The organism is Flavobacterium sp. YO64 (genome assembly GCF_004119505.1).
GTDB classification, from domain to species: domain Bacteria; phylum Bacteroidota; class Bacteroidia; order Flavobacteriales; family Flavobacteriaceae; genus Flavobacterium; species Flavobacterium oncorhynchi.
The window spans coordinates 57,672-115,342 of record NZ_NRQV01000014.1 but is presented as its reverse complement, the minus strand read 5'-3'; the positions used below and the strand labels follow the sequence as shown (position 1 = coordinate 115,342).

At 33.1% G+C, this 57,671-nt stretch carries 48 protein-coding genes and 1 tRNA gene (2 of these 49 cut by a window edge); 22 read left to right on the top strand and 27 right to left on the bottom strand.

Annotation, left to right across the window (positions count from 1 at the left end; translation table 11 throughout):
* A protein-coding gene (locus BOW57_RS12115; protein WP_089053155.1) for a serine hydrolase crosses the window boundary here: on the bottom strand, window positions 1–871 show its 5' portion. It extends 332 nt beyond the left edge of the window; the window shows 871 of its 1,203 coding nt (coding positions 1–871); its start codon is at window positions 869–871; its stop codon lies beyond the left edge, outside the window.
* A gap of 240 nt (window positions 872–1,111) precedes the next feature.
* Between BOW57_RS12115 and BOW57_RS12110 the strand changes: the two genes are divergently transcribed.
* Window positions 1,112–2,314 (top strand): NAD(P)-dependent oxidoreductase, encoded by a 1,203-nt coding sequence (locus tag BOW57_RS12110; RefSeq protein WP_129054574.1) that lies wholly within the window; start codon window positions 1,112–1,114, stop codon window positions 2,312–2,314.
* Window positions 2,315–2,448: 134 nt separating this feature from the next.
* On the opposite strand, the gene fumC is transcribed toward BOW57_RS12110, so the two are convergent.
* Window positions 2,449–3,834, bottom strand: a complete 1,386-nt coding sequence (gene fumC, locus BOW57_RS12105; RefSeq protein ID WP_129054571.1) for a class II fumarate hydratase — start codon at window positions 3,832–3,834, stop codon at window positions 2,449–2,451.
* Window positions 3,835–4,190: 356 nt separating this feature from the next.
* Between fumC and BOW57_RS12100 the strand changes: the two genes are divergently transcribed.
* Window positions 4,191–4,364, top strand: coding sequence for a hypothetical protein (locus BOW57_RS12100; protein ID WP_089053158.1), 174 nt, complete (start codon window positions 4,191–4,193; stop codon window positions 4,362–4,364).
* Window positions 4,365–4,575: 211 nt separating this feature from the next.
* Here the strand turns inward: BOW57_RS12100 and BOW57_RS12095 are convergent, their stop codons facing one another.
* Together BOW57_RS12095 and arsC are read right to left on the bottom strand one after the other, a co-directional pair.
* Complete coding sequence (locus BOW57_RS12095) at window positions 4,576–7,038, bottom strand: outer membrane beta-barrel family protein (RefSeq protein ID WP_129054569.1); 2,463 nt, start codon at window positions 7,036–7,038, stop codon at window positions 4,576–4,578.
* Between the two features lie 92 nt (window positions 7,039–7,130).
* Window positions 7,131–7,475: an arsenate reductase (glutaredoxin) gene (gene arsC, locus BOW57_RS12090; protein WP_129054567.1), complete on the bottom strand. Its 345-nt coding sequence runs from the start codon at window positions 7,473–7,475 to the stop codon at window positions 7,131–7,133.
* A 114-nt stretch (window positions 7,476–7,589) separates the two neighbouring features.
* Here arsC and BOW57_RS12085 point away from each other — a divergent pair, with 114 nt between their 5' ends.
* Together BOW57_RS12085 and BOW57_RS12080 are read left to right on the top strand one after the other, a co-directional pair.
* Window positions 7,590–8,522: a CPBP family intramembrane glutamic endopeptidase gene (locus BOW57_RS12085; protein WP_129054565.1), complete on the top strand. Its 933-nt coding sequence runs from the start codon at window positions 7,590–7,592 to the stop codon at window positions 8,520–8,522.
* 8 nt (window positions 8,523–8,530) lie between these two features.
* On the top strand, window positions 8,531–9,574 hold the full coding sequence (locus BOW57_RS12080; protein WP_129054563.1) for an AMP-binding protein: 1,044 nt from the start codon (window positions 8,531–8,533) through the stop codon (window positions 9,572–9,574).
* A 79-nt stretch (window positions 9,575–9,653) separates the two neighbouring features.
* Here the strand turns inward: BOW57_RS12080 and BOW57_RS12075 are convergent, their stop codons facing one another.
* The 3 genes from BOW57_RS12075 to BOW57_RS12065 form a co-directional block, all read right to left on the bottom strand.
* Window positions 9,654–10,871 (bottom strand): RsmB/NOP family class I SAM-dependent RNA methyltransferase, encoded by a 1,218-nt coding sequence (locus BOW57_RS12075; protein WP_129054561.1) that lies wholly within the window; start codon window positions 10,869–10,871, stop codon window positions 9,654–9,656.
* A gap of 136 nt (window positions 10,872–11,007) precedes the next feature.
* On the bottom strand, window positions 11,008–12,987 hold the full coding sequence (locus BOW57_RS12070) for a KUP/HAK/KT family potassium transporter (RefSeq protein WP_089053164.1): 1,980 nt from the start codon (window positions 12,985–12,987) through the stop codon (window positions 11,008–11,010).
* A gap of 135 nt (window positions 12,988–13,122) precedes the next feature.
* Entirely contained in the window at window positions 13,123–14,487 is a 1,365-nt protein-coding gene (locus tag BOW57_RS12065; RefSeq protein WP_129054559.1) for a hypothetical protein, read from the bottom strand.
* Between the two features lie 237 nt (window positions 14,488–14,724).
* On the opposite strand from BOW57_RS12065, the gene BOW57_RS12060 reads away from it, so the two are divergent.
* Window positions 14,725–15,786: an oxidoreductase gene (locus BOW57_RS12060; RefSeq protein ID WP_129054557.1), complete on the top strand. Its 1,062-nt coding sequence runs from the start codon at window positions 14,725–14,727 to the stop codon at window positions 15,784–15,786.
* Between the two features lie 74 nt (window positions 15,787–15,860).
* Here the strand turns inward: BOW57_RS12060 and BOW57_RS12055 are convergent, their stop codons facing one another.
* The 4 genes from BOW57_RS12055 to BOW57_RS12040 all read right to left on the bottom strand — a co-directional run bounded on the left by BOW57_RS12055 (window position 15,861) and on the right by BOW57_RS12040 (window position 18,604).
* Window positions 15,861–16,319 (bottom strand): sensor of ECF-type sigma factor, encoded by a 459-nt coding sequence (locus tag BOW57_RS12055; protein ID WP_089053167.1) that lies wholly within the window; start codon window positions 16,317–16,319, stop codon window positions 15,861–15,863.
* An 18-nt stretch (window positions 16,320–16,337) separates the two neighbouring features.
* Window positions 16,338–16,751: a hypothetical protein gene (locus tag BOW57_RS12050; RefSeq protein ID WP_129054555.1), complete on the bottom strand. Its 414-nt coding sequence runs from the start codon at window positions 16,749–16,751 to the stop codon at window positions 16,338–16,340.
* A gap of 33 nt (window positions 16,752–16,784) precedes the next feature.
* The gene (locus tag BOW57_RS12045; RefSeq protein ID WP_089053169.1) at window positions 16,785–17,327 is read right to left on the bottom strand and encodes an RNA polymerase sigma factor; all 543 of its coding nucleotides are present in this window, start codon (window positions 17,325–17,327) and stop codon (window positions 16,785–16,787) included.
* Window positions 17,328–17,401: 74 nt separating this feature from the next.
* Window positions 17,402–18,604, bottom strand: coding sequence for an SRPBCC family protein (locus tag BOW57_RS12040; RefSeq protein WP_129054553.1), 1,203 nt, complete (start codon window positions 18,602–18,604; stop codon window positions 17,402–17,404).
* 429 nt (window positions 18,605–19,033) lie between these two features.
* Between BOW57_RS12040 and BOW57_RS12030 the strand changes: the two genes are divergently transcribed.
* A complete protein-coding gene (locus BOW57_RS12030; RefSeq protein ID WP_089053172.1) occupies window positions 19,034–19,414 on the top strand; it encodes a nucleoside triphosphate pyrophosphohydrolase family protein in 381 nt (126 codons plus the stop codon).
* Window positions 19,415–19,650: 236 nt separating this feature from the next.
* Here BOW57_RS12030 and BOW57_RS12025 read toward each other — a convergent pair whose 3' ends face one another.
* The gene (locus tag BOW57_RS12025) at window positions 19,651–20,721 is read right to left on the bottom strand and encodes a branched-chain amino acid aminotransferase (RefSeq protein WP_089053173.1); all 1,071 of its coding nucleotides are present in this window, start codon (window positions 20,719–20,721) and stop codon (window positions 19,651–19,653) included.
* A gap of 310 nt (window positions 20,722–21,031) precedes the next feature.
* On the opposite strand from BOW57_RS12025, the gene mnmD reads away from it, so the two are divergent.
* Both mnmD and BOW57_RS12015 read left to right on the top strand, forming a co-directional pair.
* Complete coding sequence (gene mnmD / locus BOW57_RS12020; RefSeq protein WP_129054551.1) at window positions 21,032–21,697, top strand: tRNA (5-methylaminomethyl-2-thiouridine)(34)-methyltransferase MnmD; 666 nt, start codon at window positions 21,032–21,034, stop codon at window positions 21,695–21,697.
* Between the two features lie 166 nt (window positions 21,698–21,863).
* Window positions 21,864–22,061: a hypothetical protein gene (locus tag BOW57_RS12015; protein ID WP_089053175.1), complete on the top strand. Its 198-nt coding sequence runs from the start codon at window positions 21,864–21,866 to the stop codon at window positions 22,059–22,061.
* A 35-nt stretch (window positions 22,062–22,096) separates the two neighbouring features.
* Here the strand turns inward: BOW57_RS12015 and BOW57_RS12010 are convergent, their stop codons facing one another.
* Window positions 22,097–23,038, bottom strand: a complete 942-nt coding sequence (locus BOW57_RS12010; RefSeq protein WP_129054549.1) for a LysR substrate-binding domain-containing protein — start codon at window positions 23,036–23,038, stop codon at window positions 22,097–22,099.
* 109 nt (window positions 23,039–23,147) lie between these two features.
* Here BOW57_RS12010 and BOW57_RS12005 point away from each other — a divergent pair, with 109 nt between their 5' ends.
* The 4 genes from BOW57_RS12005 (at window position 23,148) to can (ending at window position 26,524) form a co-directional block, all read left to right on the top strand.
* Window positions 23,148–23,627, top strand: a complete 480-nt coding sequence (locus BOW57_RS12005) for a Dps family protein (protein ID WP_089053277.1) — start codon at window positions 23,148–23,150, stop codon at window positions 23,625–23,627.
* 133 nt (window positions 23,628–23,760) lie between these two features.
* Window positions 23,761–24,045, top strand: a complete 285-nt coding sequence (locus tag BOW57_RS12000; protein ID WP_089053177.1) for a hypothetical protein — start codon at window positions 23,761–23,763, stop codon at window positions 24,043–24,045.
* Between the two features lie 82 nt (window positions 24,046–24,127).
* Complete coding sequence (locus tag BOW57_RS11995) at window positions 24,128–25,765, top strand: SulP family inorganic anion transporter (RefSeq protein ID WP_129054547.1); 1,638 nt, start codon at window positions 24,128–24,130, stop codon at window positions 25,763–25,765.
* Window positions 25,766–25,888: 123 nt separating this feature from the next.
* Window positions 25,889–26,524 (top strand): carbonate dehydratase, encoded by a 636-nt coding sequence (gene can / locus BOW57_RS11990; protein ID WP_089053179.1) that lies wholly within the window; start codon window positions 25,889–25,891, stop codon window positions 26,522–26,524.
* 51 nt (window positions 26,525–26,575) lie between these two features.
* Here the strand turns inward: can and BOW57_RS11985 are convergent, their stop codons facing one another.
* Window positions 26,576–27,778, bottom strand: a complete 1,203-nt coding sequence (locus tag BOW57_RS11985; RefSeq protein WP_129054545.1) for an LETM1-related biofilm-associated protein — start codon at window positions 27,776–27,778, stop codon at window positions 26,576–26,578.
* A gap of 108 nt (window positions 27,779–27,886) precedes the next feature.
* Window positions 27,887–28,414 carry a superoxide dismutase family protein gene (locus BOW57_RS11980; protein ID WP_129054543.1) on the bottom strand — a complete coding sequence of 176 codons (528 nt, stop codon included), beginning with the start codon at window positions 28,412–28,414 and terminating at the stop codon, window positions 27,887–27,889.
* Window positions 28,415–28,627: 213 nt separating this feature from the next.
* On the opposite strand from BOW57_RS11980, the gene BOW57_RS11975 reads away from it, so the two are divergent.
* The 4 genes from BOW57_RS11975 (at window position 28,628) to BOW57_RS11960 (ending at window position 31,175) form a co-directional block, all read left to right on the top strand.
* Window positions 28,628–29,065, top strand: coding sequence for an META domain-containing protein (locus tag BOW57_RS11975; RefSeq protein WP_129054541.1), 438 nt, complete (start codon window positions 28,628–28,630; stop codon window positions 29,063–29,065).
* A gap of 60 nt (window positions 29,066–29,125) precedes the next feature.
* Window positions 29,126–29,644, top strand: coding sequence for a DUF4251 domain-containing protein (locus BOW57_RS11970; RefSeq protein ID WP_129054539.1), 519 nt, complete (start codon window positions 29,126–29,128; stop codon window positions 29,642–29,644).
* Window positions 29,645–29,705: 61 nt separating this feature from the next.
* On the top strand, window positions 29,706–30,602 hold the full coding sequence (locus BOW57_RS11965; protein WP_241687438.1) for a transporter: 897 nt from the start codon (window positions 29,706–29,708) through the stop codon (window positions 30,600–30,602).
* A gap of 87 nt (window positions 30,603–30,689) precedes the next feature.
* Window positions 30,690–31,175, top strand: coding sequence for a hypothetical protein (locus BOW57_RS11960; protein ID WP_089053186.1), 486 nt, complete (start codon window positions 30,690–30,692; stop codon window positions 31,173–31,175).
* Between the two features lie 56 nt (window positions 31,176–31,231).
* Here the strand turns inward: BOW57_RS11960 and BOW57_RS11955 are convergent, their stop codons facing one another.
* The 8 genes from BOW57_RS11955 to BOW57_RS11920 form a co-directional block, all read right to left on the bottom strand.
* On the bottom strand, window positions 31,232–33,745 hold the full coding sequence (locus BOW57_RS11955) for a mechanosensitive ion channel family protein (protein ID WP_129054534.1): 2,514 nt from the start codon (window positions 33,743–33,745) through the stop codon (window positions 31,232–31,234).
* An 87-nt stretch (window positions 33,746–33,832) separates the two neighbouring features.
* The gene (locus BOW57_RS11950; protein WP_129054533.1) at window positions 33,833–34,924 is read right to left on the bottom strand and encodes a glycoside hydrolase family 18 protein; all 1,092 of its coding nucleotides are present in this window, start codon (window positions 34,922–34,924) and stop codon (window positions 33,833–33,835) included.
* A gap of 228 nt (window positions 34,925–35,152) precedes the next feature.
* Window positions 35,153–36,958, bottom strand: a complete 1,806-nt coding sequence (locus BOW57_RS11945) for an acyl-CoA dehydrogenase family protein (protein ID WP_115888680.1) — start codon at window positions 36,956–36,958, stop codon at window positions 35,153–35,155.
* Window positions 36,959–37,125: 167 nt separating this feature from the next.
* Window positions 37,126–38,307 (bottom strand): acetyl-CoA C-acyltransferase, encoded by a 1,182-nt coding sequence (locus tag BOW57_RS11940; RefSeq protein WP_129054531.1) that lies wholly within the window; start codon window positions 38,305–38,307, stop codon window positions 37,126–37,128.
* A 4-nt stretch (window positions 38,308–38,311) separates the two neighbouring features.
* Window positions 38,312–40,702, bottom strand: coding sequence for a 3-hydroxyacyl-CoA dehydrogenase/enoyl-CoA hydratase family protein (locus BOW57_RS11935; RefSeq protein ID WP_026730353.1), 2,391 nt, complete (start codon window positions 40,700–40,702; stop codon window positions 38,312–38,314).
* A 55-nt stretch (window positions 40,703–40,757) separates the two neighbouring features.
* Window positions 40,758–41,216, bottom strand: a complete 459-nt coding sequence (locus tag BOW57_RS11930; RefSeq protein WP_089053192.1) for a MarR family winged helix-turn-helix transcriptional regulator — start codon at window positions 41,214–41,216, stop codon at window positions 40,758–40,760.
* A 221-nt stretch (window positions 41,217–41,437) separates the two neighbouring features.
* Window positions 41,438–42,475 carry a YafY family protein gene (locus BOW57_RS11925; protein WP_129054529.1) on the bottom strand — a complete coding sequence of 346 codons (1,038 nt, stop codon included), beginning with the start codon at window positions 42,473–42,475 and terminating at the stop codon, window positions 41,438–41,440.
* Between the two features lie 256 nt (window positions 42,476–42,731).
* Complete coding sequence (locus BOW57_RS11920) at window positions 42,732–43,355, bottom strand: hypothetical protein (RefSeq protein ID WP_129054527.1); 624 nt, start codon at window positions 43,353–43,355, stop codon at window positions 42,732–42,734.
* Window positions 43,356–43,641: 286 nt separating this feature from the next.
* Between BOW57_RS11920 and BOW57_RS20630 the strand changes: the two genes are divergently transcribed.
* From BOW57_RS20630 to BOW57_RS11895, 6 genes are all read left to right on the top strand, one after another.
* Window positions 43,642–43,759: transfer RNA gene (locus tag BOW57_RS20630), tRNA-OTHER, on the top strand.
* A 245-nt stretch (window positions 43,760–44,004) separates the two neighbouring features.
* Window positions 44,005–46,245, top strand: coding sequence for a hypothetical protein (locus tag BOW57_RS11915; protein WP_129054525.1), 2,241 nt, complete (start codon window positions 44,005–44,007; stop codon window positions 46,243–46,245).
* A gap of 383 nt (window positions 46,246–46,628) precedes the next feature.
* Entirely contained in the window at window positions 46,629–47,189 is a 561-nt protein-coding gene (locus tag BOW57_RS11910; RefSeq protein ID WP_129054523.1) for a hypothetical protein, read from the top strand.
* A 72-nt stretch (window positions 47,190–47,261) separates the two neighbouring features.
* A complete protein-coding gene (locus BOW57_RS11905; protein ID WP_129054521.1) occupies window positions 47,262–48,683 on the top strand; it encodes an RtcB family protein in 1,422 nt (473 codons plus the stop codon).
* A 216-nt stretch (window positions 48,684–48,899) separates the two neighbouring features.
* A complete protein-coding gene (locus BOW57_RS11900) occupies window positions 48,900–49,697 on the top strand; it encodes a TatD family hydrolase (protein WP_129054519.1) in 798 nt (265 codons plus the stop codon).
* A gap of 1,367 nt (window positions 49,698–51,064) precedes the next feature.
* Complete coding sequence (locus tag BOW57_RS11895; protein WP_129054517.1) at window positions 51,065–51,568, top strand: hypothetical protein; 504 nt, start codon at window positions 51,065–51,067, stop codon at window positions 51,566–51,568.
* Between the two features lie 121 nt (window positions 51,569–51,689).
* Here BOW57_RS11895 and BOW57_RS11890 read toward each other — a convergent pair whose 3' ends face one another.
* The 4 genes from BOW57_RS11890 to purL form a co-directional block, all read right to left on the bottom strand.
* The gene (locus BOW57_RS11890; protein ID WP_129054515.1) at window positions 51,690–53,468 is read right to left on the bottom strand and encodes a long-chain fatty acid--CoA ligase; all 1,779 of its coding nucleotides are present in this window, start codon (window positions 53,466–53,468) and stop codon (window positions 51,690–51,692) included.
* A gap of 158 nt (window positions 53,469–53,626) precedes the next feature.
* Complete coding sequence (locus BOW57_RS11885) at window positions 53,627–54,070, bottom strand: hypothetical protein (protein ID WP_089058735.1); 444 nt, start codon at window positions 54,068–54,070, stop codon at window positions 53,627–53,629.
* 136 nt (window positions 54,071–54,206) lie between these two features.
* Window positions 54,207–56,612 (bottom strand): TonB-dependent receptor domain-containing protein, encoded by a 2,406-nt coding sequence (locus tag BOW57_RS11880; RefSeq protein WP_129054513.1) that lies wholly within the window; start codon window positions 56,610–56,612, stop codon window positions 54,207–54,209.
* A 308-nt stretch (window positions 56,613–56,920) separates the two neighbouring features.
* Window positions 56,921–57,671: the end of a phosphoribosylformylglycinamidine synthase gene (gene purL / locus BOW57_RS11875; RefSeq protein WP_129054511.1), read on the bottom strand. The gene runs 2,903 nt beyond the window's last position; only the last 751 of its 3,654 coding nucleotides appear in the window; the start codon falls outside the window, past its right edge; its stop codon occupies window positions 56,921–56,923.

Genomic DNA, 57,671 nt, shown 5'->3' with positions numbered 1-57,671 from the left:
CAGTCGAAAAAACATTTTTATCTCCGTAGACATTATCTAGATAATCAAAACCAATTTCAACGCCGTTTCCTTTATACGACGGAACAATTTTTTTTCTGTCTTTGTCATCATCAAAAACGTAAGTATTTGTCATGCCTAAAGGTTTAAAAATCATTTCAGACATCGCTTCTTTATATTTAAGGCCTGTGATTTTTTCTATAATCAGTGCCAGCATAGCATAATTAGTATTACAGTAGCTGAAACGAGTTCCTGTTCTTGATTCTAGTCCGATATCTTTTGTAGCCAAAATATCTAGAATGTCTTTATTGGTTAACTGGTTATGTCTGTCCCAAACTGATTTATCTCTGTCTGTGAAATAAGCATAGTTACGCATTCCAGAGCGATGATCTAAAAGCATTCTTATAGTACAGTCTTCGTATGGAAACGTTTTTAAAATTGTATTTACTTTTTGATCTAAGTCTATTTTACCAGCGTTTACCAATTTTAAAACCGCAGTAGCCGTCAAAACCTTACTTACCGAAGCAATTTGTACAGGAGTATTGGCAGTAATTTTGGTTCCTTCATTTTTATTAGCAAAACCATTGTATCTTTCAAATATAATTTGACCATTTCTGGCAACCAAAAAGCTGCCGTTCATGCTGTTGTTTGGCCAGTTCTTATTGTAAAAGTGATTTATTCTGCCTGTTACCGAGTTTTTATAGGCCTGTGATATTTTCTTTTCAGGTCCTAAAGGCTTCATTTTAGGTAATGTATCTTCGACTGTTGAGGTAGTAGCGGTATCTGTTTTTTTGTCTTTACCACATGAACTTAAAACTAGTATTGAAAAAAGTATTTGTGGTATCTTTGTCTTTTTAAGGAAAATCATTTGCATCGTTCTTTAAAAACAAATATATAGAATTCAATATTTATGTTTCGCGATTTTTAGAATGCAAATCAGCTTTCTTTAACTTAAAATTAACAAATGTTTTAAGTAGTCGATTGCTAGTCAGCTTTAAACGGTTTTTAAACATTCTAAATTGTATTTTTACAACAAAACTTTAACGAAATTTGTTATATTTGAAACAAAAACGATGTAAAAAGTTATATTAATTAATGTTTTAAACTTGTTTGAATGAAATTTGGAATTATAAAAGAAAGAAAAAACCCACCAGATCGTCGTGTAGTATTTGCTCCAGATGAATTGGCTAAATTGAAACAACAGTATCATGAAGCAGTCGTAGAGGTAGAAAGTTCTGATATTAGGATTTTTTCGGATACACAATATAAAAGTATGGGTATTACAGTTTCCGATGATGTTTCAAATTGTGATGTTTTATTTGGCGTGAAAGAAGTTCCTGTTGAAAATTTAATTCCAAATAAGTCCTATTTCTTTTTTTCTCATACCATCAAAAAACAACCTTATAATAGAAAACTATTACAGGCAATTTTGGAAAAGAATATTGATTTGTACGACCATGAAACGATTGTTGATGCAAATGATCATCGATTAATTGGTTTCGGAAAGTATGCAGGAATGGTTGGAGTTTATAATGGAATTCGTGCTTTTGGATTAAAGTTTGAATTGTTTAAACTTCCTAAGGCAGAAACTCTCTCGGGAAAAGATGCTTTGATTATGCATTTAAAGCGTATAACGATGCCGGCTTTGAAATTTGTCGTTACTGGAACTGGAAAAGTGGGCAGTGGAGCTAAAGAAATTTTAGACGCTATTAAAGTAAAAGAAATTACGATTGATAATTATTTGACTAAAAAATATGCACAGGCTGTTTATGTTCAGCTGGATGTTTTAGAATATAATAAAAGACTTGATGGTCAAGTTTTAGATTTTAAAGATTTTGTAAATCATCCAGAAGAATATACCTCAGATTTTGAGAGATTTACTAAGGTTTCGGATATTTATTTTGCAGGTCATTTTTATGCTAACAATGCTCCAATGATTTTGACAAAAGAAATGTTGAATGCAAGTGATTGTAAGTTAAAAGTTGTAGCTGATATTTCATGTGATGTTAATGGGCCAATTGCTTGTACCATTCGTTCGTCGACCATTGCAGAACCTTTGTATGGTTATTTTCCTTTGGAAGATCGAGAAGTAGATTTCTTTCATCCTGCTGCTGTTGCGGTGATGGCAGTAGATAATCTCCCTTGTGAAATTCCGAAAGATGCTAGTGAAGGTTTCGGAGAGCAATTTATGGAACATGTAATTCCTGCTTTTTTCAATGGAGATAAAGATGGAATCTTAAAACGTGCAAAAATCACTGAAAAAGGTAAACTGACTGAAAGATTCAGCTATTTGCAGGATTATGTAGATGGTAAATAGGAATTTTTGTTTCAGCTTTCAAGTTTCACGTTATTAAAAAAAGGGGATAAAATTTTAAATTTTATCCCCTTTTTTTAATTCATTTTATTCGTTCGGTATTTCAGCTTGAAACTTAAAACCTGAAACAAAAAAAATTAAACCATATCTTCAGGTTTAACCCAGGCGTCAAAATCCTCTGATTTTACATAGCCTAAACGAACTGCTTCTTCTTTTAGAGTTGTTCCATTTTTGTGAGCAGTTTGAGCAATTTCTGCTGCTTTGTAATAACCAATTTTTGTGTTTAGCGCTGTTACAAGCATAAGAGAATTGTCTACTAATTCTTTAATTCGTTTATAATTTGGTTCAATTCCCTGTGCGCAATGTTCATCAAATGAAACGCAGGCGTCTCCAAGTAAACATGCTGATTGCAGGAAGTTGGCAGCCATAACTGGTTTAAAAACATTTAACTCGTAATGTCCCTGCATTCCGCCAACTGCAATTGCCATATCATTTCCAATTACTTGAGCACAAACCATTGTTAAAGCTTCACATTGTGTTGGATTTACTTTTCCGGGCATGATAGACGATCCAGGTTCGTTTTCTGGAATATGAATTTCGCCAATTCCAGAACGTGGTCCAGAAGCCAGCATTCTCACATCATTTGCAATTTTGTTTAAAGAAACGGCTAATTGTTTTAGTGCTCCATGTGTTTCAACAATTGCATCATGTGCAGCCAAAGCCTCAAATTTATTTTCGGCAGTTATAAAAGGGTGGTTCGTGAATTTTGCAATATATGCAGCAACTTTTACATCATAACCTTTTGGAGTATTTAATCCCGTTCCAACTGCTGTTCCGCCCAAAGCGATTTCTGATAAATGTGCTAAAGTATTTTTTAATGCTTTTAGTCCAAACGCAAGTTGAGCCGCATAGCCTGAAATTTCCTGACCGAGTGTAAGCGGAGTGGCATCCATTAAATGTGTACGACCAATTTTTACAACATTCTTGAATTCAATAGCTTTTTTTGTTAGTGTTGCATGTAGTTTTTCAACTCCGGGAATTGTAGTTTCTACTACCATTTTGTAAGCAGCGATATGCATTCCGGTTGGGAAAGTATCATTTGATGACTGTGATTTATTAACGTCATCATTTGCTTTGATAAATTGCTCGCCTTCGCCAATTTCAAAACCTTTAAGAACTTGTGAACGGTTTGCAATTACTTCGTTTACATTCATATTGCTTTGCGTGCCTGAACCTGTCTGCCAAATTACTAATGGAAATTGATCGTCTAATTTTCCTTCTAGAATTTCATCGCATACTTCGGCAATAGCATCTCTTTTTTCGATGGCTAAAACACCTAAATCGTAATTCGCATAAGCGGCCGCTTTTTTTAGATAGGCAAATCCTTCGATGATTTCTTTGGGCATCGATCCAGAATTTCCAATTTTAAAATTATTTCGAGAACGTTCTGTTTGTGCACCCCAATATTTATCGGCTGGGACTTGAACTTCGCCCATGGTGTCTTTTTCTACTCTGTATTTCATTTTGTTGTAAATATGTTGTTTGTAAAATTATTCGGTTAATGTGAAATGTAAAATGTGTTGCTTTTTTGTTTGAAAAATGTGTTTCTTTTGAAAATGATTGTCCTAGCCCTGATGGAAGCGACATCCTTTTGTGGCGGTGTTCGACACAAAAGATACAGCGTACAGCAGGTTTCAGCTCCTAGAAATACTCATGTTGTTCTACTTTAGAGAGTTGAATAATATTCTTGAAAAGAGCTTATTTAAAATGAATATAAATATACGTATAAATGTTATTTCATGAAAATTGATTTAGATTTTATTGCCAAGGAAGAATTTATAACCTACATTTGTCGTAACATTCAAAAATTCCGGAAAACATGTTTGAATTTTCACAGTACTTAGGCTTTTTACTTTTCTTAACCGTACTAACTATAGGGTTTTGGTTAATGTTTTTCTTAGTTGGTTTCGTATCTTATTGGGTTACGGGAGCAAGCTGGGAAATGTTCAAAGAAAAAAGAGCCAAAAAAAGACAAGAAGAACAATCAATTTAATTTTAGATTGATTTCATAAAAAAGAACCCAAAGGGTTCTTTTTTTTTGTGCCTAAAAAAGAAATTCAAATGCTTTGAGTTTAGAACTTTATCAAAATTTTAAACTTTAGGAAAGTTGGACAGCTTAGTGAAAGACTTAAAATAAAAAAATCCAAATTCCAACTTTGAAAAAATTAGGAATTTGGATTTTTAGTATTGGAGTTTAATATAGCTTATCCTGGGAAATCGCCGCCGCCGTCACCGCCGCCGTCATTTCTTGGTGCTTTTTCTCTATCATTTTTAGGTTTGTTAAAACGATAAGTAAATGATAAATTGAATTGGCGCTTACGAAATTGCATTTCTCCATATGATCTCTGACTTTCAAGAGTCGTATCATTTTGAAGGTAAGTGTACGATCTCATAATTCTTGAATTGAAAATATCGCTGATGTTGAAAGCAATTGTTGCCTTATCTTTCATAACATCTTTGCTTAAAGCAGTATTCATTCCAAATTGACCTAAGTTTTTACCTTGTGCAGTTTTTTGTTCGCCATTGTAAGTAGCATTCAATTGCCAGTCAATTTTGTATGGTAAAGTCAATTTAGAGTTGATTCTTGCAAACCAAGAATTAGCTTGATTGTCAAGATTTTGTACTACTGTATTGCCTTTAGTGTCAACATAAGTATTTTCTCCTGTTGTTTTTACGTTGTAAAGATTGAAGTTACTGTTTACTCTCCACCATTTAAACGGAGTGTAATTTAAAGTAAATTCAAAACCAAATTTTTGCTCTTTACCTAAGTTTATAGGTCTGCTTAAAATAACAGGAATTCCATTTACTTCTTCACCGTTTGGAGTTCTAACAAAGCTGAAAACATCTTTAGTATCTTCAAAATAAGCTGAAGTATTAAAAGTTACTTTGTCCCAACGCTTGATGTAACCAACATCATATTTGTCTGTTAATGATGGATCTAAATCAGGATTTCCTTGAAAAATGTTAACATTACTTGAGTAGTTAACAGCTGGATTCATAAAACGACCTCTTGGTCTTGTTAAACGCTTGCTGTAACTTGCTGTAAAGTTGCTTTGATCTGAAATTTCATAACTGATAAAAGCACTTGGAAACAAGTTGTTGTACTTTTTAGTGTTGAAATCATTGTTGTCTAATAAGTTTACTTGAATATTGGTGTCTTCCCAACGTAAACCAAATAAATACGAAAATTTCTTTACTTTAAAACCGTATTGTGTATAAAGAGCATTAATATTCTCTTTGTATTCTAAAGTGTTGGATAAGTTTGGATCTTTTGCTCCTGAATCATCTGTAACGAAGTATTGATTATTTAAATCACCAAAGCTCCCTTTATATCCCGCTTCAAACTGACCGCCTTTTCCTAAAGGTAATACATAATCTGCCTGTAACTGAACTTGTTTTTGTACTTGATCGTTTAGTGTTGTATTGTAGTTTGGAGAAGCGGTAATAATACTGCTGTTGTTATCTGTGTTTCTGGAAATAGATAAATCAGCAGTAAGTTTGTGTCCTTTATCGTTGAAATTTTTAATCAAATTCGAAGTGTATTCTACATTTTGACTATTGGTTTCTCCGTTATTTAAACGAAACGAATTACCTGTAGGATTACTATTTGAGTCAAAATTACTGTAATTGATTAAATCTCTGGTGTCTCCAGAATTTTTTTGGTAATTGATGGCGTTTGTCCAGAAAGTATTTGGAGCAACAGTCCATTCGATTCCTGCTCTTCCATTAAATCCGTCAGATTCTCTTTTGGTATCACGATCTTCATCTAGGAAACCTTTTGGTGTACCATCAGCATTGTAGTAAGAGGTGTTGGTTAAGCCGCCTCCTTCATTAGTTCTGTGGTTATAGCCTAGAGTAGTAAAATAGTTTAATTTTTCTGTTTTATAATTTAGATTTCCCGTTAATCCATAGGCTTCAGGAAGTCCGCCAGAAGCAATAAAAGTTCCATTAAAACCTTGATTTTTACCTTTTTTAAGAACAATGTTGATGATTCCAGATCCTCCTTCAGCATCGTAACGCGCTGATGGATTTGTGATAACTTCAACTTTGTCAATTGCATCTGCAGGAAGCTGGCGTAAAGCCTCTGCAACATTTATCGCATTAGAAGGTCTTCCATCAATTAAAATTCGGATATTGTCGCTTCCTCTTAAACTTACATTTCCTTCAGTATCAACAGAAACTGATGGTACATTGTCTAAAACGTCACTAACAGTTCCGCCTTTTACAATCATATCTTGACCAACATTATAAACTTTTTTGTCTAGTTTAATTTCTACTGTTGATTTTTCTGCACGAACAACAACTTCATTTAATTGAGCTGCATCTTCAGATAAATTTATAATACCTAAATTAGTGTCTCCTTTAATGCTTTTTTGCTTTAATTCAGTTGATTTAAACGAAATAAATTCAATCTTAATATCATAAATTCCCGGTGCAACTGCAACATCAAATTCACCTTTAGGATTGGTGATTCCACCAGCAATAACTTTAGTATCGTTTGGAGCAGTTATTGAAATTGTTGCATATTCCAACGGTTGTTTGCTTACTTTTTCTAAAACTTTTCCAGTAACTTTTACCTTGTTTTTTGCAGGCGGCCCCTGCTGTGCATAGTTGTAAAAACTTGTAAAAAGCAATACAAGGATTACAGCGAATTTGATTTTCTTCATTTTTTTTTGGTTTCTTTGATTCTTTAGACCGCAAATGTAGCTTTTGGTTTAAAGTATAAGATCATAAAAAAATGTTAATTTGGTATTTAGTATTAATCTAAAAAAGAAGCCACTTTATCTAAATCTCTCCCAATAATTGCTTTTCCATCTTTTATAACAATTGGACGTTCAATTAGAATTGGATTATCTGTCATTGCTTGAATAATTTCGTCATTGGTCAATGTTTTTTCTTTATAGTTTTCTATCCAAATTTTTTCTTTGGTTCTAACTAATTCTATAGGCTGCAGGTTTAACTTTTCAAGAAGTTCTTTTAATTCACTAAAGCTTGGTGTTTCAGTTAAATATGGAATTATTTCATATTCTTGATTTGTCTGGTCAATAAAAGCGAGGCAGTTTCTTGATTTTCCGCAGCGTGGATTGTGATAAATTTGTATCATTTTGTTATATTTAAAGTGTGCTGAAATAGGTTCTCTAAAAAAAGCGGTATTTTAGCAATAACAAAAATAGGGTTTACTATTTAAATAGAATTCTCATTTTAAAAATTTAAATATATGTTTTTAGAGCAAGGTGTTAAACCTGAAAATAAATTTTGGAAGTATCTTTTAGGATCTGTTTTTATTATTACAGCTTCATTTGTAGGACAGGTGCCTTTTACGATTGCTGTTTTTTGGAAAAGTTTCTCGGATAAAACTGGTTTTCCAACCGATAATGATGCGGCATTAAAAATATTTGAACCAAATCTTACTTTGTTTTTAATAATGATTTCGTTTGTTTTTGCTCTAGCAGGTGTTTATTTTGTTATAAAATACATACATCATCAAACCATGTTGTCGGTTACAACAGGGAGAAAAAAAGTCGATTGGAGTCGTATTTTGTTCTCTTTTATTTTATGGTCGGTTTTTTCTATTGCAAGTTTTTCTGTTTTGTATTTTCAAGCTCCCGAAAAATTTGTGTGGAATTTTAAGCTGATTCCGTTTTTGATTTTAGTAGTTATTGGCGGTATTTTAATTCCTATTCAAACAAGTACAGAAGAATATGTTTTTAGAGGTTATTTAATGCAGGGCTTCGCGAATTTAGCACAGAATAAATGGTTTCCGCTTATGATGACTTCGTTGATATTTGGGTTTATGCATATCTTAAATCCAGAGGTTACAAAAATGGGATATATAATAATGGTGTATTATATAGGAACAGGTTTGTTTCTAGGAATTATTACACTAATGGATGACGGAATGGAACTGGCTTTAGGTTTTCATGCCGCTAATAATCTGGTGGGAGCTTTATTGGTTACTTCAGATTGGACGGTTTTTCAGACGCATTCAGTTTTTATTGATTTATCAGAACCTTCGGCAGGTTTTGATGTCATTTTTCCAGTTGTAGTGGTGTATCCGATATTACTTTTTATCTATAGTAAAAAATACAATTGGACCAATTGGAAAGAGAAATTAACGGGTAAAATTAATCTAACAGAATTATCAAATTAAATACAATCATGCAAAACTTAACACATAAAAATGTACACAATTATTTTAAATTAGACGGTTATCATTTAAATGCAGCCGATTTGTGTCAAATTGGATATAGTTTTATCAAAGAAGGTGATGCATATGAACGATCTATTGGTGAATTTTTTCTGGATTGGTTTGATCATAAAGATTATATCGAAATGACAACTTCTGGAACAACTGGTCTTCCTAAGTTGGTTAGACTCGAGAAACAAGCAATGATTCAATCGGCATTGGCAACAGGAGATTTCTTTGGTTTAAAACCGGGAGATAAAGCACTGCTTTGTTTGCCGACTCAGTTTATTGCAGGAAAAATGATGCTGGTTAGAAGTTTAATATTGGGTTTAGAACTTGATGTTGTAGTGCCAAGTACAGAACCTTTGGCTTATAATAACAAGCAGTATGACTTTGTAGCAATGGTGCCTTTGCAGGTTCAAAATTCAATTGAAAAATTAAAAAAAATCAAAAAGTTAATTATTGGAGGAGCAAAAATTGACAGTTCACTTGAAGAAAAATTACTGCCTTTAAAAACGGAGATTTATGAAACCTACGGAATGACGGAAACCATAACGCATATTGCTGCCAAAAGAGTAGGGGAAAGTGTTTTTTCAATTTTGCCAAATGTAAAGATTGAAAAAGATGATCGTGGTTGTTTGGTTATTTATGTCTCTTCAATTTCTGATGAACCTATTGTTACTAATGATTTAGTAGATTTAGTAAATGAGAATCAGTTCAGCTTTTTGGGAAGATTTGATAATGTAATTAACAGCGGCGGAGTAAAGCTTATTCCTGAGCAAATAGAGGCGAAGTTAACTGGCAAAATTAACAGCCGTTTTTTTGTGACTGGTGTACCGGATACGACTTTAGGTGAAAAACTAATTTTAGTGATTGAAGGCGAAAAACAAGATTTTGCACCAGATTTTTTTGACGTTTTAGGGAAATTTGAAAAGCCAAAAGAAATTGTTTTTGTTCCGAAATTTAAAGAAAATGAAAACGGAAAACTACTGCGTAAACCGAGTTTACAATCTTAAAAAGTTAAATAAAAAATCCCAAATTCCAAGTTTGAAAATTGGAATTTGGGATTTATCCCGATAGCTATCGGGATGGAATTTATTTAGCTTTTCTTTCCAAAAGTGCCATGTAAAATCCGTCAAAACCAGATTCTGAAGCCAATAATTTACGATCTTCTACAAAAGTAAATTGCTGTCCGATTTCAGTTTTTAAGAACTTTTGTACTTGTTCTTGATTTTCAGATGGTAAAACAGAACAAGTTGCATAAACTAATTTTCCGCCTGGTTTTACAATTTTAGAATAGCTTTCTAAAACCTCACTCTGAACTTTACGAATATTATCGATAAACTCAGGTTGTAACTTCCACTTAGAATCAGGGTTTCTTTTTAAAACTCCTAATCCACTGCAAGGCGCGTCAATTAATACACGATCTGCTTTTTCATGCAGTTTTTTGATCACTTTTGTAGTGTCAATTATGCGGTATTCAATATTAAAAGCACCATTTCTTTTTGCTCTTAATTTTAATTGCTTTAGTTTGCTTTCATACAAGTCCATTGCAATTAGTTGTCCTTTGTTTTCCATTAGAGATGCAATGTGTAATGTTTTTCCACCTGCTCCAGCGCAAGTATCTACTACGCGCATTCCAGGTTTTACATCTAGAAAACCAGCAACTAATTGTGAGTTGGCATCCTGAACTTCAAAAAGCCCTTGTTTAAAAGCATCTGTCAAGAACACGTTTGCTCTTTCTTTTAAAACTAAAGCTTCCGGCTGATCTTTTAAATATTCTGTTTCAATATTTAAATCCATCAAAGTGTTTCTCAAGTTTTCTTTAGTACCTTTTAATGTATTGGTTCTCAGGATAACTTTAGCTGGCTGGTTTTGAGCTGTAATTTCTTTCGACCAAACTTTTTCGCCAAGTTCTTTTACACCCAATTCATCCATCCAGTCTGGAATAGATTCTTTTAAAGCTCTCACTTTCGAAAGTTCGTCAAAACGTCCTTTGATTTTTCTTTCAGGAGTTCCTTCTAATTGTCTCCAATCTGGGATTGGGTATCCTCTTAAAACAGCCCAAACAGCAAACATTCTCCATAGATTGTCTCTGTCATAAGGTTCTTTAACTTCTGCAATTTCTGCGTATAATCTTTTCCAACGAACAATTTCGTATATCGTTTCAGCAACAAACTTCCTGTCAGAACTTCCCCAACGTTTGTCTTTTTTTAATGCTCTGGCTACCACTTTGTCTGCGTATTCTCCTTCATTGAAAATTGCATTCAAAGAATCGATGGTAGTATAAACTAAATTTCTGTGTAATCTCATTTCTAATATTTGAGTTGCAAAGGTACTATTAATTGATTGAAAGTTAAATTTTTAATACTGAATCTTATTTCTGATTCTCATTAAAAGAAAAAACACTCTTAATTAGAGTGTTTTTTTGAAATATTTTGGACGCTTTTTATTCTTTAGGAACAATACGTGTTAATCCAATGTTTTCTGGAGCATGAAGCACCATTGGGAATTTCTCTACTTTAACAGAACTGCTGTCTAAACCAAAAGCTCTTTCTTCAGACAAACTCAGTTTCTTGATAAAGAAATACGAGTTCATGATGATGTTTTCGTGCCATCTTAAATCGTTGTCATTTGATAAAAACTTCTCAGACAATACAAATTTAAAGTCTCCAATAATATTGTTTTTGTTCAATGATTCGTAACGGCTTGTAATATCAACTTCACCGCGTTTCACCATATCTCGAATTACTTCTCTAAACATTAAATTGATTTTTGTAGGTTCTCTAAATCCTAAATTAAAATCGATTCTGTAAATATCGTCTTTAGCAATTTCTGTAACTTTATATTGTGTTTTATAAGGTTCAGTAAGAATGTTTACGTGAACAAACCAATAAATATCGGCTCTTTTTGGACGTTTTTGTAAGATCGAATAAATTACTTTTTCCTCTAATTCGTCAACACGATTTGCATTAGTCATGTATACTAAGTGCGTAGCATATTTAGGAATAGAAAGGTCTTCGCTCAACTCCATTAATACCTTTTTGTAATCGTCAATTTTGACAACTTTTGTATAATTCTTGTTGATTTTTTTAGCAAGATACCAAATCGTCATTATAGAAATAAGTATACTCGCAATGATTAAAGTTACATAACCTCCTTCGGCAAATTTTGTAATATTTGCAATAAGGAAACTGAATTCGATTAATAAATAAATCGTAATAAGAGGCACCATGAAATACAGTTTTACACGTTTCATGATTAAGTAATAATTCAGCAAAATGGTCGTCATGATCATACATAAAATAATCGCAAGACCATAGGCATGTTCCATGTTTCCTGACTTTTCAAAGTGCAGTACAATACCAACACAACCAAAAAACAATAACCAGTTTATTGACGGAATATACAATTGCCCTTTAACTTCAGTAGGATATTTGATTTTTACTTTTGGCCAAAAATTCAAACGCATTGCTTCATTAATCAAAGTAAATGATCCGCTGATAAGTGCTTGAGAGGCAATAACCGCTGCCAAAGTGGCTACAACGATACCAAATGGTAAAAACCAATGCGGCATAATAAGGTAAAACGGATTTCCGTTTTCACCGCCTAATTGTTGTAAAGTACTTCCTTCATGATGAATAAGATATGCAGCCTGACCAAAGTAATTTAATACTAAAGTCGTTTTTACAAACATCCAGCTTATTCTAATATTTTTTCGGCCGCAATGTCCCATGTCTGAATACAAAGCTTCAGCTCCTGTAGTACATAAAAATACAAAACCAAGGACAAAGAAACCATCAGGATGAACTGATAATAAGTGATATGCGTAATATGGATTTATAGCTTTTATAACTTCAGGGAAGTGCATAATCTGAATAAATCCTAATGTTCCTAACATCGCAAACCAAATCAGCATCATTGGAGCGAAAAACTTCCCAACTAGTTTAGTTCCAAATTGTTGTATGGTAAACAGAACAAATAAAATTGCAATTACAATATAAACAATGGTTTGAGTCTCCATTGTTGGGTAGAATGCTCTAATTCCTTCAACTGCTGATGAAATTGAGATTGGCGGTGTAATAATACCATCTGCAAGCAGTGCGCTTCCTCCAATAATCGCGGGCACAATGAGCCACTGTATTTTGGTTTTTTTGACTAAAGCGTATAAGGCAAAAATCCCGCCTTCGCCGTGATTGTCGGCACTTAAAGTTATAAGCACATATTTTATAGTGGTTTGTAGAGTCAAAGTCCAAAACACACATGAAATACCGCCTAATACAATGTCGGCATTAATGGTATGGTCGCCAAGAATGGCTTTCATTACATACAATGGAGATGTACCAATATCTCCATAAATAATCCCTAATGTTATCAATAAACCCCCTATAGACAACTTACTATGTAAGTTTTTATGCGATGCGCTCATGTATATTTTTATAAAAGACGGTTGCAAATTTACTGTTTTAAAACAAATTAGCAGCTATTATAAGTAAAAAGATAAAAAAAAGCACAATCCCCAAATTGTGCTTTTAGTTTTAAATAAAAAATAGAAATATTTAAGTTATCCTCTTCGTCCGCCTTCTCTTGAACCAGAACCACTTTCTCTCTGCGGCTGGCTGCTTCTTGATTCCTGATTTCCTCTTGATGATTCAGAACGCTGTGCGCTTTGAGGTCTTGAATAAGTGGAGTTATCAGAACTACCTCTGTTTTGAGAATAGCTTCTTGGTGACTCTGTTCTTTGTACCGGTGCAGCCGATTGATTGACAGTTCTATTTGTTGAACTTCTATCAGAAGAATAACCTCTTGATGATTCTGCTCTTTGTACAGGAGCACTTCTTTCAGTGCTCATTCTATTATTTGAACTAGTTCTGTTTTCAGAATAACTTCTTGATGGCTGATTTGCTTGTTCAGAAGTTCTATTTGTTCTAGTTTCATAAGAAGTTCTAGGTGAAGAAACATTCGAATTGTTTCTACTGCTCTCTGTTCTTACCGGATTTGATACAATTGTTGAATTTTCTCTGCTAGAATTTGTTGGACGATTTGTGTTGTTATAATTTCTGTTAGATGTTGATCGGTTATCATTATAGCTTCTATTGTTTCCAAAATCACTGTTAGAAGACACTCTGTTTGTGTTTGATCGGTTTGAATTATAAGTGTTTTGAGATCTGTTTGATTCTCTGCTTGCAATTCGTCTTTGATCCAAATCGTATCTGTTTCCAGTATTAGCATGTCTTTGTTCAAAACTATAATTAGGTCTGATTTTTTCGTAACCATAAGTACGTCTTGACTCATAAAGTACTGGAGCTCTATAGCTTCTTCTATGATTTACGTAGTTGTAGCTATTATTCACATTGATGCAAACGTTGATGTTGTTTCTATATCTGTAAACAGGATACGGACTCCAAGCAGCATAATAAGTTGGATAATAATTCCAATACCATGATGAATAATAAGGTCTATAATTGGTAACCCAGAATGAAGAATAAATTACTGGAACGACATTGTAAACGGGCTCATAAATATAATTTGTACCGTATAAATAAGAGTTTCCTACAATTTGAACGCTTACTTTGTTGTAATTGTCTCTTTCTACATCAATAGTAGCTACGTCTTGATAAACGTCGCGATCTAATACAGCTTGAATAATTACAACGTGCGTTCTGTTTTCAACAGATTCAATCACACGTAAATAATCAACCTGATCATCGCCGTTTAAATCAAGATTTGAAATCTGATATTTAGGATCATTTAAACGTCTTTCAAAGTCTTGAAGATTTGCTGATTCTCCAAACATCGAAGCAACCGCTCTAAGATCTAAGTTATCACTAATGTCTGAGTTTTTTGCGTAAACAGTAGTTTGGCTTTGTGCTGAACAAGAACCTAAAACTAATGCTGCGAGCGCTATAAAAAGTAGTTTAGTTTTCATGATAAAATCTATTAAATATTAATATTGGGAGATATCCAATTACTGTGCCACAAATTTATTTATTGCTTGATGTGTTTTTAGGTGCTTGTTTTACAGTTGTTTATGGTTTGTTTGGTTGGAAAAGTATTTTTGTTTGATAGATATTAGAGGAACAAAAAGTTGTTTTATAAAAAAGCGAAAACTTATTTGAAATGTTATAATAAATTGTATTTTAGCAACAGCCAAATCTTATTTTATATGAAAAAACTAGTTTTATTTTGCAGTATTTTTATTTTATTGATGTCATTTCGAACATTTAAAGATAAAACCAAAGTTAATTTCAGCAGCGGTTTTACATCAATGACAATAGATACTTTGTTTAAAGATAAAATTAGTATAAGAGCAATTTTAATCGATAAAAATAAAGTTTGGTATGGAGCTGATAATTCTCGTTTTGGCTATTATGATTTAGATAAAAAAGAGAAGTTTGAAGAACATATTTATCGTGATACACTTAAGTTAGAATTTAGAAGCATTGCACAAACTTCAAAAAATGTGTTTCTATTAAGTGTTGCAAACCCAGCATTGCTCTATTCTGTTGATAAAAAAGACAAAAAAGTAAAACTGGTTTATAAAGAGATTAATCCAAAAGTTTTTTACGATAGTATGCAGTTTTGGAATGATAAAGAAGGTATTGCTATTGGAGATCCAACAGAAGATACTTTTTCTATAATTGTTACTCGTGATGGCGGAGAAACTTGGACTAAAATATTATCGGATAAATTGCCAACAAATGCAGTGGGAGAAGCCGCTTTTGCTGCAAGTAATACTAATATTGTTATTAAAGGAAATGATACTTGGCTTGTTTCAGGCGGAAAAAAAGCACGTGTTTTTTATTCAGCAGATAAGGCAAAAACATGGAAAGTTGTTGAGACTCCAATTGTGCAGGGAAAAGCGATGACAGGTATTTTTACTGCAGATTTTTATGATTCTAAACACGGTTTTATTGCAGGAGGTGATTATGAGATTCCGAGTAAAAAAGTAGATAACAAAGCCTTTACAAAAGATGGCGGAAAAACTTGGGAATTGATAGGGCAGAATATGGGATTTGGTTATGCATCATGTGTGCAATACGTTCCAGGAGGAAATGGAAAAGAGATTATTTGTGTAGGCTCTGAGGGAATTCAGTATTCTCAAAATGGAGGTGAAAACTGGACACAATTATCTACAGATACAAAGTTTTTTACTGTTCGCTTTATCAATAGAAATACAGCAATAGCGGCAGGACATAATAAAGTAGTTCGACTTAATTTTAAGTAAAAAAACAAGAACCCTAAATAATAAAGTAAGTATTATTATATAGGGTTCTTATCGCTGTTGTATTTTTAAGAAGCTTAATTTTTTCCTGCCTTGTCTCGATACTGTTTTAATAATTTTCGGTTAAAATCATCTTCCGATTTTTTGAGCTTTAATATTTTCTTTGCCGAAAGTATTTTTTTAAGATTTGCTGTGTATTTCTCGCGCAAAAGATACAGTTCTTTATCTGTAGATTCGATTTGAGATAATAATGCAGCTGCTTCTTTTTCTGAAAGAGAACTTAGATTGTCATCATCTAGTTTACGCAGGTAAGTTTTCATTTTGTTATGACGAAGTTCATATTGTTTGTCGTCATAAGTATTATAAATTGGCCAAAATTTTTCAGCTTCAGTTGAAGTAAGTTCTAATTCAGTTGTTAAAAAAGAAACCTTATATGCTTTGATCTTTTCACGTTTATCATCTGCTTTGTCATTTTGAGCGTAAAATGAAAAGCTTACTAAAAACAGAAGGAATGTTAGTATATTTTTAGTTTTCATATTTTAATTTTTTTGTTTTTATTCAGAAATTAAATTTTCAATATTTGGATTAGAAGATAAGATGTCTTCTAGAGTTTCTTGTTCCAGTGCAACATTTTTATTCAGCTTTTCAATGTCTTTAGTATCTAATTCTCGAATTAAATCGTATTGATTTAAATTTGATTGGTAAGACAAATAGGTTTCTAAAGTTGCTTCATCAAGTTCTTTTGATGTTGCATTATAATTGTTGATAATAGGAATCATTAATGCAATACCTACTACAGCGGCAGCAATAAGGGTGATTGTTTTTTTGCGTTTGTATATCGGAATTACTTTAACTTCTTCTTCGTTTATCTGCTGTAAAACTTTTGCCGAGATTGTATCAAAATAATTTTCAGGAGTTTTAAATCCTGATGATATTTTCGGTTCGTTTTCTAGTTTAAATGCTTTCATAATAACAATAAGATAAGTTTTGCTGTAAAAGGTTTAATTTGATGTAACATATATTTCTATTTTTTTTACAGCATGATGATAAGATGCTTTTAGTGCGCCAACCGATGTTCCAAGAATTTCTGAAATTTCTTCGTACTTTAATTCTTCAAAATATTTCATTTTAAAAACTAATTGTTGCTTTTCAGGTAATGTAATTATTGCTCTTTGAAGTTTGATCTGAATTTCATCTCCATCAAAATAAACATCTGATTTTAAATTATCAATTGTTTTATTTTGCAGACTTTCAGAAGTGATACCATTTAGTTTTGCTTTCTGATTTAAAAAAGTCAAAGCTTCATTTGTTGCAATGCGATACATCCAGGAAAAAAGCCTGCTTTCTTCCTTGAAGTTTTTTAAGTATTGAAATACTTTAACGAAAGTGTTTTGTAAAACATCGTCAGCATCATCATGATTCAAAACAATATTTCGAATATGAGAATACAATGGTTTTTGATAATCAGATAGGAGCTTTTGAAACGCTGTATTTTGCGTTTTAGGATTTAATAATTGTTGTATAAATTCCTTCTCGTCTGTCAAACTTTTTGATTTATCAAACCTTTATATAGTGTTAGAATGAATTTTAAACAAAAGGTTTAATGACCTTCGAAAGTTTAAAATTCTGATTGCTCTTCTTCTTGAGTTTGTGCTGGTGGCGTGGCAGGTTTTGGAGTTGCCGGCTTTGGTGTTGCAGGTTTCGTTACGGCAGGTTTTGTTGTTTCCGGTCTTACAGTGTCAACACCTTCTTCCGGTTCAGGCGAATAAACTGGTGAGCTGACTGGCGCTGCTGGAACGATTTTAGGAATAATAGGGAAATAAATTTCTGTTAGTAATTTAGATGGACTTTTTATATCTAATTTACTGATCGATAAAACTTCAAGATGCGACCAGCTTAATTCTGGTTTTATCTTTTGATTGTTGATATATGCTGTTGTTTTTGAAATAGCTTCGTTAGTATGCGAATAATCACCTTTTAAAGTGGTTTTTACAGCATCAAAACCATTTAGTTTTCCTGATAAAATATCACTTCCAGAACTAATTGAGATTTCTTTGTTTATAGGAAGACATATCGAAATCTTTGCCAATCCTGATGCAGTGTCGTAAGTATGATAAATAATAAACGGTTTTCCAGTTGCAGTTAAACCATTGGTCTCGCTAAACTGAATAAGTTTCGGAATAACAATTCTGGCATTTTTATTTACTTTCTGAATTTCACTTGTAAAAGTCTGTTTAATATAAGGAGTTTCAGTTTTCTTTACAACTCCATTTACTTCTACAGCATAAGTTTTTGTTTCGTAATCTAAATTCTTGTCAATATTCGCGAGGCTTTTTTCGTAAATAGTTCCAATAACTTTGTCGGAACCGCCATTTAGCGCCGTGTATATTTTAAACAAAAAGCTCATAGTTCCTTTTGCTTTCCAAGTAACTTTTGTTTTACCTGCCAAAGTATCTTTAAAAGTCCAAGTTACATCAGCTTCTGTACCGTCATACTTCATCTTTTGTTCAATACTTTCACCTTCTTTTGTTTTTAAGGTAATTGCATTTCCATTGCCTTCATCACCTGACCAGTAAAATGATGCTCCATTTCCGCTGGTTTTGTTTGGAAAAGTCATTTTTATTGATGGATCTTCTGTAGACCAAGATTCAAAATCTTCATAGTTTCTAAAATCATTTACATAATTATAGACTGTAACTTTTGGCGAATTGATGACTTTGCTTCTTTCAACAGAAAAAATCCCTTTTTGGGTAGCAACAAAAACGGTTAGAGCGACTAAACTTAATAATAGTAAAAGAAATAAATATTTTAGAATCTTCATTGGTGCAGGTTTTGCGTAAAGTTATAAATTTTATTGCGAGTCCAAACTAATAACAAAAATAAAAGTTGGATTCCGCTTTCTCGAATTAAAGGACTTTATAAAATAACGATTGGGGAATAGTTAAATTGTGCTTTTCTTGAAAGTTTAAGTTTTGGGCTTATCTTTTTAGAAAGACTTTAATCACGAATAAAATCGCAATAAAAAGAAGAAATGCAATAAGGACTTTGTAATTTCCTTTGTAAAAAACTTTATGCAGTGCTAAATCTTTACGGTAAGCAAAAATCATTATGATCACAAAAGCGATAAAAAAACAGAGTCCGAAAATTAATTGTCCTTGACTAAACATACTTTAAAAATTATTTTTGACAAATTTAGAGAATTGTATACGATTTGTTGCTAATTTGCCATTTCATTTAATCAAATAAAAACATGAAGAAACAACTGGATGCAGTTACAGAATTTCATACTGCTTTTAAAATAGGTCACAGTCATACTCCAATTGCTGATTTAGGAGAAACTAAAAAACTACTTCGTTATAATTTAATGAAAGAAGAAAATGAAGAATATCTTGAAGCGGTTCAAAATAATGATTTAGTTGAAATTGCTGATGCACTTGGTGATATGATGTATATTTTGTGCGGCACAATTATCGAACATGGTTTGCAGGATAAAATTGAAGCTGTTTTTGATGAAATTCAGCGTAGTAATATGAGTAAACTTGGCGAAGACGGAAAACCAATTTATCGTGAAGACGGAAAAGTGATGAAAGGGCCTAATTATTTTAAACCTGATTTTTCTAAACTTTTATAAAAAATTAACCGCAAAGAGCGCTAAGTTTTTTTGCAACTCTTGTAAAAAAAAACGCAAAGTTCGCAAAGCTATATCAATTCCGGCTTTGCGAACTTTGTGTTTATTTATATTACTAATATTAAAAACCTTTGCGCTCTTTGTGGTAAAATTAGTTTTACATTTTAGTAATCGTATAAAATAGAAAACCCGACAAGTTTTAAAAATCTGTCGGGTTTTTATATTTAAATCTCTTTAGATTATTGAACCTTAACAGTCCATCCGTAAGTATCTTCAGAAAGTTTGTTTTGAAGACTTGTTAGTTTTTCTTTCAAGAATGAAGCGTATGAATTCTCTACTGGAGTCATTTCATAATATTCACCTTTATATGAGAATCCTTTAATTACACTGATTACTGCAGCAGTACCAGCTCCGAAAATTTCTTTTAAAGATCCGTTTTTGGCCGCTTCAACTAGTTCAGAAACAATTACTGGACGAACTTCAACATTTAAACCTTCTTTTTCAGCCATTGCAATTAAACTTTTTCTAGTAATACCATCTAAAATTCTTTCGCTTGTTGGCGCTGTCAATAGAGTATCGTTAATTCTGAAGAAAACGTTCATTGTTCCAGCTTCTTCTAATTTTGTATGCGTGGCATCGTCAGTCCAAATAACTTGTTGGAAACCATCTTTGTTTGCTAAGTTAGTTGGGTAAAACTGAGCAGCGTAGTTTCCAGCTGCTTTTGCAGCACCAATTCCACCATTTGCAGCTCTACTGTAATGTTCAGCAATAATTACTTTTACTTCGCCTCCATAGTAAGATTTTGCAGGAGAAAGTAAAATCATAAATTTATATTCGTCAGATGGATTTGCGATTACTCCAGGTCCTGTCGCAATCATAAAAGGACGAATGTACATACTTGCACCATTTCCTCTTTGAATCCATTCTTGGTCGATTTTTAATAATTCATTCAAACCTTCCATAAATACATCTTCTGGAACTTCCGGCATCGCCATACGAACAGCAGAATTGTTGAAACGCTTGTAATTTTCATCAGGTCTAAACAACCAAACATCATTATTCTCATCTTTGTAAGCTTTCATTCCTTCAAAAATAGCTTGTCCATAATGAAAGACTTTAGAAGATGGATCCATTAAAATAGGCGCATACGGCTTAATGACCGGAGTCTGCCATTGTCCGTCTTTATAATCACATTCTAATAAATGGTCTGTAAATACAGCACCAAAGCTTAAGTTTTCAAAGTCTACAGAGCTTATCTTAGACGATTCAGCTTTTCTGATTTCAATTTTGCTTGTTTGAGTTGTACTCATAATTATGTAAAGTTTTTATCTAATTTGTATTCTTTCAAATGAAAATCTAACGTAATGATCTGATGAAGAATAGGTTTTGTTGAATGCAAAATTACGGAAAAATATATAATTTGTTTAGTAAAACTGCATTAATTCCTGTATTTGACTGAGATTTGTTTATCTTATAATAAACCTAAAATTTTAGCGAAGTTTTATAAAGATTTTATGAAAAAAGTGTCGTTTTTTAAGGCTTTACGCATTTGTTTTGACTAAATTTGACTGATCAAAAAGTCTATAATTCAATGTAAAACCATTGAAAAATTCGAAAATAGTGAAAAGAGAAATAATTAAAACGCTAGATGGTTCAACAACAATTCATTTGGAAGAATGGAACGAAAGTTACCATTCCAAACATGGTGCTATTCAAGAAGCAAAACACGTATTTATAAAAAATGGGTTGTCATTATTTGAAAGTAATCCTGTTTCTATTCTTGAAATTGGTTTTGGAACTGGTTTAAATGCTTTTATTACTTTTTTAGAATCAGAACAAAAACAGCAGCATATTAATTATGTTGGAGTAGAAGCATATCCGATTGCTGCAAATGAAGTTTTGGCAATGAATTATGTTGAAGAATTAGAAGCAGAAAGTTTTTCGGAAGTATTTAAAAAAATGCATGAAAGTGAGTGGAATCAGGAAGTAAAAATCGACTCGAAATTTTCGTTAACTAAAAGAAAACAATTTTTTGATGAAATTGACGATTTAGAAATTTTTGATTTGATTTACTTTGATGCCTTTGGGTATCGAGTACAGCCGGAGCTTTGGAGTACAGCTATTTTTCAGAAAATGTACAATAGTTTAAAGCCAAATGGCGTTCTTGTTACATACGCTGCTCGCGGAGTTGTTAAAAGAAGCATGATTGAGGTTGGTTTTACTGTTGAAAAATTAACAGGTCCTCCTGGAAAAAGAGAAATGTTTAGAGCTTTTAAAAAGGTTTAAATGAGTTGTTTAGAACGATTCTATATTGATTTATGTGTAGTAAGAAAACGTATTCGCTGCTAAAGTTTTTAAAAAAATAAGTTAAAAATTGTCTTTATGAATGATATTTGCTTAAATTTGGCTCGAGTTTAAAATAATAGATAACCCCCGAAAATCTTATTTTATTATGTCAAAAATAATGTTTGATTATACGAAATCAATACTTGAAAGAGTAAGTTTCGATCCGATACTTTTCTGTAAAGAACTAGAAAAAGCTATCAAAACACTGTTGCCATACGAAATGGAACAATTGCAAGAATGGTTATTAAATTTTATAATTGAAAAACCAGAACTAAAACAAAGTCTACTACTAATTAAAGTATAAAAGAAAAGGAGCCGAAATTGGCTCCTTTTTTATTTTTATTTCTTTTGCAGCGGGCTGATGATTTGCACGTTTTGAAAAACAATGGCTCCTTTTACGACGCCGGCAATTGTTGATCTAAGTGCATCAATAATTTGCATTTTTAATTCGCTCTTCGGGTAAATTAAACTTACTTCGCGAGCAGGTTTTGGTTCCTTAAAATTTCGTAGTTTCAGTTTGTCGGATTCTTTTAAATCTAAAGTGTGCAAATACGGAAGTAGTGTTGTGCCCAACCCTTCATCGGCTAGTTTTATCAAAGTTTCAAAACTTCCACTTTGAATTTGAAAATTATTTTGTTCAGCATCAGCACTGTGTTTGCATAAATTCAAAATTCCATCTCTAAAACAATGCCCGTCTTGTAAAAGTAAAATTTCATTTATGTTTAAATCAGCAACTTCGATTTCTTCTTTTTGAAAACTGCTGTGATGTTCTGGAATATAGGCTACAAATGGTTCAAAGTATAAAACGATCTCTTTTATTTTTTCATCTTCAAGCGGAGTTGCTGCAATAGCTGCATCCAAATGACCGTTTTTTAATTTTACAATAATTTCATCCGTATTAAGCTCTTCAATTAAAAGTTTAACCTTTGGATATTTCTTAATGAAATTATTTAAAAACATAGGTAAAAGAGTCGGCATAATGGTTGGGATAATTCCTAGTCGAAATTCTCCGCCAATAAAACCTTTTTGCTGTTCAACAATATCTTTAATTCGGTCAGCTTCGTTTACAATATTTTTTGCTTGGTTTACAATCTTTTGCCCAATATCCGTAAGCTGAATGGGTTTTTTGCTTCGGTCGAATATTAAAATATTTAATTCTTCTTCAATTTTTTGGATCTGCATACTTAAAGTAGGCTGAGTAACAAAGCATTTTTCAGCAGCAAGCGTAAAATTTTTATGCTCTGCAACGGCTAATACATATTGTAATTGAGTTATCGTCATTTTAATAGAATTTTTTGATGCAAAAATAACTAAATATAATTTTTTTTTATGTTTTTTTTGAAGAAGTTAGCTTAAATTTGTAGTAAACTCATTATAAAAAATGAAAATTATGAAAACAAATATTTTAGGACTTCCAGTAAAAGAATCAGAGTTATTAGTAAAAGAATTAAATGTTCTATTGTCAAATTTTCAAGTTTATTATCAAAATCTAAGAGGAATTCATTGGAATATTAGAGGGAAACGTTTTTTTGATCTGCATGTTAAGTTCGAAGAATTGTATACAGATTCACAATTAAAAATTGATATGATCGCCGAACGAGTTTTGACAATTGGAGGAACGCCTTTACATACATTTGAGGATTATATTAAAAATAACAAATTAACTGTTGGAAAAAATATATCAAATGATGAGAAAGCGGTTCATTTAATTGTGAGCTCTTTATCGGATTTGCTAAAAATTGAGCGTGAAATCTTGAATAAATCTGCAGAAATTAACGATGAAGGTACGAATTCGATGATGAGTGATTTTATTGCAGAGCAGGAAAAAACGATCTGGATGATGAACGCTTGGCTTGACGAGGAGTTATAATAACTTGTTTGTTAATAAATTAAGAGGCGGAATGAGTAGGTTACCCATTCTGCCTTTTTTATGAATGTTAAATTTCTATGAAAATTTTGGTTTGATGCTTTGATTTTGTTTGTATAACGTTATTTTTGCTGGAATGAAATTAGTTGCTCGCATATTATTATTCATATTTATTGCTTTCTTATCTACCCCTACAATTATTACGGTGATGAAGAAAAGCACAGATACGTCTATATTTTTCAGTTTTTCTGAAGAAGAGCATTCTCATAAAGAACTTAAGGCTGCTGTATACCCAGCAATACTTCAACATGAAGTTGTTATGCCTGTTTATATTGAAAAAAAGACGATTGCGTCTGAAAATATTGTAAAACTAGACAATATTTCTCCGAGCATTTTTGCTCCACCTCCCAACTTGGCATAATACTTCCGATTTATTTTGAACTAACTGCATTTTTGATTAAGTGCGGTAAAACTTTGATGAATAATTTATTTAGTATTGTATTATGACAAAAAAAATTAATCTTTTTGCCAACCTTAAGTCTGACTTTGCTTCAGGTTTAGTGGTTTTCTTGGTCGCTCTTCCGTTGTGTTTAGGTATTGCAATGGCTTCTGGAGCGCCTTTATTTTCTGGAATTATTGCAGGTGTTATTGGTGGTATAGTAGTTGGTTATTTGAGCCAGTCGCATATCAGCGTTTCAGGACCAGCTGCCGGACTAACAGCTATTATTTTAACCGCGATTACTGATTTAGGTGCTTTTGATGTGTTTTTGATGTCTGTTTTTATTGCAGGACTAATTCAATTAGCATTAGGGTTTTTAAAAGCCGGAAGTATCTCCAATTATTTTCCAACAAATGTTATCGAAGGAATGTTGGCAGGTATTGGAATTATCATTATTTTAAAACAATTACCTCACGCATTTGGTTACGATGCAGATTTTGAAGGTGATCAGGCTTTCGTTCAAAATGACGGAAGTAATTCATTTTCATTTCTGTTTGATGTAGTTAATCACATTCACTTAGGAGCGGTGGTAATTTCGCTTGTTTCTCTTGCTATTTTAATTTCTTGGGATAAAGTTCCTTTTTTAAAGAAATTAAAGTTAGTTCCAGGTGCGCTTGTTGCTGTTGTTCTAGGAGTAGTTTTAAACGAATTTTTTGTTTCTTCAGGAAGCTCATTGGCGATTGCAAAAGAACATTTGGTTTCATTGCCAGTTCCAAAATCTTTTGACGAATTTAAATCTATTTTAATTACACCAAATTTTGCTGCGGTTACAAATCCTCAGGTTTGGGTAGTTGGTATTACAATTGCCATTGTAGCTTCTATTGAGACACTTTTGTGTATTGAAGCTGCAGACAGAATGGATGTTCAAAAACGTTATACGAATACAAATGTTGAGCTTAGAGCACAAGGTATTGGTAATATTGTGAGTTCACTTTTAGGAGGTTTACCAATGACTTCTGTGGTAGTGAGATCTTCTGCAAATAATAATGCAGGAGCAAAATCAAAAATGTCGGCTATTATTCACGGTGTATTATTATTGATAAGTGTTTTGTCGATTCCTACTATTTTGAATAAAATTCCATTGGCAACATTAGCTACCGTTTTAATTTTGGTAGGATATAAATTAGCTAAACCAGCTACATTTAAACATTTCTGGGAAAAAGGAAAATATCAGTTCATACCTTTTGTTGCAACCTTAGTATTTGTTGTAGCTACAGATTTACTTAAAGGTGTGGCGTTAGGAATTATTATCAGTGTTATTTTCGTATTAAGAGGAAACTTAAAAAGAGCATACAGCTTTAAGAAAGAAGAATACGAAGACGGAGATATTATTCATATCGATTTAGCACAAGAAGTTTCTTTCTTGAATAAAGCTGCAATTAAATTGACTTTGAGTGAGATCCCTGAAAACTCTAAAGTGGTTATTAGTGCAGAAGATACAGAGTATATTGCGCATGATGTTTTAGATTTAATTCGTGAGTTTAAAGAAACACGCGCTATTGACGAAAACATCGAAGTGAAGCTGAAAGGATTTAAAGAAGCTTACGAACTAGAAAACACGCCAGAAAATAATAATCACGTCTCTATAGAACATTATTACGATGTTGCTAAAAGAGAAATGGTACAAAAAGAAAAAGTTTAAACAAATTATATTAATTAAAGGTATTTCTTCATGGTGAGAAGTATTAGAAAATTAGATAACTTTACCGTAAGTTATTTTTAATATGTTTAAGCATGTTGAAGTACCAATCAAAAAATCAAAAAAATGAAAGAGTTTTATAAGCAGTTACTAGAGAACAATAAGCAATGGGTTGAGAAGTCATTAGCATTAGATCCTAATTTTTTTGCTGATTTAGCAAAAGGGCAGACTCCGCCTTTATTATGGATTGGGTGTTCTGACAGTCGTGTTCCTGCAAACGAAATTATTGGAGCAAAAGCTGGTGAAGTTTTTGTACACAGAAACATTGCAAACATGGTTGTTCACTCAGATATGAATATGTTGAGTGTTTTGGATTATGCAGTTAATGTTTTAAAAGTAAAACACGTTATTGTTTGCGGACATTACGGTTGTGGCGGCGTAAAAGCGGCTATGGGTCAGCAATCTGTTGGAATTATCGATAACTGGATTCGTCATATTAAAGATGAGTATCGTTTACACGATAAATATTTAAACTCAATTCAAGATGAAACAGAACGTTTTAATGCTTTTGTTGAAATCAATGCTAAAGAGCAGGTTTACAACTTGGCAAAAACTTCGATTGTACAAGGTGCATGGAAAAGCGGTCAAGATTTAATGCTTCACGGATGGGTTTACGGATTAAATTCTGGTTTTGTTACCGATTTAAATGTAAATATTAGTTCAAATGAAGAGCTTGATGAAGTTTATCAGCTTGATCTTTAATAGTTAAATAAAAATTGTTATGAAAAAATCGCCTCAAAAGGGCGATTTTTTTTATTCGTTTTCGTCTAGATTTTCATTAAAAGCAGACGGTAATAATGTTGGGATAAACTTGATTAGAATGGGCAGTAATAAACTTCCGCCGGGAAGTAAAAAGATAGTAAGCGACGGAATGGTTTTGCAAATATCTAAAAGCTGTTTTTTTACTTTCTTCTTTTCCTTGGCATCCAAATCTCTCGTAGTAGAATAAGCCAATAAAACCATTAATTCCTTACTTTGGATAATTTCCTTAACCAATCTGTTTTTGTTTCTTACAATCAATTTTACAACACTATGTGTCATTTGATCATAAAAATGTTTGACAGGATTGGAATAGTTAAAGTATGGAATTTTCTTTTTATGAGTGGTAATAAAGGCATTTGTTGTCGCAATACTATTTGAAACAAAATCATCAGAAACGCCCATCATTGATCCTAATGAATACAAAAAGTAGGCTTCTTCATTTTCTACAACACCATCACTCCATAAAGCCATTCCAGCCATATCGATTAGGTAATATTGCTCTAATTTATTGCTGAAATAGTCCAGTTGTAAAGTCTCTAAAGTTTCAACAGTAACTTTCGAGAATTTAGAATAACGAATAGATGCTTCAAAAAGTTTAATTAATAAATCATCATGCTGAGATTTGATGGTTTTGGTTTTTAATGCCAGTCCAACAATTCCAAGAACAGTTTCTTCAATTCGTTTTAAATATTTTTCAGGTATTTCGCCATGCACTAAATATTGTCTAAATGCCAAAACATCAATAAACAAAAGGGCATTGGTAACTAAATGCGAAAAGTTTTTGCTGATAATACTATCGTTTGTTTGTACTCTTTGATCTATTATATTTTCTAAAGATAAAGAAGGGGTATCTTTTGGTAGTAAAATTTTAAACAAATTGAAACCTTCAGGATTCATTTGTTTGTAGAATTTTAAAACTTCGGTAATAAAATGAAGAGGTTCAAAATCTCTTTTTTCTAAACAAAAAACATTGTAAAGTGTATTTAGTAAAGCGACTTTAGAAATTTCGGTTTTAAACCAGCCTTTTATCGGAATTGGAATTCGAGAATCAATAGCAATAATATGTCCATAAATAAAACCAGTTTCTCTAACTTTATAATAAAACGAATCTGTAGTCTCAAAAGGGATTGCTTCTGAAAACTTTTGTTCGCTAAAATACTTGTCTATCCAGCCTGGTGCAGATGGGTTAATCATTGACTTCAATTTATAGCTGCAAAGCTATATCTTTTTCTTGTTTTAGTGTGAATATAAAATAAAATAACCACTAGATTTTTGTGAAAAAATAGTGGTTATAGGTTTTATTTATTTGATAATTCCTGCGCAAGCAACTCTTCCGCCGGCATTTCCAGTTGGTTGAGTAGTAAAGTCATCAGTACCTTGATGAACAATTAAACCTTTTCCTAGAATATTTTTTGTTTCATCTTCGCAGCCAATGCACCATTCATCAGTTGTCATTGTAATAGTTCCATTTCCTTTTTCATCAGCAGTGAAATTTCCAATATCACCTTTGTGATACTCTCCAACGCCCCATTTTCCATGCTTTTTAAAGGTTGGATTCCAGTGTCCTCCTGCAGAACTTCCATCAGCCGAAGTACAATCTGCTTTTTCGTGAATGTGTATAGCGTGAACACCCGGTGTTAATCCAGATATTTTTGCTGTAAAAGTCACCTTACCGTTTTTCTCTGTAAAAGTTGCCGTTCCTGCTACCTTGCTGTTGCTTTTAGGTTCTAAAGCTACAGTCAGAGTTTTGGTATCACTTGATTTTGTATTTGTTTTACAGCCAATGACTAAAGCTGTAATTATAGCGAAAGACGCGATTATTTTTTTCATATTTATGGGCATTTAAATTAAATATTAAGTAAATTTAACATAAAATAACGACAAAGCGAGGTTGTAAAAGTTAAATAAAAGTCAAACTATTCCTTGTAATTTATAGAAAGTATCAATACGAAACGAATTATAATATGTAAATTAGTAGTGATTTTGAGCCTTGTTTTTCTTTAAAAATAGGCTCAATTTGTTTAAATTTAATACTTTAATTTTATGATGAAAAGAATTTCGATCTTAGCCTTTCTTAGTATAATGCTGCTTTCTTGTAGTGTTTCTAAAGACAAAAAAGGTGATGCAACGGCTAAACTTGATGGAAGTTGGGAACTTAATTTTATTACGGGCCCAAGAATTGCCTTTGAAGGATTATATCCAAATAAGAAACCAACAATAAATTTTAATATAAAAGACAGTCAGGTTTCGGGTAATAATAGTTGTAATTCCTATACAGGAAAACTTGTTTTAGATGGTAATAAAACAGATTTCACACAACCTATGGCAGTTACTAAAATGATGTGCCTTAACGGACAGGGAGAAAGTGTGTATATGAATACACTTCAAAAAATAACGTCATATGATATTACAGATGATGGAAAAACACTTCTATTTATTTCTGGTGATATTGTCATGATGAGATTCACGAAAAAACAGTAAGGTTACTTACTGTTTTTTTTGATTACGATTTATTGTTAAACAATATAAATGCTATTTAAAATGAAAACTAAATTATCTATTTTATTAGTATTGCTGGTCTTTGTAAATTTTTCTGTCTCAGCACAGCAAAAATCTAAGAAAGAACTAAAGGCCGAGAGAGAACTGCAAAAACAGAAAGAAATTGAGGCTTTGATCGAGGCTAAAGATTTTGTTTTTGAAGCGCAAAAAGCTACTCCTACAGGAGGCAGGATTATTGATTTAGATTATAAAACTTATTTTTTAAATTTTAATACTGTAAAAACAACTTGTGATTTACCTTTTTTTGGACGTGGATTTAATGTTGGATATGGAACTGACGGCGGAATTAAATTTGAAGGAGTGCCTTATAATTTAAAGATTGAAAAGAATAAAAAAAACTATATTGTGAAAGCGACAGTTAAAGGGAAAAATGATGTTTTTGATTTGGTATTTACCATCTTTTTTAATGGAAACAGTTCTCTTTCTGTTAACAGTAACAATAGATCTTCTATTTTTTATGATGGTATAGTAAGCGCGCCTAAGAAGGCTGTGGATAAGTAGTAAAGAGTTGTTATTAATGATGCCCTGAATTATTTTTATGCTAAAAAAATCGTCTTGTTTTTTGTCTGCAAAGTGTTTGTTTACATTATTATTTTTCTTTGGGGTATTAAATTCCTATAGTCAAGATTTAGAACCAAGAGTTTACGCTAATGTTGCTAAAGATTTGAATGTTGCTGCAATTGGTTATGTTTTTATGAATGGTAATGTACTCACAGATCCTTCGCTGCCAATTACAGATTTTACGCTTCACAGCCACAATTTAGCAGTAAATTATATTCGAACTTTTGCAGTTTCTGATAAATTGGCTCGTGTGCAAGTTGTATTGCCTTATACATTCATGGATGGCTCGCAAACACGTACAAATGGTGATGTTTTAACTGGATCACGAACTGGATTTGCAGATATGAAAGTTCGGTTAGGAATTAATTTACTCGGTTCGCCGGCACTCGATAAGACAGAATTTAGAAATTTTGAGCAAAAAACGATTTTAGGGGTAAGTTTAGTAACCTCAATACCAACGGGCAGGTATTATAATGACAAACAAGTTAATATAGGAACAAACCGCTGGGGATTTAAACCTGAAATTGGAGTTTCAAAACGTTTTGCACATGTATATGCTGAAGCCTATGGCGGTATTTGGTTTTATACTAATAATAATGATTTTCTTGGAAAAAAATTAGAGCAAAAGCCAACTTACAGTTTACAGGCACATGCCAGTTATTATTTTCAGAATAAAATGTGGGTAGGATTTAATACAAACTGGTTTTTTGGCGGAAAAACAATTACAGATGGTGTTTCTGATGACAGCCAAATTGATAATTGGCGGGTAGGAGCAACATTTTCAACTCCTATAGCAAAAGGGCAGTCTATAAAATTTCAGTATCATGTTGGAGCATATACTAATAACGGACTTAATTATTATGCTTTATCAGCGGCTTATCAATATTCATTTTTTTAGACAGAAAAAAAATGTACGATTAATGTGTTAAAAATCAGTATATTTGAGTATGCATAATCCACTAAGAACAAATTTAAAATCAAAATTATGAAAAAATTAAGTCTTATTTTTATTTTGGCTGCGGCCACGTTTTCTTCTTATGCTCAATCTTCTTTTAAAGAAGATTTAGATGTTGTACAAAGTGTTTATGGAAAATCGAAAAGTGATCTTGTAAAAGAATACATGAATTTATCTGATACTCAATCTGCAGCATTTACAAAAGTTTATGACAGCTATGAAGCGCAGCGTAAAGCTCTTGGTCAAACAAAATTTCAATTGCTTAATGATTATGCGGCTAATTACGCAACATTAACAGATGAAAAAGCAGATCAATTGGCAAAAGCGGCTTTGAAAAATGAAATTGATTACGAAAAGTTATTTTCAAAAACGTATGGTCAGGCAAAAAAAGCTGTGGGATCTATAAATGCAGCAAAATTTATACAGTTAGAAGTTTATCTTCAAACAACAATTCGTAACGAAATACAAAATTCAATTCCGTTTATTGGAGAATTAGACAAAGCAAAATTGAATTAAGAGATTTATATTCGCATAAAAAAGGCAGTTATTAGAATAACTGCCTTTTTTTATGCTCAATTTTCGTTTTCGTCTTTCTTTTTATTTTGATCCTGTTTAATATAGATATCTTGCTGTGGAAAAGGAATCTCGATATTATTTGCTCTAAAAACTTTATCAATTTCAATAATTAAATCACTTTTTACATCACTTGCAAAATTTATATTTCCAACCCAATATTTAATAACAATGTCGATCGAACTGCTGTTAAAAGTAGTTATCCAAATAATGGGTTCTGGATATTGAAGTACTAAAGAATGGTTTCTTAATATTTCATTCAACAAGGATTTTACATTTTCCAAATTACTACCGTAAGCCACTCCAATAGAAATGTCTGTTCGTTTTTTATTGTTTGAAAGCGTCCAATTCGTTAAATGCTGGCTCAACAAATCTCCGTTTGGTATTATAACATCAGCGCCGTCAAAAGTTCCCACAACACTGCTTCGTATACCGATAGATTTCATTTTTACCATTTGACCGCCTATTTCAATTGTATCATTTATATTAACAGGTTTTTCAAAAGCAATTATTAAACCGCTGACAATATTATTTACTAATGTTTGAAGCCCAAATCCGATACCAACACCTAAAGCACTAATAATAATCGTTAAACGGTCAACAGGAATACCAGATGATATAAAAGCAAGACTTATTCCGATACTAAATATGGCAATTTGTATGAAAAGCATCCAGCTGCCAAATTTATTTTTTTTAACGCCTGAAGATGAATTAATAGAAGTACTGGTTAAAAATGCGACAATTTTAGCAATGACTACAGAAGCAATAATGATAAAAAAGAAAACAAAAATACTTTGATACGAATAATTGAAGTCACCAATATTTCTAGGTTCTGTAAAAAAGCTAATAATTGGATCGAGAATAGCTTGAAAAAGGTATGAATTCTTGCCTATAGACACCAGCCATCCAAGAACAAATAAAGTGTTAATTTTAGGATTGGTACTGATTTGTTCTAATTCGTTGCTGTTTAATAATTTCTCTTCGTTTGATTCTCTCAAATAATTGGAATAGTTTATAATGTCAGCAAGTAAACGATATGTTGTGGTGAATAAATAATACATTAAAACCGTTATAATACCGTTTATGGCTAGAAGCTTTCCTAAATTATAGTTTTTACCAATTAGGATGAATAATATGGAAGCGATCTCAAAAGTTATTAAAACATATAAGCTGTATTTAAAAAAGGGATTGAAAATCTCTTTATTCTTTTTTAGATTATAAATTGTAAATGCAATTGATGAAAAAGCTATTATTAAAATTAAAATAACCTCTTTTACAGAATGTGTTAGAATATTATTGTCATACAATCCTAGAAGAATAATAATGACATAAGCTTTCCATACAAACTTTTCTTTTGGAGTAAAATATTCTTTATTTACTATGGTTAAAGCAATTATCGATACCAGCCAAATGAGCGCTGTAAAGGCAAAAGGAGGGTAGGTGAAGAAAAAATTGAACAAAGTAAATGAAACTAATACAGCACAAGAAACCGGGTGCCTGAATATTTGTTTGGAAAGTTTTGTGGTATTGTAAACGCCCTCTTTTTTATATTTCTTTTTAAGAAACAACAGATAAATAACTAAAACTACTGCAAGTAGCAGCATTAAAACAATTGTTTTAAAATGATTTGAAATGAAGAATATTAATATTATCGATTCTTTAGTAAGCGAGTAAAAAAACGATTCATAAAATGACATTTCACTTGAGTTGGTACTAAAAATGGTTCCATCAGAATCTAATAGATTTTGAAATTCGTTTTTTCTAATATTATCGGTTTCGATGATGTCGTTTTGAAGATCATACTTAAAATGTCTCGCAGTTATTTGCAGTTTGCTGATGCTGTCAAGTGCATCTTTAAATCGCTTATTAAGCGAGTTGACATTAGAGTACATTTGAGAATAACGATCATAATATAGAATCTTTCGCAATGAATCTTTTGGAAGTATAAACAGTGATTTTTGAATCGTTAAAGAGTCAATTTTTCCTTGTATTTTGCTTAACTCAATACTGTTGTTTTTGATCTTTGAAAGCTGAATTTCTAGACGCGTCTGCAATTCATTAAGCATAATCGATGTAACGGTTATGTTTCTAAGCGTTTGAAAATCATTTCGATTTTTGATTATACCATCTATAGCTGTTTTTTTTAGTTTAATTGCATAATCTAGTTCTGTGGTGAAAGCTTTGTAATCAATACCCGTTTTTAAAATAACATTGGCATCCTGAATGTTTTTAGAAATGGCATCAAATAATAAATTATGATTTTTGGTTATTTTATTTTCAATATAAAGCTGCCTGCTTTTCTCTTCATCTAATTTGAGTAAACTTTCAATTTTAGTGTTTTTAGGAATCTCCTTTTTTAGTTTTAGACTATCTTCTAAAATTGAATTTTGAGCATAAGAAGTATAAACTGGACTTGCAGTTAAAAGTATAACTGCAAGTACTTTTAAAACAGTGAAGTTAATTATGATGTTTTTATAAAAAATAGTATTGCGAATTATAGTCGAAAATATCATAATACTTTGCTTTTGGGAGTTACCCCAAAAATACTATAAAAAAAACAACCTAAAAAAAGTTTTTTTAGGTTGCTTAGTATTCTGATTTTATTTGTTTCTAGTTTCGTATATGGTATTTACCATTCCATTGCGAGGAGCATCTAGAGGAAGTTCCCAGAACATGATACCACCAAGTTTCTTAGCTTTTGCATATTCTGTTTTAGCTTTTATTGAAGTTAAATCGTCACCAGTTGCAAATGTTTTTTCTTTTTCATTGTACCAGTAAGGCGCTTTAGCTTTATCATCCCAAAAATATTTCCATCCGTTAGCTTCCGTATAATAAGTAGCGAAGTTTTTAAAATCAACCCCTTGAATATGTTCACCAGCTTGATAAAGACCATTGTTTATATTAGCGACGTTTTTCCATGTTCTAGTGTAAAAAGCACCTCCAATAACTAATTTTTCTGCAGGAATTCCAAGTTTTAGCAAGTAAGTAACAGCTCTGTCTGTTGATTCTTCTTTTGGATTTGTACTGTATAATGGAGTATGATGTCCAGTTACTTTAGAATAACCGTTTACTAAATCATAACTCATAATATTAATGCGATTTACATATGGTGCAACAGCTTTCCAATCGATAGATTCATCCAGACATTTTTGAAAACCACCTGCAGCAAAACTTAATTCATATTTTTTACCTAATGTTGAGCGTAAGATTTTAAGAAGTGCTGTAAAATTTGGCTTGTCAGCTGCCTGATATAAATGACCAGGAAGACCTTCGATAGATGGATATTCCCAATCTAAATCTAAACCATCAACTTTAAAATAATCACTAACTTCTTTTACAGATTTAGCAAAAGTTAATCTTCCCTCAGCAGTAGAAAATGCAGCAGAGCAAGGTTCGCAGCCACCCCAGCCGCCAAGTGAAAGTATGATTTTTAATTGTGGATTTTTAGCTTTTAAGGAAACTAAATGTTTAATAGTAATTGAGTCTTTAGGAGAGTCAACACCTAATTTTCCATCTCTTAAATGGCAAAAACTAAAGATAATTTGATCCAGCTTATTTACTTCGTATTCGTTTATTAGTTTATCATCGCCTGTGTAATAAGCTATGATATCCATTTTTTTGTTTTTTTGTGCAAAAAGATTTGTTGATAAACAGCACAGCAAAAGCATGGCAATCAGGTTAATTTGTTTCATTTTATGTTTTTTTAGCGTTTTTAGAATGCTAAATATAAAGGAATACAATTGATATTTAACTATTTCATCGACCTTAAAAAGTTAATTTTAACGAATATTTTGCAAATCGTTGCAAAAATATTGCGCTTAATCATTGTACATATTTACGTAAAGAACACAAAAATAAACCCGCACAGTTTCGGAGTTGTGCGGGTTTAAACAAATTAAAAGCTAAAAACTATTTTTATATTAGAAGCAGTAAGTATCTTCGGCAACTAATTTTGCGGCAATTTTTTCTCTCAATGCCACTACGTTTGGCAAGTTGGTGTATTTAGTGAAACGTTTAAGTCCCATTAACATCATACGTTGTTCATCACCTTCAGCGAAAGAAGCAATTCCTTCTTTTCCTCTTAGGTTTACGATATCTACAGCTTTGTATAAGTATAATTTTGCCATAGCGATTTGCTCTTGAACTTTGTCTTCGCCTTGAGCTTTTGCTAATTTTTCAGTTCTCAGAATTGTACTTTCAGCCATGTAAATTTCGATTAAGATGTCAGAAGCAGCCATTAATAACTGTTGGTGAGCATCTAATTCAGGACCATATTTTTGAACAGCGCTACCAGCAACCATTAAGAAAACTTTTTTCAAGTTTGCGATGATTCCTTTTTCCTCAGCAAATAATTCAGAGAAATCTGGAGTATCAAAAGATGGAATTCCCATTAATTCTTCCTGAACTTTCATTGCTGGTCCAAGTAAATCAACGTGTCCTTTCATTGCTTTTTTGATCAACATACCTACAGAAAGCATTCTGTTGATTTCGTTTGTTCCTTCGTAGATTCTAGCGATACGAGCATCTCTCCAAGCACTTTCCATTGGAGTATCTTCAGAGAATCCCATTCCACCAAAAATCTGAATTCCTTCATCAGAACAAGATTGAACGTCTTCAGAAACGGCTACTTTCAAGATAGAACACTCGATAGCATATTCTTCAACACCTTTCAATTCAGCTTCTTGATGAGAAGTTCCTTCTGCTTCACGAGCAGCAATTCTGTCTTCGATATCTTTTGCAGCACGGTAAGAAGCACTTTCGCCGGCGTAAGCATTAGTCGCCATTTCAGCTAATTTAGAACGGATAGCGCCAAAAGATGAAATAGAAGTGTTGAACTGAATTCTTTCGTTAGCATATTTTACAGCTCCAGAAGTAACTCTTCTTTGCGCATCAAGACATGCAGCTGCTAATTTAATACGGCCAACGTTTAAAGCATTCATTGCGATTTTGAAACCGTTTCCTCTTTCAGATAACATGTTTTCAACTGGAACTTTTGTTTCGTTGAAGAAAACCTGACGAGTAGAAGAAGCACGGATTCCTAATTTATGCTCTTCTTCATTCATAGAAATTCCGTTTGAAGGATCGTTTTCTACGATGAAACCTGTAATATTTTTATCATCTCCAATACGAGCAAAAACGATGAAAACGCTGCAGAAACCTGCATTCGAAATCCACATTTTTTGTCCTGTAATAGAGTAGTATTTTCCGTCTTCAGATAAAACCGCTTTAGTTTTTCCTGAGTTAGCATCAGATCCTGCACCTGGTTCTGTTAAGCAATAAGCTCCAAACCATTCTCCAGAAGCTAATTTCGGAACGTATTTTTTCTTTTGTTCTTCAGTACCATAAAGCGTAATTGGCATAGTTCCAATACCTGTATGTGCACCAAAAGCAGTTGAGAAAGAACCTGTTGCTCCAGAAATGTAGTCACAAACCAACATTGTAGAAACAAATCCCATTCCTAATCCACCGTATTCTTCAGGAACCGCAACTCCAAGAAGTCCCAATTCACCAGCTTTACGCATAGATGATTCTGTGTAAGCGTAATCTTTTTTCTCAAAACGATCTTTATGCGCCCATAATTCTTTGTCAACGAACTCTTTTACAGAGTCACGCATCATTAACTGCTCTTCCGAGAAATCTTCTGGTGTAAAGATATCCTCGCATTTTGTTTCTTTAACTAAAAACTGACCACCACGAGTCACGTTTTTTTCGATTGTATCTGCCATTGCTAATGTTTTTTTGTATGTTTTTTATTTATGGTTTTTGTACACAATCTTGTCATTGCGAGGAACGAAGCAACCGCACTTGCAAAATAAAACTTGTGCAATTGTTAGCGAGGTTGCTTCGTTCCTCGCAATGACAAACTGAATGTATACTTTCTTATAATACTGTCTTACAATACCTCGTAAATCCCCGCAGAACCTTGCCCAGTTCCCACACACATCGAAACGATTCCGTATTTATTACCTCTGCGTTTCATTTCATCAAATAACTGAACAGAAAGTTTAGCTCCTGTACATCCTAGAGGGTGACCTAAAGCAATCGCTCCACCGTTTACGTTTACGATTTCAGGGTTAATATTTAACTCGCGAGTTACAGCTAAAGCTTGTGAAGCAAAAGCTTCGTTTAACTCGATTAACTCAATATCGTTTAATGTTAATCCCGCTTGCTTCAAGGCTTTCGGAATAGCTTTTACCGGACCGATACCCATAATTCTTGGCTCAACACCAGAAGAAGCAAAGTTTACTAAACGTGCGATTGGTTCAAGATTTAATTCTTTTACCATTTCTTCACTCATGATTAAAACGAATGCAGCACCATCACTCATTTGAGAAGAGTTACCAGCTGTTACACTTCCGTCAGCAGCAAAAACAGGTCTTAAACCTGCTAAAGCCTCTTTAGAAGTTCCAGCTCTTGGTCCTTCATCTTTATTTACAACGTATGATTTTGTTTCTTTTTTACCATTTTCGTTGATGAAAGTCTGCTCAACAGTAATTGGAACGATTTGTTTGTCGAATTTTCCTTCTGCCTGAGCTTTCAAAGCTTTCATATGAGAGTTGTAAGCAAACTCATCCTGATCTTCTCTTGAGATTTTGTATTGGTTAGCCACCGCTTCAGCAGTTAAACCCATTCCCCAATAGTAATCTTCGTGACCTGCAGCAGCAACTTTATAATCCGGAGTTGGTTTGTAACCTCCCATCGGAATAAAACTCATACTTTCTGCACCACCGGCAATGATACAATCTGCCATTCCTGATTGGATTTTTGCAGTTGCCATTCCGATAGTTTCTAATCCAGATGCGCAGTAACGGTTAACTGTAACACCAGGAACATCTTCAACTTTTAATCCCATTAAAGAGATCAAACGTCCAACGTTAAGCCCTTGTTCCGCTTCTGGCATGGCATTTCCTACCATAACGTCATCGATACGTTTTTTATCAAAATCAGGCAGTTCATCCATCATAAACTGAATGGTTTCTGCAGCTAATTCATCAGGTCTTTTAAATCTAAAAACACCTTTTGGAGCTTTTCCAACTGCTGTTCTATATGCTTTTACTATATATGCTGTTTTCATTTTCTTAGTTTCTAAGAGGTTTCCCTTTGGTTAACATGTATTGAATTCTTTCTAAAGTTTTTCTCTCAGTACAAAGAGATAAGAAAGCTTCACGTTCGATATCTAATAAGTATTGTTCAGATACTAGAGTTGCTTCAGATAAATCACCACCCGCCATTACATAAGCTAGTTTGTTTGCGATTTTCTTATCGTGCTCAGAAATGTATTTTCCAGCTTCCATTTGATCCGTTCCTACTAAGAACATACCTAAAGCTTGTTTTCCTAATACTTTAACATCCGTTCTTCTGATTGGTTGTGTGTAACCAGCTTCAGCCATTAACAAAGCATGTTTTTTAGCTTCAGCAATCTGACGATCTTTGTTTACTACGATAACATCTTTTCCATGCTGCAAAAGTCCAGTGTCAAAAGCTTCATAACCAGAAGTTGAAACTTTAGCCATTGCGATTGTCAAGAAATACTCTTGAAGAACGTTCAATTCCACATCGTTTTTGCGGAATAAATCTGAAGCTCTTAAAGTCATTTCTTTAGATCCACCACCACCAGGAATCACACCAACACCAAATTCAACTAATCCCATATACGTTTCTGCAGCAGCTACTACTTTATCAGCATGTAAACTCATTTCGCAACCACCTCCAAAAGTCATTCCGTGAGGCGCTACTACAACTGGAATAGAAGAGTAACGAACACGCATCATAGTGTCCTGGAACAACTTAATTGCCATGTTCAATTCGTCGTATTCCTGCTCAACTGCCATCATGAAAATCATTCCGATATTAGCACCAACAGAGAAATTCGCTGCCTGGTTTCCAATAACTAAACCTTGATATTCTTTTTCAGATAAGTCAATTGCTTTATTGATAGCCTGGAGTACATCGCCACCAATTGTATTCATTTTAGATTGGAATTCTAAGTTTAAGATTCCGTCTCCTAAATCCTGAATGATTGCACCACTATTGCTCCAAACTTTTTTGCTTTCGCGAATGTTGTTCAGAATAATGAATGAATCTTGTCCAGGAACTTTTACTTGTGATTTTGTCGGAATGTTATAGAAATAAGTCGCTCCTTCTTTTACAGTATAGAAACTGTCGCTTCCAGAAGCCAACATTTCAGTAACCCACGCAGCAGGCTCTAAACCTTCAGCTTTCATGATTTCAATTCCTTTGGCAACACCAATGGCGTCCCAGATTTCGAATGGACCATTTTCCCATCCAAAACCAGCTTTCATGGCATCGTCAATTTTGTATAATTCGTCTGAGATTTCAGGAACTCTGTTTGAAACATAAGCAAACATTCCGGCGAAACTCTTACGGTAGAATTCTCCCGCTTTGTCTGTCCCTTTAACTAAAACTTTAAAACGATTGATTGGTTTATCAATAGTTTTTGTTAGTTCAAGCGTAGCAAAATTTGCTTTTTTAGCAGCGCGGTATTCTAATGTATTTAAGTCTAAAGAAAGAATATCTTTATCTACTTTTTTATAAAAACCTTGTCCAGTTTTGCTTCCTAACCAATTATTTTCCATCATTTTGTTGATGAAATCAGGAAGTTTGAACAATTCGTGTTGTTCGTCGTTCGGGCAGTTTTCGTAAATACCATTGGCAACGTGTACCAAAGTATCCAATCCAACAACGTCAACCGTACGGAAAGTAGCTGATTTTGGACGACCGATAACCGGACCAGTCAATTTATCAACTTCTTCAATTGTCAATCCCATTTCTTTTACAAGGTGGAATAAACTTTGGATTCCGTAAATACCAATTCTGTTTCCAATAAACGCCGGAGTATCTTTCGCAACAACCGAAGTTTTTCCTAAGAATTTAGATCCGTATTCGTTTAAGAAATCCAATACTTCAGTTGAAGTTTTTGGACCAGGAATAATTTCAAATAATTTTAAGTAACGCGCAGGGTTAAAAAAGTGTGTTCCGCAGAAGTGCTGTTGGAAATCTTCGCTTCTTCCTTCACTCATAAAATGAATTGGAATACCAGAAGTATTTGAAGTAACTAAAGTTCCCGGTTTGCGGAATTTCTCGATTTGTTCAAAAACCAATTTCTTAATGTCTAAACGCTCAACAACAACCTCGATAATCCAGTCAACATTGGCAATTTTTGCCATATCATCAGTTGTATTTCCAGTTGTAATTCTATTTGCGAATTTCTGACTGTAAATAGGAGATGGTTTCGATTTTAATGAATTCGCCAAGTGCTCGTTTACCACACGGTTACGAACGGCTTTACTTTCAAGTGTTAATCCTTTTTTAGCTTCAGCTTCGGTCAGTTCACGCGGTACAATGTCCAGAAGTAAAACTTCGACACCAATGTTAGCAAAATGACAAGCTATACCTGAACCCATAATTCCGGATCCAATTACAGCAACTTTTTTAATTGTGCGTTTCATAATTTGTTACTATTTGTTTTTTGTATGAGAATCTGAATTATCTCTTAAAGAAATACTATTCTTTTTCTGTGTTTTCTGTTTGATTAAATATGTTTTTATCGTGAATTAGTTCATTTATAATTTCAGAAACTTCGATAAAATGTTTCAGCTTTTCTTCCGAAACATGTTTCTTAACGGTTTCATTAAATTTTAGAACTGTATTTTTAGATAAATCTCTTTTTTCTTTTCCAAATTCAGTTAGGTAAATCAAAACACCTCGGCCGTCGCTTGGGTTTTTCTTGCGAACAATTAAACCCTTTTCTTCCATAGATTTTAATGTTCTTGTTAAGCTTGTTGCTTCCATACCCATTCTTGGACCAAGAGCGGTTGACGGAGTCCCTTCTTCCTTATCCATACTTAAAAGAGCAAATCCCGTTGCCATCGTTGCATCGTATTTTGCAGCCTCTTCATTATACATTCTTGAAACAGCCTGCCATGTAGCTCTCAAAATATAATCTATTGTTTTGTCTTTCATAGGTAACTATATCGATTTCAAATATAATTAAAAAATACTATGCATGCATATAATTTTTTAATAAATTTTTGGTTAATTAAAAAACATCCCTGATTTAGAGGGTTTTGCTGGTTTATTTATAGTGAAATATACTATTCTTTTTTTAGATTTTAACACTTTTTATGTTGTAAAAAACTTTTTTTAGTTTTTAAAACGTTTTTTATTCTGTATTCTGTAAAAAATTATGCATTTAATTCATTGCCGTTTTCGGTTTCATATCTCGAGATTGCCTTTTTTAGAATCGTTTTCATGCGATTTCTTAGATTTTCAGGACTTAAAATTTCTATAGAATCTCCAAAACCTAATAGAAGCCGTTCCATTTCATAATTAGGTGAAATAAACAAATGCACAATAATACTTTTATCTTCATTTTCCCTAATCAATCGCTGCGATGAATGCAGCGGTTTTGTCAACACATAAGGTACATTTATTGCGTCAATCCAGAGCTCAATGCGTCTGGGCTGTAAACCAGAATTTACGGTTACACCAATTATATCTTTATAATAAGTCTCAGCATCAAAATGTTCTTCTAAATAAGGAATGTTAAAATCGTAATCAATTGCAATAATTCTGTCTAGTGCTAAATTTGTAATTGGTTGTGAAGCTTTTGTTTTTCCAATCAAAAACCAACGATTGTTGAATTCCTTTAATATAAAGGGATGAAAATGAAATTTACTCTCTTCTTTTGATTTGAATGATTTGTAAGTAATCACAAGCACAACTTTCTTAATGATCGCCTGATAAACTTCGTCTAAATAGTGCAAACCTTTTAAACTTTCGTTTTTGTCTAAATAAATTACAGGCTTTGTATGCGATTTTTCGGCATAGATTTTATCTTCTAAACGTTGTAAGATATCCGAAACATCATTAAAAAGAGAGAAATCTTTAAATTGTTTTAACATCGAAACCGTTTCGGTCAAAACATTCATATCCGTTTCCGTCAGTGGAATATCGGTTATCGAAAAATCTTCGTCTTCATATTTATAATACTTTTTATCGTAAACAACGATCGGGGCATTATAACCCAGTTTTTCACTTCGCATCAGCTGAATATCCATCTGAATAGTTCGCTTGCTTATTGGGTTCTGACGTCCTTCATATTCAAATAATGCTTCAGAACAGCATTCGATTAAATCTTCTAATGTCCATTGGCGGTATTTATTTTGTAAACATTTATCGATGGTTTTGTACCGAATTAAGGCGTTTTTGTTTTGTGACATTGCTTTGTGTGTTTAGCTCGCAATCCCGATAACTATCGGGAGCAAAGGCGCAAAGTTTTTTTTGCCACAGATTTTAAGGATTGAAAGGATTTTCCTCATTTTTTGTCATTTCGACGAAGAAGAAATCTTCGTGAGAAGCTCGACAAAGATTGGACTCACATTGCGGAGTTACTTGTGGAGATTTCTTCTTCGTCGAAATGACAAACATTATGGTTACTGTTATAATAAAACTTTGCGACTCTGCGTCTTTGCGAAATTATTTTTTGCTTTCTAAAAGACTTATTTCTTTTTCAATATTCGTTCTCGCTTTTTCTTCGTACAAACTCCTAAACTCAGCAGTCTGAAAAATAAATTCATTCTCCAGAAAATGCTTCAACGCTTTCGCACGTCCGGGTTTGTATAGAAAATTAGGATAAATACGATATTCTTTTCTAATTTGTTCAAAATAGATTTTATAATCATCCCAATCTTTAGTGAGTATTTTCAAATCAAAATCGATTAACCAATTAATATCTTCGATTGCATTTTGTTGATGTTGCTGAGTTGCGCAAATCGCATCAAAAACTAATTGTTTATTTAGGTAGCTATTTTCAGATAAAACGGCCAAACCATATTCGGCACTTTTGAGTTCGTTATCTTTTTTGGAAGCTGAATAAATAAAATCATGATAAAAAATAGAAAATAATATTTCATTCGGATTTTGAAGTTTATCGCGATATGTTTCAAAACTGGCAATCATTTCTTTTAAATGCGTGAGATTATGATAATGTCTTGATTTTTTGGAATATGCCTTTTCTAAATCCAGCCAGTTTTTCTGAATTTCATTTGCTGAAAAGCCAATATTCGAAAGTAATTCAGAATAGATTTTCTCTAAATTCATATTGTTTTTTACTCAAATTTAAAATTCTTTTTTTACTGCGCAAAATAATTGCGTAGTGGTTTTGAAATCTTTGCTCAAGAAATAAAACAAATAGTATTTCTAAAAAATGAAACAAAAATTTTACTACGCAAAATAATTGCTCACTAGTTTAGAAATCTTTGTTCAGGAAATAAAAACAAACGTTCATAGAAATAAAATAAAGAATAAAACAGGTCAAGTTTGAGTTACTTCGAAAACACTTTCCAATGTACACACTTACACTATTACCTTTTTATTCCATTATTATGAGGCAGTAGCTCAGCGGTTAGAGCAGGTAGTTTTGAAATTATCCTTAAAAGGTCAATCAAAACTTACTTCGTACACTTTTAATGTCCGGGTCGTGGGTTCGAATCCCATCTGCTTCACAATTAATGGTCAATTAAAACTTACTTCAGAACACGGATAATTTCGGTTCGAATCCGAACATAGTTTTAAAATCAGCATTAATAAAAACGAGGGTCAAGATTAACTTACTTCTTTCGCGGTAGCCCGCTCCATTTTAGCTTAGTTAATCAATTATCGTCAAATTTCAGGTCAAGTGTTTCTTACTTCAAAAATCTTTTAGGTAGAACTCAGAAACGCAATTATCTAAATTTTAAAAATTAAAAAAATGAAAACAAAAGAATTATTAAAAATCAGTTTACGTCAAAATGCGATTTTCATTCCGTCAGAAATGATTACGAATGACGTTAAAAATTTATCAGGAACAACATCAATTTTGTTAGCGAATGTTTCAAAACTTGGATTTACATTTTCTGAGTCATTGCTTCATGCTTTAAACCATGTGAGTCCGAACTATAAAATTGAGGTTTTAGGAGTTTTGAGAGAAATTTTAGGAACAGATAAAAATTGGACACCATTGGTAAAAGAATGGAATATTCCAACAGGCGAATCTGTTTTAGATCATATTATCACGTATTTTGGAAACGTTTTTAAAACTAAAAACGGAACAACTTTACAATGCGGTCATATTATTCCGGATAATACTTTTCCATTAGAAAGATACAACGGTTGTCCATTCTGCGGAACTCCGTTTGAATTTGGAAAATTGGAAAATATCGGACAAGGGAGCAAATTGAAAATGTTGGAATTGTGGTCAGAAAAAGACTTAAATGATTTCTATATATCGTTATTACAATCTAAAACCGCTTTAGACGCTACTCAGGTAGATAGTTTAAAAATGGCGATGCAATATTTGCCTTTACCAAAAACAGAAGTGGCAATGAAGGAAACTTTAATGCTGGTGATCGATCTTTTGATTGAAAATGGTAAAGAAGACGAAGCGTCTCAGTTTTTGAAAACGCCAACAGATATCTTACGATACTTGTGGTATAAAAACACAGGAATGCTTCAGATTATCGAGCCAAAAACAATTATCAAAAGAACATCAAAAAATGCACAGCATTTACATAATGTTTTAGATACAAGCGCACAGGCAAGAATTGCGTCTCAAAAAGATTTGAAACTAAAATATTCTCGAAAAGAATGTTTAATGGTGGCAAATTGGTTGAACAATATGAATATGGACGTTGAAGCAATGTGCGAAACGATGCATCCAAAAAGAGGAATGTGGGTTCGTTTTATCCGAGCGTTGCGTTTGGCGGAATACAGCAAAAGAAAAGGGTTTGAGAAATTAATTGCTTTAATGGATGTATTTTACAATAAGGTTTATGATGTTTGGCAAAGTGAAGTGAATGCTTCAAGATTAAAATTTGATGCTGATAAAACATTTGCCTTATTAAAACAGCGTCCAGGATTGTTTGCACGTTCGTTATTCTCAAACATGTTATGGTTTGGAGCAGAGGAAACTGTTGCCCATTTTGAAGAAATCACCGATAAAGTTCCGGCTCGATTGGTGTTTACATTAAACATGTATGCTCAAAATTATTTTGATAAAAACATGCAGAGAAGTGTGAAACCTTTGGGTGGAACAAACAAACGAATTGGTGCAAATCAGTTGTTAGGATTATATGAAGATTTTCAGTTGGAAGCAATGAAAAATCAAATCGAAGGATTGTGTCTTTTGGCCATGAAAAAACGATTTGCGAAAATTGCGAACACCAACAAAACAATCTATATCGATCCGCAATTGTTTAATATTCCGGTTTCTATAGGAGACCGAAGCGAAACTGTTCAAGATTTGCCAGTTGCTTTAATGGGAACACGTTTCCCGGTTGAAGGAAATGAAGTGCGATTGTTTATGCAATGGGGGAAAGATTTACCAGCACAGCATTTAGATATGGATTTGAGCTGTCATATCGCTTATGAAGATAAATCAGATATTTGTTCTTTCAGCCGATTGACTACAATAGGTTGTCAGCATAGTGGAGATATTCGAAGCATTCCGAATAAAATTGGAACTGCGGAATATATCAACATTAATATCGACGAATTGGCGAAAGCAAACGCAAAATTTGTAACTTTTACTTGTAATGCATACATCAAAGGAAGTATTACACCAAATTTGGTTGTAGGTTGGATGAACAGCAAACATCCGATGAAAATTTCGGAGAAAACTGGTGTAGCATACGATCCGTCGTGTGTAGATCATCAGGTTCGTGTGACACAGAATCTTGCTAAAGGTTTGGTTTTTGGAGTTTTGGATGTAGCCAAAAGAGAAATCGTTTGGTTAGAGATGACTTTCGGAGGGCAAGTCGTTCAAGGTTTGGATTTCAAAGGAGTTCAGGCGTTGTTGTCAAAGCTAAACAGCAAATTGAATATTGGTAGTTTGTTACAACTTAAAGCGGAAGCCCAAGGTTTAGCAATCACCGAAAATGAAATTGCCGATGAGGTTTACACCGCGCAATGGGCGATGAACCCAGCGGTTGTTACACAATTATTAATAGATTAGGTATAGAGGTTCAGAGAGGCAAAGGTTCAAAGGTTTTTGTAGAGGCGCACTGCAGTGCGTCTCCGCAAAGATTGGTAAATTTAATCTCGCAAAGACGCGAAGTTTTTTTTGCCACAGATTATGAGGATTAAAAAGATTTTTTATCTGCTGAATCTGCGGGAAAATAATCTATGAGGTTACAGTAACCACACAGTTTGTCATTTCGACCGAAGGGAGAAATCACACGCGGGATTCGACAAAGATTGGCGACGTACTGTGCGGAGTTTCTAGTGTGATTTCTCCTCCGTCGAAATGACAAACTTTGCGAGAAATCATTTTAATTAAATCTACGCAAAATCACTGCGCAGTAATATTTGAATCTTTGAAAAAATAAATTGATAGATATGAAAAATTCAGAATTTGAAATCCATCCTTTTGATCAAGCTTTCTATATTGAATCTTTATTAAAGAAAACACATTCAGTTTTAAATGATGCTAAATCATTAAATAAATTTTGGATGAAGAGGAACTATCATTGTAAAAATGACGATATTATTCTAGATTTATTTGAGAATATTATTCTTAACGCGGGAGGAATTTCCAGGTTTTTTTGGCCTTCAAGCAAAAAAGTACATTATAAAATTAGAGGGGAAAAACTACGCGAAGTTTATGAAATTAATGATTCAAATGTTTTAAAAAATCGAGACATGCGGAATCACATCGAACATTTTGATGAAAAATTAGATGATTTTTTAAAAGAATTTTCTACATGGAAAGTAATGCGAAAGTATGTGGGACCATTAACTTTTGTAGATGATAACAGAACATTTTTCAGAGCATATTTTTATGATAAGGATATTTTTAAAATGTTCAATGTAGAATATGAAATGGAGCCAATTATAGCTGAAATTAGGAGAATTCATGAGATTTTATTACAACAACAAAAAAGCGGCAGTCGATTTTAAAATAACTGCGCAGCAGTGTAAAACCTTTGTACCTATGAACCTAGGGACCTTTGTCTCTTAAAAAAATAAAAAATGAAAACACAAATAAACGGTACAGATATATTAGAATTAGGATTTTCTGAAGGAAAAATAATTGGAATAGCTTTAAAAATAAACAGCAAAAGAAACGGATTCACAAGAGACGAAATGATTACAAATTTCAAAAACGTCTTAGAAATTCCGGAAAATTATATTGACGATAAAATTTTCAGCAAACTGGCTGTGGCTTTAATCGAAAAATCGAATGAAAAACCAGAAGATTTTATTGCTTTAAGTGAAACGCCAAATGCGTATTCGGCTTATGGATTAGATCATATTGAAGACGGAGCCAGAAAACAAATGGAAGTAGCCATGAAACTTCCTGTTACAGTTGCCGGCGCTTTAATGCCAGACGCGCACCAAGGTTACGGATTGCCGATCGGCGGAGTTTTAGCCACAAAAAATGCCATTATTCCGTATGGTGTTGGAGTTGATATTGGGTGTAGAATGGCGTTGTCGGTTTATGATATTCCCGAAGATTTTTACTTTGAAAACGAAGCTAAATTCAAAAAAGAATTAATTGCGCATTCTAAGTTTGGAGCAGGTCACGGATTTCACGGTCAGTACAAATCAGATCATGCGGTTTTGGAGAACGAAACTTTCAATATGAATCCGTTTGTGAAGAACTTGAAAGATAAAGCCTGGTCGCAATTAGGATCTTCAGGCGGAGGAAATCACTTTGTAGAATTCGGAATCATGGAATTTGCGCAAGACGATGCAGTTTTGAATATTCCAAAAGGAAAATACGTCGCTTTGTTAACGCATTCTGGTTCACGAGGAATGGGAGCAACCATTGCTGGACATTATACTAAAATAGCCAAAGACGAGTGTAAGCTTCCTGATGTGGCAAAAAACTTGGCTTATCTGGATATGAATTCGCAATTAGGTCAAGAATACTGGATGGCGATGAATTTGGCGGGAGATTACGCTTCGGCTTGTCACGAGATTATCCATAACAAAATGGAACGCGCTTTGGGTGCGACGATTTTAGCCAAAGTCGAAAACCACCATAATTTCGCCTGGAAAGAAATCTGGAATGGCGAAGAAGTGATCGTACATAGAAAAGGAGCAACTCCAGCCGGAAAAGGCGTTATGGGAATCATTCCGGGAAGTATGACCGCACCGGGATTTTTGGTGAGAGGAAAAGGCGAGGAGAACGCCATTAATTCGGCTTCGCATGGAGCAGGAAGACAAATGAGCAGAACCCAAGCCATAAAAAACATCACACAAACCGAAATGAAATCGATCCTGAGAGATCATGGCGTTACGCTTATCGGAGCTGGTCTAGACGAAGCTCCAATGGCGTATAAAGATATCAATCAGGTTATGGAAGCACAAAAGGATTTGGTGAATGTGGTTGCGAAGTTTACTCCAAAACTGGTTAGAATGGCGGATGATGGAAGCAGAGAAGACTAAGAAGAAGCAAGAGACAAGAAGCAAGATTTTTGAGATTTCTTTCTTGCTTCTTTGAATTTTAGAAAAGAAGGTACAAGAGCCAAGAAGAAAGATTAAAAAGTCTTGTCTCTTGCTTCTTTTTTCTACAAAATCTTAAAAAGAAAAAATAATCGGTTCAGAGAGGAAAAAACCTTAGCACCTTAGCTTCTCAGAACCTTTGTAACTTAAAAGAAAAAAATGAATTATATAGACATAGGTATTAACCTTACCAACAAACAATTCCAAAATGACATAGACGATGTCATACAAGACGCGCTCGACGCCGATGTATCGCAAATGATACTCACAGGCACCAGCGTACGAAATAGCAAAGAATCTGCGAAGATTGCGAGGCAGTATCCAGGCGTGTTGTACGCTACTGCTGGAATACATCCGCATGATGCGAAGAGTTTCGATGCGCAGAGTATTTCGAAACTGAAGAAATTATTAGAACTGAAACACGTAGTTTCGGTTGGCGAATGCGGACTCGATTTTGATCGTGACTTTTCGCCCCGAAACAAACAGGAAGAATGTTATAAAGCCCAATTAGAATTAGCGATCGAAGTTCAGAAACCTTTGTTTTTGCACGAAAGAAGTGCTTTTAGTTCGTTTATGAATATTACCAAAGATTATTTACCGCAATTGCCAAAAGCCGTTGTACATTGTTTTACGGGAACTTTGCAAGAAGCGAAAACCTATCTCGATAATGGATTTTATCTGGGTTTTACGGGAGCAATTTCAGATGCGAAGCGTTTCAGTCATTTAAAAGAAGTGATTCAGTACGTACCGCTCGACCAAATGATGATTGAAACCGATGCGCCATTTATGCTTCCTAAAAATGTTCCAAACAGTCTTTTAAAGAAATACCACGAACGTCGCTGCGAACCTGCTTTTCTGCCTTATGTTGCGGGAACAATTGCACAGTTTAAAGGAATTACTTTAGCTAAAGTGGCGGAGGAAACGTCTCGAAATTCTAAAGGCTTTTTTGGTATTTAGATTGTAATTATAAAGATTATTTGTTGGCTTTTAAATCAAGTGTTTGTACTTGGTTTGAAGGCTTTTTGTTTATGATCTTTAAGCTTTTAATGCATACAAAATTTAGAGATGATATCAATTTAAGGGAAAAATGCTGAGCTGTTTAGGAACCAGTCGAAATCAGGCAGGAGCTTTATCGTCATTTTCATAGAGGCAGATTTATAAAGTGTGTCTCAGTAATGGTTAATTTGTTATAAAAATCACGTTTTATGTATGGTTTGTTAAATTAACATAAAATATACTATATTTGTATCTGTAATTAATAATAGAAAAATACATATGATACTTTTAGTAAGCAAAAATTTTGAACATTTAGCCGGAGATATTCCAGCTGAGGTGTTTGGATGCGTATGTATTTTTATGAAATTATAATGTAAAGTTTAGAGTTTAACTCATCATAAAATAGAAAAGCGTCCTCATTTCAGGGCGCTTTTTTTTGTTTTAGAGCATTTCGACTTCGGTAAAAAGCACTTCGACTTCGCTCAGTGTGACATCTAAGCAAACCATAACTAAAAATATTAAAAAAAATAATTGACCAAATGTTTAATGATTAATCAAAATAGCGAAATATAATCTTGAAAAGTAATCTGATGAGTAACAGTCATTTGATAAAAAGATAAATCTGCACCAGTTTGCGGACAGGGATTTCTTTGTTTTAATTTTAGGGTTAATTAATTGGTAATCAGTAAATTAATCTTAAAAAATATTTGGAAATATGATTTTTTAGATATTATCTTTGCCAGACAAAATTGAAACAAAGAGTTTCAAATTACAACAACAACAACAATTAAAAAAAATAAAACAATGAGTTTTAAATTATGCATATACAACCCAAGACTAGCAGCCGCAACTTCGAATAGCGAATGCTTTTACATATCGGTGCATCAATATAGGCAATAGGATAATTATATCTTATTTGTTATGAAGCACCTTTAATTGGGTGCTTTTTTTGTCTTAGTGACAAAGTAACAAAGGTGCAAAGATACAGAGACAAAAAAACTTAGTATCTCAGAACCTTAGAACCTCAGAAGCTTAATAAAAAAACAATAAAAATTTAAGGATGAATCAAAAAATAGGACTTAGGTCAGACTATAGTGGTCAAACAGATAAAGTGGAATTTAGTGAGTTGCCATTTGCCTCGAGAAGAAAGATGGATTTGGAACTTATTAACCTATGGAAGGAAAAGGTGAATTTTAGGAAGATTATATATATCATTTAGAGATATTTCTCTGTTAAAGCAATGGTGCTTTTGAACTTTTGTGATATTGGATTTCTTAGAAAAGTCTTCGATTTCCTGAGATTCCCAAGAATTACAAAATCAAAATACCATGAAAAACAATACATTACAACAATATAAAAACGCAATTAGAAAAAAATACGAGTTAGAAAAAGAAGGCAGATACTTTGATTATTTGTACAAACCTTCTCGTGGAAAACTTCGTGATTTATGCTGGTTGATTTTCGAAAATAACCCAACAAAAGAGGATTCAAATGTTTTTAGCAATCTCTTGGGCTTAGATTTCGATCATAGTAAGAAAAATAAGTTTAAGGAGAAGAAGGATAAGTTTAGACCTATCGAGACTTTCTTTAAAGGTGAAACAGATCCGTCAAACATCGATGCTATAAATATGGCTGCAATTTTGGTTGATTTTGAACCGCGTCCTTTTAAAAAGTTTTACGAAAACTCTAAAGTTGAAGAAACAAAACCAGTTAAACGGATTGAGAAAGCTAAAGCAGTTTTTGAAAAAAAGAGTTCTCTAAAAAAAGAAAAGGCTGAGAAAAAGTCTAAGAGAAGAAACTTCTTTAGAGATTTTAAAAGTATGTTTTTCTAGAAAACAGAAATTCGAAACTGCTAAGACGAAACTTGGTAAATTGAAGAGATCTTCAGTAAATAAAAAACGGCTGTCTAAAATTTTAGTCAGCCGTTTTCCTTTGGTTAATTATTTTGGAATTTTAATTGTGATCGTAGATTTTTGCGTAAAGATCTTTATAGATTTCTTTAATGATTTTACGTTTTAATTTTAGAGTAGGAGTAAGCTGTCCGCCATCGATCGACCAAACATCTGGAGTAAGTTCAAAACGTTTGATTTTTTCCCAGTTTCCAAATTTTTCATTGATACTTTCGACTTCTTCATTTATACGTTTGATTACGTCGGCATTTGCACTAATTGCTGCATCTGTAGTTCCTAAAGTAATTTTATGAATTTTAGCCCATTCTTTTACAAACTCAAAATTAGGCTGAATAAAAGCACCCGGCATTTTTTCACCATCACCAATTACCATAATCTGCTCGATAAAACGAGATTGTTTCATAGCATTTTCAATGATTTGCGGTGCAATATATTTTCCTCCTGATGTTTTGAACATTTCTTTTTTACGGTCGGTAATTTTTAAGAAACCTTCGCTGTCGATTTCTCCAATATCTCCCGTGTGGAAATAACCGTCTTGCAAAGCTTCGGCAGTTTTTTCAGGATCTTTAAAGTAACCCAGCATTACATTTGGCCCTTTGCAAAGAATTTCACCGTCTTCGGCAATTTTTACTTCGACGTTACGAATTGGTTTTCCAACAGTTCCAATTTTAAAACCTCTATTTCTTTGGTCGTTTACGGCAATTACAGGTGATGTTTCAGATAAGCCGTAACCTTCCATAACTGGAATTTCGGCAGCAGCAAAAACTCTTGTTAAACGAGGCTGCAAAGCGGCACTTCCAGAAACCATCAAATCTAAATTTCCTCCCAAACCTTCTTTCCATTTACTGAAAATAAGTTTACGGGCAATTTTTAACTGAAATTCATACCAAGCGCCATTGGCTCCGTATGGTTCATATTTTAAACCTAAATCAATAGCCCAGAAAAATAGTTTTTTCTTGATTCCTGTTAATTCGGCTCCTTTAGCATAAATTTTATCGTAAACTTTTTCTAAAAGTCTTGGTACAGCTGTAATTACATTTGGACGAACTTCTTTTAAGTTGTCGCTGATTTTTTCAATAGATTCTCCAAAATAAACTGAAATACCATAATATTGATAGATGTACAAAATCATTCTTTCAAAAATATGGCAGATAGGAAGGAAGCTTAAAGCACTGCTTTTTCCTGGATCAAACGGAATTCTTGGTGCACTATCTAAAACATTAGAAACAATATTTCTGTGCGAAAGCATAACACCTTTTGGGCGTCCTGTAGTTCCAGAGGTATAAATAATAGTGGCTAAATCGTCCGTTTTTATACTGTCTTTTCTTGCCTCAACTTCGGTTTGATTGCTTTGGTCTTCACCAAGTGTTAGTAATTCAGACCAATGTTTGCAGCCTTCAATTTCATTAAAAGAATAAACTTCTTTTAGAGTTGGCACATTTGCTTTGATAAGATTTACTTTTTCAAGTACTTCTACATCCGAAACAAAGCAATAAATACTGCCGCTATGGTTCAAAATATATTCGTAATCTTCCTCAGAGATTGTTGGATAAATAGGCACGTTTTGCGCACCAGTCTGCTGGATACCAATATCCATAATATTCCACTCAGTACGGTTGTTTGAGGTGATTAGGGCAATTTTATCATCTTTTTGAACACCCATGCGCAATAATGCTCTCGAAACAGCATTTGCTTTTGCAATATATTCCTGGCTAGATGTTTTTTCCCAGACTCCATTTTTTTTAGTTGCTAAAGCAACCGGAAGATCGTAAGTTTCTTGTTGATAATAGGGAAAATCAAAAAGGCGTGTGATTGAAACCATGTTTAATATATTGAATTTTATCGCAAATTAAATAAAAATTAGGTATAATTTTTAATTTTATGGAATTTTATGGGAAAATTTATAGGTACTTTTAAAAATCAACGAAAACGTTTTCTTTTTTGTAGTAAATTTTAGAAAAAACAAGAATTATTTATTTTCTAAGAGCGTTTTTTCGATTCAGAATCTTCAGAATAATCTTTGATTCGTTCGCCCATTATAAACATTTTTTTCTTGTTGAAATGAATTGAAAATTGTACATAAATCCAATCTTCTTCATTATTAGGTTTGTACCACATAGTATACGAAGCACTGTTGTAACCTTCTTTAAAAATTGGAATACCGTCTTCAGAACATTCGATTCCCCAGTTTATACTTTTTTTTGATAAATCTTCGTATTGAAAAGTTCCTGTTCCATTAGCATTCAATTGTACAATTGGCTCGGTTTTTCCTTCGTATAAAAAGGTGCCTTCAATTGGATAACCAATTTTTGTTGTAATAAAATGATCGTGAATTTTATATCTTATTTTGTCAATCTTAATTTGGGCATGCGATTGAGCTGCGACTAGAAATAGCGCATAAAGGAGTGCTTTGTAAAATTTCATTCTATGTAGGTTAATTTGTTTTTGGAATGCGCCAAAAAGTTCTTGGGCTCGAACTTTTTGGCGAATATAGTTCAAATTTCAGTAGAAATTAGAATCCAAATTACAAGAATGAATATTTTTATTTTTGAGTAAAAAACTATTCTGTAGAGAATTGATTTTCTAATAGTTTTTCTTTAAAATCAGATTTAAAAGTATAAGCAAAAGTCAGCATAAATGCACGAGTATCTGATTTATTAGTTCTATTGTTGCTAAATAGTAAAGTATTGTTTTTGTAACCGCTTTCGAGTGTGTTAAACATATCGGTAACAACCAAACCTAAACGAGCGTTTCCTTTTCCAAGTTTTTGCTGAAAACCCATATCAACATTATAAACCGGAATTCTTTTTCCTTGTGCTGTTGTTAAAGCCGAATTGTAATTTCCGATAATCTGAAGTTTTCCGCCTTTCCAAGGAACAAAATTATTGATAATTTTTCCGTACCAGCTAAAAGCGTTTTTCACCACATCTTGAGTTAGGTTTGTGGCATCTATTTTTTGTTCAAAAGCTGTTAAACTAATATTAGCATCATAAAAAGAGAATGGTTTTAAGGTGAAGATAGTTTCTAAGCCATAAGTTATCGTACTTCCTATGTTTCTTGGCTGCAGTAAAATTACACCATTGTCCTGCAATTCGGCATATTGTCTAATCGCGTCTTTTGCATTTCGGTAAAAAGCATTGGTCGAAAAAGAATAATTTTCCCAGTTTTTATTGTAGCTTACTTCTGCGATATGAATAATTTCAGGTTTCAAATAAGGATTTCCGCCATGAGGATTTAACGCATCAGTAATATCTATAAACGGATTTAAATCGTCTAAATCTGGACGGTTAATACGCTTGCTGTAACCAAATTTTATAAACTCATCTGGTTTTAAATTCATTTGTAAAGAAGCTGATGGAAATAGTTTTAAATAATGATTTGAAAAATTATCAGTATTGTTCTGCGTTTCACCCTTATTTGAAACCTGCTCTGCGCGAAGTCCTAAATTATATTTCCATTTCGGATTGTCTGTTTCGCCAATAAACGAATTCAACATTCCGTAAACAGCATTTATTTGTTCGTTGTATTTAAAAGTATTGCTTGCCAAAGGATTAACAATATATTCGCCATTTGTCAAATCAGCACTTTCAAAGTCTGAGTCAAAAAAACGAAACGTTCCTTTATATCCAGTTTCTACAATTGATTTTTCAGATACTGGAACCGTATAATTTACAATAGCATTCGAGATGTTTTCATTTGTATAATTATGAGTTCTTTGCCATGCAGTATCACCTATTTGTTGTTTATAAGCGTCATAATTATAAGTGTCGATATCAGTGTTTTCTTTGTGTTTGTTGAAAGAAGAAGTAATACTTGCATTTAGACTTTTTCTGTCGTCAGAAAATTTTCGATCATAATTAAAAGCAAGTTCCCCCACTTTTGTGCGTTCCAATTCTAAAGAGTGACGTTTGTTGCTCGAAAAAAACTGATTTGCACTTGTGTTTACCTGCGTGTACAAAGTTTCGTCATTGTCTTGATTTTCTAAATTTCCGAGTGCTTCAAATGAAAAGCTGTTTTTGTCATTTGGAGTAAAATCGACGTTAAATTTCAAGTTTTGCAAACCTTCTGTACGAGCATCATCTCTATTTTGATGAATGTAATGTTCATCGTCTATGAGAAAATTAGTTCGATCAGCATTTATCTTTTTGGTTCTGCCGGCAAAACGATTATCGTAGGCTAAACCAAAATTCCATTTTTCAGTTTTATGATTTAACAATACAGAGCTGTTGATTCTTCCTTTGGCACCAAAACCAGTTCCTAAAACTACCGCTCCGTTTATCCCTTTTTGATTGTTCTTTTTAAGTTTAATATTTATAATTCCGCTTTCAGCATTAGCGTCATATTTTGCTGTTGGATTGCTTATGACTTCAATGCTTTCAATGCTGCTTGCCGCAATCTGATCCATATTTGTAATGGCTGAATTTTTACCATTAATCAAAATCATTGGCGATTTTCCTCTAAGTGTTATACCGCCTTCAGCATCTACTGCAACAGTCGGAATACTTTTTAACATATCAGTCGCCGTTCCGCCAGACTGAGAAATGTTAGAAGCCGCATTAAAAACAAATCCTTCATCTGTTTTCTGAATTTGTTTTCGCTGAGATTTTACAACAACATCATTTAGTAAATTGGTGTCGGTTTGCAATTTGATGGTTCCAATAGAAATCGGACTGTCAGATACTTTTATTTTTTGAGAAACAGTTTTAAAACCAATTAACTTAAATTGAAGTTGATAATCTCCAGATTGAATGTTTTCTAAGGCAAAGTTTCCTAAAACATCGGTTACGGCATAATTGGCTGTTTTGGTAGAATCGCTGGCGCTTTTTAGAACCACATCAACAAATTCGACGGGAAGTTTTCCGTCGGTGATATTTCCTTTTATAGCAGCGGTTTTTTGACCAAAAGAAAATTGGCTTATAGTAAATAAGAGAATCAGCAGGGATAATTTTTGGATCATATTTTTCATGAAACAAAGATATTTACCAGAATGTTCACGCTTGCTTAAGCTGTCTTAAGATACCATTAAATTAATCTTAGAATAGTTTTAAATAGTTTAGTTAGCCACGAATTACACGAATTTCCACGAATGCATTGTGTGTAAAAGTTTGCCACAGATTAAAAGGATTCTCACAGATTATTTTTTGACAATGAAAAAAAAATCATTTTAATCCTTATAATCTGTGGCTAAAAAAAATAATTCGTGAAAATTCGTGAAATTCGTGGCTATAAAAAAACGCCCGATAAATTCGGGCGCTTTTAGTAAAAATATATTTCTTAGTTTTTCTCAATCCATTTTCTGGCATTAACAAAAGCTTCGTGCCAAGGCGAAACCTCGTCATTTCTGTCTTTTGGATAATGCGCCCAGTTCCATTGGAAAGTTGAACGCTCAATATGAGGCATCATAACTAAATGTCTTCCTGTTTTGTCACACATCATTGCCGTGTTGTAATCGGAACCGTTAGGGTTTGCAGGATAACCTTCGTAAGCATATTTAGAAACAATGTTGTATTGATCTTCTGAATAAGGCAATTTGAATTTACCTTCTCCGTGAGAAACCCAAACTCCTAAAGTGCTTCCAGCCAAAGTTGACAACATAACTGAATTGTTCTCCTGAACCGTTACAGAAGTAAAGATACTTTCGTGTTTGTTACTTTCGTTATGGTGCATTTTTCCGTGAACTTCATGTTCTGGATTAATCACTTCCAATTCCATAAACAACTGACATCCGTTACAGATTCCAACAGATAAAGTATCTTCTCTTTTGAAGAATTTATCTAAAGCTGTTTTTGCTTTTTCGTTGTATAAGAAAGCGCCAGCCCAACCTTTAGCAGAACCTAAAACGTCAGAGTTAGAGAATCCTCCAACAGCTCCAATAAACTGAATATCTTCAAGAGTTTCACGACCAGAAATTAAATCGGTCATGTGAACGTCTTTTACGTCAAATCCAGCTAAGTACATTGCATTTGCCATTTCACGCTCAGAATTACTTCCTTTTTCACGAATAATAGCCGCTTTTGGTCTTGGT

Bases quoted from the DNA above. Each gene is read 5' to 3' on its own strand.
- BOW57_RS12110 (WP_129054574.1), top strand. From the start codon at position 1,112: ATGAAATTTGGAATTATAAAAGAAAGAAAAAACCCACCAGATCGTCGT.
- fumC (WP_129054571.1), bottom strand. From the start codon at position 3,834: ATGAAATACAGAGTAGAAAAAGACACCATGGGCGAAGTTCAAGTCCCA.
- BOW57_RS12100 (WP_089053158.1), top strand. From the start codon at position 4,191: ATGTTTGAATTTTCACAGTACTTAGGCTTTTTACTTTTCTTAACCGTA.
- BOW57_RS12095 (WP_129054569.1), bottom strand. From the start codon at position 7,038: ATGAAGAAAATCAAATTCGCTGTAATCCTTGTATTGCTTTTTACAAGT.
- arsC (WP_129054567.1), bottom strand. From the start codon at position 7,475: ATGATACAAATTTATCACAATCCACGCTGCGGAAAATCAAGAAACTGC.
- BOW57_RS12085 (WP_129054565.1), top strand. From the start codon at position 7,590: ATGTTTTTAGAGCAAGGTGTTAAACCTGAAAATAAATTTTGGAAGTAT.
- BOW57_RS12080 (WP_129054563.1), top strand. From the start codon at position 8,531: ATGCAAAACTTAACACATAAAAATGTACACAATTATTTTAAATTAGAC.
- BOW57_RS12075 (WP_129054561.1), bottom strand. From the start codon at position 10,871: ATGAGATTACACAGAAATTTAGTTTATACTACCATCGATTCTTTGAAT.
- BOW57_RS12070 (WP_089053164.1), bottom strand. From the start codon at position 12,987: ATGAGCGCATCGCATAAAAACTTACATAGTAAGTTGTCTATAGGGGGT.
- BOW57_RS12065 (WP_129054559.1), bottom strand. From the start codon at position 14,487: ATGAAAACTAAACTACTTTTTATAGCGCTCGCAGCATTAGTTTTAGGT.
- BOW57_RS12060 (WP_129054557.1), top strand. From the start codon at position 14,725: ATGAAAAAACTAGTTTTATTTTGCAGTATTTTTATTTTATTGATGTCA.
- BOW57_RS12055 (WP_089053167.1), bottom strand. From the start codon at position 16,319: ATGAAAACTAAAAATATACTAACATTCCTTCTGTTTTTAGTAAGCTTT.
- BOW57_RS12050 (WP_129054555.1), bottom strand. From the start codon at position 16,751: ATGAAAGCATTTAAACTAGAAAACGAACCGAAAATATCATCAGGATTT.
- BOW57_RS12040 (WP_129054553.1), bottom strand. From the start codon at position 18,604: ATGAAGATTCTAAAATATTTATTTCTTTTACTATTATTAAGTTTAGTC.
- BOW57_RS12030 (WP_089053172.1), top strand. From the start codon at position 19,034: ATGAAGAAACAACTGGATGCAGTTACAGAATTTCATACTGCTTTTAAA.
- BOW57_RS12025 (WP_089053173.1), bottom strand. From the start codon at position 20,721: ATGAGTACAACTCAAACAAGCAAAATTGAAATCAGAAAAGCTGAATCG.
- BOW57_RS12015 (WP_089053175.1), top strand. From the start codon at position 21,864: ATGTCAAAAATAATGTTTGATTATACGAAATCAATACTTGAAAGAGTA.
- BOW57_RS12010 (WP_129054549.1), bottom strand. From the start codon at position 23,038: ATGACGATAACTCAATTACAATATGTATTAGCCGTTGCAGAGCATAAA.
- BOW57_RS12005 (WP_089053277.1), top strand. From the start codon at position 23,148: ATGAAAACAAATATTTTAGGACTTCCAGTAAAAGAATCAGAGTTATTA.
- BOW57_RS12000 (WP_089053177.1), top strand. From the start codon at position 23,761: ATGAAATTAGTTGCTCGCATATTATTATTCATATTTATTGCTTTCTTA.
- BOW57_RS11995 (WP_129054547.1), top strand. From the start codon at position 24,128: ATGACAAAAAAAATTAATCTTTTTGCCAACCTTAAGTCTGACTTTGCT.
- can (WP_089053179.1), top strand. From the start codon at position 25,889: ATGAAAGAGTTTTATAAGCAGTTACTAGAGAACAATAAGCAATGGGTT.
- BOW57_RS11985 (WP_129054545.1), bottom strand. From the start codon at position 27,778: ATGATTAACCCATCTGCACCAGGCTGGATAGACAAGTATTTTAGCGAA.
- BOW57_RS11980 (WP_129054543.1), bottom strand. From the start codon at position 28,414: ATGAAAAAAATAATCGCGTCTTTCGCTATAATTACAGCTTTAGTCATT.
- BOW57_RS11975 (WP_129054541.1), top strand. From the start codon at position 28,628: ATGATGAAAAGAATTTCGATCTTAGCCTTTCTTAGTATAATGCTGCTT.
- BOW57_RS11970 (WP_129054539.1), top strand. From the start codon at position 29,126: ATGAAAACTAAATTATCTATTTTATTAGTATTGCTGGTCTTTGTAAAT.
- BOW57_RS11960 (WP_089053186.1), top strand. From the start codon at position 30,690: ATGAAAAAATTAAGTCTTATTTTTATTTTGGCTGCGGCCACGTTTTCT.
- BOW57_RS11955 (WP_129054534.1), bottom strand. From the start codon at position 33,745: ATGATATTTTCGACTATAATTCGCAATACTATTTTTTATAAAAACATC.
- BOW57_RS11950 (WP_129054533.1), bottom strand. From the start codon at position 34,924: ATGAAACAAATTAACCTGATTGCCATGCTTTTGCTGTGCTGTTTATCA.
- BOW57_RS11945 (WP_115888680.1), bottom strand. From the start codon at position 36,958: ATGGCAGATACAATCGAAAAAAACGTGACTCGTGGTGGTCAGTTTTTA.
- BOW57_RS11940 (WP_129054531.1), bottom strand. From the start codon at position 38,307: ATGAAAACAGCATATATAGTAAAAGCATATAGAACAGCAGTTGGAAAA.
- BOW57_RS11935 (WP_026730353.1), bottom strand. From the start codon at position 40,702: ATGAAACGCACAATTAAAAAAGTTGCTGTAATTGGATCCGGAATTATG.
- BOW57_RS11930 (WP_089053192.1), bottom strand. From the start codon at position 41,216: ATGAAAGACAAAACAATAGATTATATTTTGAGAGCTACATGGCAGGCT.
- BOW57_RS11925 (WP_129054529.1), bottom strand. From the start codon at position 42,475: ATGTCACAAAACAAAAACGCCTTAATTCGGTACAAAACCATCGATAAA.
- BOW57_RS11920 (WP_129054527.1), bottom strand. From the start codon at position 43,355: ATGAATTTAGAGAAAATCTATTCTGAATTACTTTCGAATATTGGCTTT.
- BOW57_RS11915 (WP_129054525.1), top strand. From the start codon at position 44,005: ATGAAAACAAAAGAATTATTAAAAATCAGTTTACGTCAAAATGCGATT.
- BOW57_RS11910 (WP_129054523.1), top strand. From the start codon at position 46,629: ATGAAAAATTCAGAATTTGAAATCCATCCTTTTGATCAAGCTTTCTAT.
- BOW57_RS11905 (WP_129054521.1), top strand. From the start codon at position 47,262: ATGAAAACACAAATAAACGGTACAGATATATTAGAATTAGGATTTTCT.
- BOW57_RS11900 (WP_129054519.1), top strand. From the start codon at position 48,900: ATGAATTATATAGACATAGGTATTAACCTTACCAACAAACAATTCCAA.
- BOW57_RS11895 (WP_129054517.1), top strand. From the start codon at position 51,065: ATGAAAAACAATACATTACAACAATATAAAAACGCAATTAGAAAAAAA.
- BOW57_RS11890 (WP_129054515.1), bottom strand. From the start codon at position 53,468: ATGGTTTCAATCACACGCCTTTTTGATTTTCCCTATTATCAACAAGAA.
- BOW57_RS11885 (WP_089058735.1), bottom strand. From the start codon at position 54,070: ATGAAATTTTACAAAGCACTCCTTTATGCGCTATTTCTAGTCGCAGCT.
- BOW57_RS11880 (WP_129054513.1), bottom strand. From the start codon at position 56,612: ATGAAAAATATGATCCAAAAATTATCCCTGCTGATTCTCTTATTTACT.